Source organism: Sinosporangium siamense (assembly GCF_016863435.1).
In the GTDB taxonomy this organism is placed as follows: domain Bacteria; phylum Actinomycetota; class Actinomycetes; order Streptosporangiales; family Streptosporangiaceae; genus Sinosporangium; species Sinosporangium siamense.
This window is the reverse complement of record NZ_BOOW01000056.1, coordinates 1-55,829: the sequence shown is the minus strand read 5'-3', so window position 1 is coordinate 55,829 and position 55,829 is coordinate 1. Positions and strand designations below refer to the sequence as shown.

At 69.3% G+C, this 55,829-nt stretch carries 51 protein-coding genes, 5 tRNA genes, 1 pseudogene and 1 riboswitch (1 of these 58 running past the window's edge); of the genes and pseudogenes, 33 read left to right on the top strand and 24 right to left on the bottom strand.

All coding sequences use genetic code 11. The features are described from left to right. Both Ssi02_RS36535 and Ssi02_RS36530 read left to right on the top strand, forming a co-directional pair. A protein-coding gene (locus tag Ssi02_RS36535; protein WP_204032764.1) for a DoxX family protein crosses the window boundary here: on the top strand, positions 1–611 show its 3' portion. Its footprint begins 97 nt before the window's first position; 611 of the gene's 708 nt are visible here — the last part of the coding sequence; its start codon lies off the left edge, out of view; it ends in the stop codon at positions 609–611. 104 nt (positions 612–715) lie between these two features. After that, the gene (locus Ssi02_RS36530; RefSeq protein ID WP_204032761.1) at positions 716–2,455 is read left to right on the top strand and encodes a serine/threonine-protein kinase; all 1,740 of its coding nucleotides are present in this window, start codon (positions 716–718) and stop codon (positions 2,453–2,455) included. 133 nt (positions 2,456–2,588) lie between these two features. Here the strand turns inward: Ssi02_RS36530 and Ssi02_RS36525 are convergent, their stop codons facing one another. Next, positions 2,589–3,611, bottom strand: coding sequence for a M48 family metallopeptidase (locus tag Ssi02_RS36525; protein ID WP_204032759.1), 1,023 nt, complete (start codon positions 3,609–3,611; stop codon positions 2,589–2,591). 95 nt (positions 3,612–3,706) lie between these two features. Here Ssi02_RS36525 and nadD point away from each other — a divergent pair, with 95 nt between their 5' ends. From nadD to Ssi02_RS36495, 6 genes are all read left to right on the top strand, one after another. Continuing rightward, on the top strand, positions 3,707–4,342 hold the full coding sequence (nadD, locus tag Ssi02_RS36520) for a nicotinate-nucleotide adenylyltransferase (protein WP_239130348.1): 636 nt from the start codon (positions 3,707–3,709) through the stop codon (positions 4,340–4,342). 188 nt (positions 4,343–4,530) lie between these two features. Then, a complete protein-coding gene (rsfS, locus tag Ssi02_RS36515) occupies positions 4,531–4,941 on the top strand; it encodes a ribosome silencing factor (RefSeq protein WP_204032754.1) in 411 nt (136 codons plus the stop codon). Positions 4,942–5,007: 66 nt separating this feature from the next. Further along, a complete protein-coding gene (locus tag Ssi02_RS36510) occupies positions 5,008–5,637 on the top strand; it encodes a histidine phosphatase family protein (RefSeq protein WP_204032744.1) in 630 nt (209 codons plus the stop codon). 125 nt (positions 5,638–5,762) lie between these two features. Beyond that, positions 5,763–5,835 (top strand) — tRNA-Ala (locus tag Ssi02_RS36505). A gap of 423 nt (positions 5,836–6,258) precedes the next feature. After that, a complete protein-coding gene (locus Ssi02_RS36500; RefSeq protein ID WP_204032742.1) occupies positions 6,259–7,638 on the top strand; it encodes an SPFH domain-containing protein in 1,380 nt (459 codons plus the stop codon). Then, positions 7,635–11,492, top strand: a complete 3,858-nt coding sequence (locus Ssi02_RS36495; protein ID WP_204032739.1) for a hypothetical protein — start codon at positions 7,635–7,637, stop codon at positions 11,490–11,492. Before Ssi02_RS36500 ends, Ssi02_RS36495 begins: the two co-directional genes overlap by 4 nt. A gap of 7 nt (positions 11,493–11,499) precedes the next feature. Here the strand turns inward: Ssi02_RS36495 and Ssi02_RS36490 are convergent, their stop codons facing one another. Continuing rightward, positions 11,500–13,014, bottom strand: a complete 1,515-nt coding sequence (locus Ssi02_RS36490; protein WP_204032737.1) for a hypothetical protein — start codon at positions 13,012–13,014, stop codon at positions 11,500–11,502. After that, a complete protein-coding gene (locus Ssi02_RS36485; protein WP_204032734.1) occupies positions 12,993–14,249 on the bottom strand; it encodes a DUF4407 domain-containing protein in 1,257 nt (418 codons plus the stop codon). Before Ssi02_RS36485 ends, Ssi02_RS36490 begins: the two co-directional genes overlap by 22 nt. A 320-nt stretch (positions 14,250–14,569) precedes the next feature. On the opposite strand from Ssi02_RS36485, the gene Ssi02_RS36480 reads away from it, so the two are divergent. Beyond that, positions 14,570–14,980, top strand: coding sequence for a hypothetical protein (locus Ssi02_RS36480; RefSeq protein WP_204032732.1), 411 nt, complete (start codon positions 14,570–14,572; stop codon positions 14,978–14,980). Here the strand turns inward: Ssi02_RS36480 and Ssi02_RS36475 are convergent. The 3 genes from Ssi02_RS36475 to Ssi02_RS36465 all read right to left on the bottom strand — a co-directional run bounded on the left by Ssi02_RS36475 (position 14,970) and on the right by Ssi02_RS36465 (position 18,183). Next, positions 14,970–16,043, bottom strand: coding sequence for a lytic polysaccharide monooxygenase auxiliary activity family 9 protein (locus Ssi02_RS36475; protein WP_204032729.1), 1,074 nt, complete (start codon positions 16,041–16,043; stop codon positions 14,970–14,972). The genes Ssi02_RS36480 and Ssi02_RS36475 overlap by 11 nt on opposite strands. A 137-nt stretch (positions 16,044–16,180) precedes the next feature. Next, on the bottom strand, positions 16,181–17,509 hold the full coding sequence (locus tag Ssi02_RS36470) for a sensor histidine kinase (RefSeq protein WP_204032727.1): 1,329 nt from the start codon (positions 17,507–17,509) through the stop codon (positions 16,181–16,183). After that, positions 17,506–18,183 carry a response regulator transcription factor gene (locus Ssi02_RS36465; protein ID WP_204032724.1) on the bottom strand — a complete coding sequence of 226 codons (678 nt, stop codon included), beginning with the start codon at positions 18,181–18,183 and terminating at the stop codon, positions 17,506–17,508. The genes Ssi02_RS36470 and Ssi02_RS36465 overlap by 4 nt, the downstream gene beginning before the upstream one ends. Before the next feature lie 341 nt (positions 18,184–18,524). Here Ssi02_RS36465 and Ssi02_RS36460 point away from each other — a divergent pair, with 341 nt between their 5' ends. Then, positions 18,525–18,863 carry a hypothetical protein gene (locus tag Ssi02_RS36460; protein ID WP_204032722.1) on the top strand — a complete coding sequence of 113 codons (339 nt, stop codon included), beginning with the start codon at positions 18,525–18,527 and terminating at the stop codon, positions 18,861–18,863. Here Ssi02_RS36460 and Ssi02_RS36455 read toward each other — a convergent pair. Next, a complete protein-coding gene (locus tag Ssi02_RS36455; RefSeq protein ID WP_204032719.1) occupies positions 18,860–19,576 on the bottom strand; it encodes a hypothetical protein in 717 nt (238 codons plus the stop codon). The two genes, Ssi02_RS36460 and Ssi02_RS36455, sit on opposite strands and share 4 nt — an antisense overlap. Positions 19,577–19,682: 106 nt before the next feature. Between Ssi02_RS36455 and Ssi02_RS36450 the strand changes: the two genes are divergently transcribed. Further along, complete coding sequence (locus Ssi02_RS36450) at positions 19,683–20,222, top strand: hypothetical protein (RefSeq protein WP_204032717.1); 540 nt, start codon at positions 19,683–19,685, stop codon at positions 20,220–20,222. Here Ssi02_RS36450 and cutA read toward each other — a convergent pair. After that, positions 20,152–20,487 (bottom strand): divalent-cation tolerance protein CutA, encoded by a 336-nt coding sequence (gene cutA, locus Ssi02_RS36445; protein ID WP_204032715.1) that lies wholly within the window; start codon positions 20,485–20,487, stop codon positions 20,152–20,154. The two genes, Ssi02_RS36450 and cutA, sit on opposite strands and share 71 nt — an antisense overlap. Before the next feature lie 193 nt (positions 20,488–20,680). After that, a tRNA-Ala gene (locus Ssi02_RS36440) sits at positions 20,681–20,753 on the bottom strand. A gap of 106 nt (positions 20,754–20,859) precedes the next feature. Here Ssi02_RS36440 and Ssi02_RS36435 point away from each other — a divergent pair. Both Ssi02_RS36435 and Ssi02_RS36430 read left to right on the top strand, forming a co-directional pair. Then, positions 20,860–21,567: a tRNA-dependent cyclodipeptide synthase gene (locus Ssi02_RS36435; RefSeq protein WP_204032713.1), complete on the top strand. Its 708-nt coding sequence runs from the start codon at positions 20,860–20,862 to the stop codon at positions 21,565–21,567. Further along, positions 21,564–22,109, top strand: coding sequence for an EF-hand domain-containing protein (locus Ssi02_RS36430; protein ID WP_204032711.1), 546 nt, complete (start codon positions 21,564–21,566; stop codon positions 22,107–22,109). The genes Ssi02_RS36435 and Ssi02_RS36430 overlap by 4 nt, the downstream gene beginning before the upstream one ends. Positions 22,110–22,252: 143 nt before the next feature. Here the strand turns inward: Ssi02_RS36430 and Ssi02_RS36425 are convergent, their stop codons facing one another. Both Ssi02_RS36425 and Ssi02_RS36420 read right to left on the bottom strand, forming a co-directional pair. After that, complete coding sequence (locus tag Ssi02_RS36425) at positions 22,253–22,819, bottom strand: TIGR03086 family metal-binding protein (protein WP_204032709.1); 567 nt, start codon at positions 22,817–22,819, stop codon at positions 22,253–22,255. Positions 22,820–22,843: 24 nt separating this feature from the next. Further along, positions 22,844–23,080, bottom strand: coding sequence for a MerR family transcriptional regulator (locus Ssi02_RS36420; protein ID WP_204032707.1), 237 nt, complete (start codon positions 23,078–23,080; stop codon positions 22,844–22,846). Positions 23,081–23,086: 6 nt separating this feature from the next. On the opposite strand from Ssi02_RS36420, the gene Ssi02_RS36415 reads away from it, so the two are divergent. After that, positions 23,087–23,533 (top strand): hypothetical protein, encoded by a 447-nt coding sequence (locus Ssi02_RS36415; protein WP_204032705.1) that lies wholly within the window; start codon positions 23,087–23,089, stop codon positions 23,531–23,533. 65 nt (positions 23,534–23,598) lie between these two features. Here the strand turns inward: Ssi02_RS36415 and Ssi02_RS36410 are convergent. Then, positions 23,599–23,671: transfer RNA gene (locus Ssi02_RS36410), tRNA-Ala, on the bottom strand. Between the two features lie 78 nt (positions 23,672–23,749). Between Ssi02_RS36410 and Ssi02_RS36405 the strand changes: the two genes are divergently transcribed. Continuing rightward, positions 23,750–25,063: a hypothetical protein gene (locus tag Ssi02_RS36405; RefSeq protein WP_204032703.1), complete on the top strand. Its 1,314-nt coding sequence runs from the start codon at positions 23,750–23,752 to the stop codon at positions 25,061–25,063. A 69-nt stretch (positions 25,064–25,132) separates the two neighbouring features. Then, positions 25,133–25,510 carry a hypothetical protein gene (locus Ssi02_RS36400; protein WP_204032701.1) on the top strand — a complete coding sequence of 126 codons (378 nt, stop codon included), beginning with the start codon at positions 25,133–25,135 and terminating at the stop codon, positions 25,508–25,510. Between the two features lie 48 nt (positions 25,511–25,558). Here the strand turns inward: Ssi02_RS36400 and Ssi02_RS36395 are convergent, their stop codons facing one another. The 4 genes from Ssi02_RS36395 to Ssi02_RS36380 form a co-directional block, all read right to left on the bottom strand. Beyond that, positions 25,559–26,767, bottom strand: a complete 1,209-nt coding sequence (locus tag Ssi02_RS36395) for a CynX/NimT family MFS transporter (protein ID WP_239130333.1) — start codon at positions 26,765–26,767, stop codon at positions 25,559–25,561. A gap of 80 nt (positions 26,768–26,847) precedes the next feature. After that, positions 26,848–27,237: a hypothetical protein gene (locus tag Ssi02_RS36390; RefSeq protein WP_204032699.1), complete on the bottom strand. Its 390-nt coding sequence runs from the start codon at positions 27,235–27,237 to the stop codon at positions 26,848–26,850. Further along, complete coding sequence (locus Ssi02_RS36385) at positions 27,234–27,605, bottom strand: hypothetical protein (protein WP_239130330.1); 372 nt, start codon at positions 27,603–27,605, stop codon at positions 27,234–27,236. The genes Ssi02_RS36390 and Ssi02_RS36385 overlap by 4 nt, the downstream gene beginning before the upstream one ends. A gap of 10 nt (positions 27,606–27,615) precedes the next feature. Then, entirely contained in the window at positions 27,616–29,118 is a 1,503-nt protein-coding gene (locus Ssi02_RS36380) for an MFS transporter (protein WP_204032698.1), read from the bottom strand. A gap of 70 nt (positions 29,119–29,188) precedes the next feature. Between Ssi02_RS36380 and Ssi02_RS36375 the strand changes: the two genes are divergently transcribed. From Ssi02_RS36375 to Ssi02_RS36360, 4 genes are all read left to right on the top strand, one after another. Continuing rightward, positions 29,189–29,761: a TetR/AcrR family transcriptional regulator gene (locus Ssi02_RS36375; RefSeq protein WP_204032697.1), complete on the top strand. Its 573-nt coding sequence runs from the start codon at positions 29,189–29,191 to the stop codon at positions 29,759–29,761. A 35-nt stretch (positions 29,762–29,796) separates the two neighbouring features. Continuing rightward, positions 29,797–30,495 (top strand): peptidyl-tRNA hydrolase, encoded by a 699-nt coding sequence (locus Ssi02_RS36370; protein ID WP_204032693.1) that lies wholly within the window; start codon positions 29,797–29,799, stop codon positions 30,493–30,495. 208 nt (positions 30,496–30,703) lie between these two features. Next, positions 30,704–31,651 (top strand): hypothetical protein, encoded by a 948-nt coding sequence (locus Ssi02_RS36365; protein WP_204032691.1) that lies wholly within the window; start codon positions 30,704–30,706, stop codon positions 31,649–31,651. 67 nt (positions 31,652–31,718) lie between these two features. Beyond that, positions 31,719–32,219 carry a DUF1269 domain-containing protein gene (locus tag Ssi02_RS36360; RefSeq protein ID WP_204032688.1) on the top strand — a complete coding sequence of 167 codons (501 nt, stop codon included), beginning with the start codon at positions 31,719–31,721 and terminating at the stop codon, positions 32,217–32,219. Between the two features lie 42 nt (positions 32,220–32,261). Here the strand turns inward: Ssi02_RS36360 and Ssi02_RS39150 are convergent. Beyond that, positions 32,262–32,631: pseudogene (locus Ssi02_RS39150) on the bottom strand (LuxR C-terminal-related transcriptional regulator); the annotation flags it as partial. A gap of 332 nt (positions 32,632–32,963) precedes the next feature. On the opposite strand from Ssi02_RS39150, the gene Ssi02_RS36350 reads away from it, so the two are divergent. The 4 genes from Ssi02_RS36350 to Ssi02_RS36335 are packed head-to-tail and all read left to right on the top strand — an operon-like array spanning position 32,964 to position 36,685. Continuing rightward, a complete protein-coding gene (locus tag Ssi02_RS36350) occupies positions 32,964–33,878 on the top strand; it encodes an ABC transporter ATP-binding protein (protein WP_204032686.1) in 915 nt (304 codons plus the stop codon). A gap of 36 nt (positions 33,879–33,914) precedes the next feature. After that, a complete protein-coding gene (locus tag Ssi02_RS36345) occupies positions 33,915–34,700 on the top strand; it encodes an ABC transporter permease (protein WP_204032683.1) in 786 nt (261 codons plus the stop codon). Between the two features lie 24 nt (positions 34,701–34,724). Further along, positions 34,725–36,029: a sensor histidine kinase gene (locus Ssi02_RS36340; protein ID WP_204032681.1), complete on the top strand. Its 1,305-nt coding sequence runs from the start codon at positions 34,725–34,727 to the stop codon at positions 36,027–36,029. After that, a complete protein-coding gene (locus Ssi02_RS36335) occupies positions 36,026–36,685 on the top strand; it encodes a response regulator (protein WP_204032679.1) in 660 nt (219 codons plus the stop codon). The genes Ssi02_RS36340 and Ssi02_RS36335 overlap by 4 nt, the downstream gene beginning before the upstream one ends. A 3-nt stretch (positions 36,686–36,688) precedes the next feature. On the opposite strand, the gene Ssi02_RS36330 is transcribed toward Ssi02_RS36335, so the two are convergent. Further along, on the bottom strand, positions 36,689–37,753 hold the full coding sequence (locus Ssi02_RS36330; RefSeq protein ID WP_204032676.1) for a coiled-coil domain-containing protein: 1,065 nt from the start codon (positions 37,751–37,753) through the stop codon (positions 36,689–36,691). Between the two features lie 3 nt (positions 37,754–37,756). Further along, positions 37,757–37,901, bottom strand: a riboswitch (cyclic di-AMP (ydaO/yuaA leader). Positions 37,902–38,128: 227 nt separating this feature from the next. Here Ssi02_RS36330 and Ssi02_RS40075 point away from each other — a divergent pair. Then, the gene (locus Ssi02_RS40075) at positions 38,129–38,206 is read left to right on the top strand and encodes a 50S ribosomal protein bL37 (RefSeq protein WP_143020518.1); all 78 of its coding nucleotides are present in this window, start codon (positions 38,129–38,131) and stop codon (positions 38,204–38,206) included. A 123-nt stretch (positions 38,207–38,329) separates the two neighbouring features. Continuing rightward, entirely contained in the window at positions 38,330–39,373 is a 1,044-nt protein-coding gene (locus Ssi02_RS36325) for an AI-2E family transporter (protein ID WP_204032674.1), read from the top strand. Here the strand turns inward: Ssi02_RS36325 and Ssi02_RS36320 are convergent. The 5 genes from Ssi02_RS36320 to Ssi02_RS36300 form a co-directional block, all read right to left on the bottom strand. Then, complete coding sequence (locus Ssi02_RS36320; RefSeq protein WP_239130327.1) at positions 39,329–40,633, bottom strand: ion channel protein; 1,305 nt, start codon at positions 40,631–40,633, stop codon at positions 39,329–39,331. The two genes, Ssi02_RS36325 and Ssi02_RS36320, sit on opposite strands and share 45 nt — an antisense overlap. Positions 40,634–40,696: 63 nt before the next feature. After that, on the bottom strand, positions 40,697–42,049 hold the full coding sequence (locus Ssi02_RS36315) for a dihydrolipoyl dehydrogenase family protein (protein ID WP_204032673.1): 1,353 nt from the start codon (positions 42,047–42,049) through the stop codon (positions 40,697–40,699). Positions 42,050–42,168: 119 nt separating this feature from the next. Further along, entirely contained in the window at positions 42,169–43,527 is a 1,359-nt protein-coding gene (locus Ssi02_RS36310) for a TrpB-like pyridoxal phosphate-dependent enzyme (RefSeq protein WP_204032672.1), read from the bottom strand. An 82-nt stretch (positions 43,528–43,609) separates the two neighbouring features. Further along, positions 43,610–44,500, bottom strand: coding sequence for an LLM class flavin-dependent oxidoreductase (locus Ssi02_RS36305; RefSeq protein WP_204032671.1), 891 nt, complete (start codon positions 44,498–44,500; stop codon positions 43,610–43,612). A gap of 196 nt (positions 44,501–44,696) precedes the next feature. Then, positions 44,697–44,767, bottom strand: a tRNA-Gly gene (locus tag Ssi02_RS36300). Between the two features lie 88 nt (positions 44,768–44,855). Between Ssi02_RS36300 and Ssi02_RS36295 the strand changes: the two genes are divergently transcribed. Beyond that, a tRNA-Pro gene (locus Ssi02_RS36295) sits at positions 44,856–44,932 on the top strand. Positions 44,933–45,183: 251 nt separating this feature from the next. Here the strand turns inward: Ssi02_RS36295 and Ssi02_RS36290 are convergent. After that, positions 45,184–45,675, bottom strand: a complete 492-nt coding sequence (locus tag Ssi02_RS36290; protein ID WP_239130324.1) for an ATP-binding protein — start codon at positions 45,673–45,675, stop codon at positions 45,184–45,186. A gap of 278 nt (positions 45,676–45,953) precedes the next feature. Here Ssi02_RS36290 and Ssi02_RS36285 point away from each other — a divergent pair, with 278 nt between their 5' ends. The 6 genes from Ssi02_RS36285 (at position 45,954) to Ssi02_RS36260 (ending at position 55,103) form a co-directional block, all read left to right on the top strand. Then, on the top strand, positions 45,954–46,820 hold the full coding sequence (locus tag Ssi02_RS36285) for a Sco1979 family transcriptional regulator (RefSeq protein WP_204032668.1): 867 nt from the start codon (positions 45,954–45,956) through the stop codon (positions 46,818–46,820). Positions 46,821–47,015: 195 nt separating this feature from the next. Next, entirely contained in the window at positions 47,016–48,404 is a 1,389-nt protein-coding gene (gene tig / locus Ssi02_RS36280) for a trigger factor (protein WP_204032666.1), read from the top strand. A 338-nt stretch (positions 48,405–48,742) separates the two neighbouring features. Further along, positions 48,743–49,390, top strand: coding sequence for a ClpP family protease (locus tag Ssi02_RS36275; RefSeq protein WP_373870259.1), 648 nt, complete (start codon positions 48,743–48,745; stop codon positions 49,388–49,390). 11 nt (positions 49,391–49,401) lie between these two features. Beyond that, entirely contained in the window at positions 49,402–50,046 is a 645-nt protein-coding gene (locus Ssi02_RS36270) for an ATP-dependent Clp protease proteolytic subunit (RefSeq protein WP_204032664.1), read from the top strand. A gap of 195 nt (positions 50,047–50,241) precedes the next feature. Beyond that, a complete protein-coding gene (gene clpX / locus Ssi02_RS36265) occupies positions 50,242–51,528 on the top strand; it encodes an ATP-dependent Clp protease ATP-binding subunit ClpX (protein ID WP_204032661.1) in 1,287 nt (428 codons plus the stop codon). Between the two features lie 998 nt (positions 51,529–52,526). Then, entirely contained in the window at positions 52,527–55,103 is a 2,577-nt protein-coding gene (locus tag Ssi02_RS36260; RefSeq protein WP_204032810.1) for a valine--tRNA ligase, read from the top strand. Positions 55,104–55,829: the final 726 nt, after the last annotated feature.

Genomic DNA, 55,829 nt, shown 5'->3' with positions numbered 1-55,829 from the left:
CGCACGGGTGGCAGAAGGTCGCCGGTGGGCACGCGGCCGTTGCGGAGATGTTCTCGGCGGCGGGCATTCCGCTCTCCGGTTTCGCCGCGGCCATCACGATGATCATCGAGCTGATCGGCGGAGTGCTGCTGATCCTTGGGCTGCTCACGCCGCTGGTCGGGGTGCTGCTGTTCCTGGTCATGCTGGCGGCGTTCGTCTTCGTGCACGCGCGCAACGGGGTGTTCGTCCAGGACAACGGATTCGAACTCGTCGGTGCTCTCGGTTCGGCCGCGCTGCTGCTGGCCGCGGGGGGTGCGGGGCGGATCAGCCTCGACCATCTGATCTTCGGGCGCAAGGCCGAGCGGCGGCGGGCGGAGCAGGAGGCTGTGCCGTACACCCCGCCGACCGCGACCCAGCCTGCCGAGCCCCCGCCCGCGGCGAGACCGGCCGAGAGGCGTCCTTACGAGGAGGCCGAGCCGGGTGCGGAGCACGCCGAGGGCGAAGAGGAGCCGCGTGTGGTGCCGCCACCTTCGGCGACGCCGGGGGAAAGGACGGCGGACCACGAGCCTCCCTCGCGCTGGGAGAACGGCGAACCCCCGCGAGGTGGAGAGTCAGGATCCGGGACAAGATAACTCTTTTGTGTACGGCGTGCCTTCTGATACCAGTGGTGATCCCGCGCTAGGGTTATGTGCCCAGTGGATGCGCTGGCACCATGAGCCACCTGGCAAGGGGGAGCGTGAGCAAGCTCGGCCGGGTCGGCCCCTACACCCTGCTAGAGCGCCTTGGCCGAGGCGGCATGGGCGAGGTTTACCTCGCGCAGAGCAAAAAGGGCGACCCGGTCGCCCTCAAGATGCTGCGCGACACGCTCGACAGTGACCCCGACGCGCGATTAAGACTAAAGCGCGAGGTCCAAGCGCTTCGCCGGGTTGAGAGTCCCTATGTGACCCGGGTGCTCGGGGCCGATCTCGACTGCGACCGCCCCTATCTGGTCATGCAGCACATCGAGGGAGACACCCTCCTCGACGTCGTGCGCCGCGACGGGCCGCTCTCCGGCACCGAACTCCTGGTGCTGGCCCAGGCCATGGCGGCGGCGCTCGCGATCGTGCACGCGGCCGGCGTCATCCACCGCGACCTCAAGCCGGGCAACGTGCTCATGGGCACTGAGGGGCCGGTGCTGATCGACTTCGGCATCGCCCAGCTCATGGACGCGACCCGGCTGACCATGACCGGCACCTTCCTCGGCACCCCCGGCTACGCCGCACCCGAGCTGTTCGCCGACGAGCAGGTGGCCGAGCCCGCCGACGTACACGCCTGGGCGGCCACCGTCGCGTTCGCCGCCACCGGCCGCCCGACCTTCGGCGGAGGTACGGCCGAAGCCCAGATGTACGCGGTGCTGAACGGCAAAGCCGACCTGGCCGGCGTGCCCGCCGCGCTGCTGCCGCTGGTGCGCGCGGCGCTGCACCGCGAGCCGGTCAAACGGCCGACCGCCGCCGTGCTGGCCGATCGCCTGACCCGCCTGGTGCGGGTGGCCGATCCGGCGCACAGAAGACAGGACGACACGGCGGCCGGCCGGGGCAGGGTCGCGGCGGCGCCCCCCGCCAAGGCCACGGCCGCAAGGAACGGATCCCCGCGATCCGGCTCCACGAGCACGGTGCCCCCGAAATCCGTGCCCCCGAAATCCGTGCCCCCAAAGTCGGGACCCTCGAAGTCCGGGCCGAAATCGGTGCCGCCCAAGGCGGCGGTGCCAAAGTCCGCGGCGTCCAAGTCCGTGCCCCCCAAGGCCGCCGTCCAGCGGGCGCCGTCGCCTAAAGGGGCGTCCGCGCAGGCCGCGGTAGCGGTGTCCGCGGACGACACGCCGCGGCCCCGCCGCCGCAGGCGCCCGGAGGCGGGCGCCGACGGCGTGCGGAGGCGGCGGCGGGCGGGGGCGGACGGGCAGGTCGCCTCCCACGTGGGGGCCCTGCCCGCGGGCAACACGACGCTCATGACCCTCGCGGTGCTCGCCGTGCCCTGTGTGGTCGCGATGGTGGTCTGGCCGGTGGCGACGTTCGCGGTGACCGCGCTCTTCGGAACCCTCACCAGAGCCACCTGGATGGGGCACTGGATGGTCAGGAAACGAAGATCGGCCCGGGTGCGCCTGCTCCTGCGTGTCGTCGGCTTCCCCGCGTCTCTGGCCGCCTCGCTCGTCACCGCGATCGCCTGGCCGGGGGTGCCCGCCGCATTGGCCGCCGGGGCCACGCTCTGGCTCACCTCAGGTGCGCAAGTGCACCACGCGTGGTGGGTGGAGAGCCCGGTGCCGGTCACGGTCGCCGGCGTGGTGTTCGGGATCGTCTTCGGCGCGATCATCGGGCGTGAGCTGGAACGCGTGGGCCCGAGGTTGCCGGAGCTCCGCAGGGACGGTCTCCGGGCCTTCGCCGTACTCGGCGGGTTCGTCGCCGTGTGCGCAGTGGCCGTGCGTGTGGTGGCCCTGGGCTTCTAGCGAGGCGAGGGATCCCACGCCTGCCCCGCAACGACCTTCAATGTCCCGGTGAGCCCCCGGAGAGCTCCGGGGGAGGAGATGGCGCAGTGGCGACCCGCTTCCCCGACCGGGTCGCCTTTGCCCACATGGTGCGCTAACCGTCCCGCCGGGCGAACCTGTTGAAGATGCGCTCGCCCGCGTTGACCGCGCCCTCCGCGACGTCGCGCAGCACCCCGATGAACGGATCCTGCGACTGCGACCAGGACTCGCGGTAGGAGTTGGCCGCGGCCTTGATCTCCTCGGAGACCTTGGCGTGGTGGTCGTCGGCGCGGCGAGGGTAGTCGCCGGCGATGACGCGCGCGTAGGTGCCCTCGCGGTGCCACTTGTCGAGCTCCGCCACCCGCGCCACGGCGAAGGGGTGGGTGGTGCCGAGCAGATTGAGCACCTTGAGCACGCCGTCACGGAGGTCGCCCGCCGTGTCGTATTCGCGAGCCTGCTCCAGGAACGCCTCGATGTTCATCTCGTGCAGCCGGGAGCCGCCTGCGAGCTTCATGAGTGCGCGCAGAGCCGCGTCGGAGTCCTGCCCGCAGAGCAGGCCGCCTCGGTCGGCCGACAGTTCGGACTTGCGGAACCACTCCTCAAGCCCGGCCACGATCGCGCGCAGCCCGATGTAACCCAGCGGGATCCAGGCGACCCGCGATGCCAGTCGCGTCAGGATGAGGAGCATCGTGCGGTAGACCGCGTGCCCCGACAGGATGTGCGAGGTCTCGTGGCCCACGACGAACCGCAGTTCCTCCTCGTCGAGGAGGTCGAGCAGACCGGTCGAGATCACGATGAACGGATCGTCGAACCCGATGGCCATGGCGTTGGCCTTGGGGTCCTGCTGAACGTAGATCTCCGGAACCCTGGGCAGGTCCAGGATGTACGCGCTATCGCGGCCCATGTCGTGGAGCGCGCGGAACTGGGTGTCGCTGGTGCGCACCGCTGAGGCGAGTCGAATGAGCCGGAGCCGTCGCTCGCTGACCAAGCCGGACATCTGCTTGAGCACGGTGTCGAACCCGCTGAGCGAGCGCATCGCGACCAGCGCGGACCGGTCGGCGGGATGTTCATACGCACGAGAGCTGATGCCGGGGAGCGGAACTCTAGTGCGATCCGGGGTGGTCGTCATGCCCGGCATGCTACGTCCGTCAGGGGAGTCGTGCGCGGTCCTTGACCATGGTGAGGACCCTGCTGTGACCTATCGTGAGACATGCCCGTATCGTCCGTCTCATGATGAACGCTGTGACCAGCGGTGGAAAGCGGCGATTGGGCGTGATGGGTGGGACATTTGATCCCATTCATCACGGCCACCTCGTCGCTGCCAGCGAGGTCGCCCACCACTTCGAACTGGACGAAGTGGTCTTCGTGCCGACCGGCAGACCGTGGCAGAAAGCCGAGCGTGTCGTCTCCGCCCCGGAGGACCGCTATCTCATGACCGTGATCGCCACCGCCTCCAACCCCCGCTTCTCCGTCAGCCGCGTCGACGTGGACCGGCCCGGGCCAACTTTTACCATCGACACTTTGCGCGATATTTGCCGAAGTTATGGGCCCGACACCGAGATCTACTTCATCACCGGCGCCGACGCCCTGGCCCACATTCTCGGATGGCGCGACGCCGACGAGCTGTTTGAGATCGCCCACTTCGTCGGATGCACCCGGCCAGGCCACCCCCTGCAAGATCCCGGGCTGCCCCAGGGGAAGGTCAGCCTGATCGAGATCCCCGCCCTGGCGATCTCCTCCTCCGAATGCCGCGAGCGGGTGGGCGCGGGTGAGCCGATCTGGTATCTCGTCCCCGACGGCATCGTGCAGTACATCAACAAGCGCGGCCTCTACCGCCATGGGGAATCGCCGCCCGAGACCGGGCGTTGAAAAGAGGCGGACGGGACACCGTGAGTAGGGCCGGTGAAACACCAGGTGAAACATGGCCGCCCATCCGCATCCTGCCCGACGATGTCAGCCGCTCCGGGTAGTGTCTTGTGCAGGTCATCACTAAACCCCGGCTACAACGGGCAGGCTCAGACCTGACAGTGCCGAACACTGGAGGACAAACCCACACCGTGACCGCATCAGAAAGAGCCGTCCAGCTCATCAAGGTCGCGGCCGAAGCCGCCGCCGACAAGCTGGCCGATGACATCCTCGCCTACGACGTGAGCGATCAGCTCGTCATCACCGACGCCTTCCTGCTTTGCTCCGCCACCAACGACCGCCAGGTCCGCGCCATCGTCGACGAGATCGAAGACCGCCTTCGCATCGAGGTCGACGCCAAGCCGGTGCGCCGCGAGGGCGAGCGTGAGGGCCGTTGGGTCCTTCTCGACTACGTCGACATCGTGGTGCACGTCCAGCATGAGGACGACCGCACCTTTTACGCCCTTGAGCGTCTGTGGAAGGACTGCCCGGCCATCGCGCTGCCGGACACCGTCACCCAGGCGGCCAACCAGAGGGCCCGGCGTGGGGCGGCAGGTGGCTGAGCGCCGGATGGGGCGCGACAGGGCACGCCACATCGTGCTTCCCGCGCGCGGCCAAGAGGAGGCCGCATGAGCCGCCGAGTCGTCTGCTGGCGGCACGGCCAGACAAAGTGGAACCTCGAACAACGTTTCCAGGGCCACTCCGACATACCCCTCGACGAGACCGGCGTCCGGCAGGCGCGAAGGGCCGCATCCCTGCTCGCCTCGCTGAAGCCGACCATGCTCGTCTCCTCCGATCTGCAGAGGGCCCACGCCACGGCGTCCGCCCTCAGCGGCGTCACCGGCCTCGGCATCACGGTCGACCGTGATCTCCGCGAACGCAGCGGTGGCGCCTGGGAGGGCCTCACCCGCCCCGAGATCAGGGAACGGTGGCCCGAGCAGTTCGAGGCGTGGGAGGCTCCCGACGGCGAACCCGTCACGCGTGTCGCCGAGCGGGTCTCGTTGTCGATCAATCGCTGGGCCGAGAAGATCGACGACGACGGCCTCTTGGTCGTCGCCTCCCATGGAGCGGCCCTCCGGCTGGGGCTGGCCCGCCTGCTGGGGCTCCCTGAGGAGCTCTGGCACACCCTGGGCGGGTTGTCCAACTGCTCCTGGTCTGTCATCGAGCAGGGGCGCAAGGGATGGCGCCTGCTCGAACACAACGCGGGCACCCTCCCGGAGCCCGTGCGCAGCGACGACAGCCCCGAAGCGGCACACTGATCCACATCTCGTACGGCTCGCGCCGGCATGCCGGCGCGAGCCCCGGGGGACGCCGATTAGGTGAAGACGCCGTGAGGCTATATGCTCTCCGAGCGCCGCAAAGAGAAAACTCCGCGCGGTGACCAGGGGCTATGGCGCAGTTGGTAGCGCGCCTCCATGGCATGGAGGAGGTCTGGGGTTCGAATCCCCATAGCTCCACATTTAGTGGTGCACCCGGGTGCCGGCGTTCGCATAGGGCGCAGGCACCCTTTGTCGTTTACCCCCAATGCGCTCTCACCAGGTGTAGTCTGGCGTGCGTTTTGCATGCGGCCTAGGTTCGGGCCCTCATGTCCACGGCGTCTTGCATTCACTCTCGTGCATCGTCATGCACCGGCTTCCGCCGTACGCCCCTGCTCCCGTGTGTGCGCTTTTCGCGGCGGCCGATTCTCGATTGCCTGCCGGGAATTATTGTATTCTGCCCGTTTTATGGGATATTCGGAGTGTGATCTTTCCTGTCGGAAGTTAATGATCGCCTGCCGCATTGCTCGCATCGCGCCTAAATGTTTTCCATAATTGATTTCAACAAGAACGGGGGGCACTACCGCGCGGTCGGCCACACCTGTTCTCCCCTCGGGAGGTGCTGTGTTTCTGACGTGGCTCTTAGCCGGCCTCGGCGCCATAGCCGTGCTGGCCCTCATCGTGGTTTCACGCTGGTGGGAGACCCCGGGCCCGCAAACGGCCCTGATTTTCCCCGGCGGCGTGGTGGGCAGAAGCGGCAGGGACGGAGAGGACCTGCGGGTGGTCGTGGGAAAGGCCAGGCTCGTCCTGCCCCCGCGCCGCCATAAGGGCGAGATCAGCCTGTCCGAGCGCAGCGCGAAGGTGACGGTCCAATGTGAGACCCAGCAGATGCTTCGCGTCGGCGTGCACGCCGTGGTCAGCTATCGCGTCGGCGAGAGCCGCGAATTCATCCAGCGGGCGGCGCTGAGATATCTCAAAAACCCCGCCGGGCTCGCTCAGGCGGTTGAAGACATCATCAGCAGCGAGGTCCGCTCGGTGATCGGCAACATCGACTTCGAGGTGCTGGTCTCCGACCAGACCAGCGTGATCGAGCATATGCGGGAGCAATTGGAGCACGACTTCAACCTCCGCGGGCTCGTCGTCGACAAAGTGGGCATCACCCGGATCGACGACCACGACGGCCACGCCGAGGAACTCCGCCGGGCCACCGAGATCGACGCGAAGTTGCGGCGTGAGAAGGCCGAGCGCTCCTACGAGGTCGAGGTGGAGCAGGCCATGGCCGACGCTGCCGAGAAGAAATACGCCCTCCGGCAGCGCAGCGAGACGCAGGAACGCGAGCTCGCCAGGAGCGACGCCGACAAACAGCGTTTCAAGGAGCAGCTTGAGGCCGAACGGAAACGGGCGCAAGCCGAATTCGAGGCGGTGCTCCGTCAGCAGCGGGCAGAAAGCGAGCTGAAACACGCCGAGCTGGAAAGGCAGCTCGCCGCGAAGCGAGCCGAGCGGGACGACATCGTCGAGCGGAAGCGCATAGAGCTGAAGGCGTGGGAGGCCGACCAGATCAACGCCGCCGAGGTCCGCAAGACCCGGCAGCTCAACGAGCTGGAGGTCGCGAGGCTGCTGCAGAGCGCCCAGGCGAAGGGCATCGAACTCCAGGGGAAGATCGCCGCGATGGACCCGGCCAAGGCCGAGCAGTACGTCTTGCTCACCCTCGCGGAAAACCTCCCGGAGATCGCCAAGGCCGCCAAGGTCGAGCTGCCGAACCTTCAGCACGTCATCCAGAGCGCGGGCGGCGAGACCAACAGTGTGCTCAGCACCCTCACCCAGGTCGGTCTGCCGATCATGGAGATGGTCCGGACGATTCTGGGGAACGGCGGCGTCTCCGCCATGCCGTCTCTCGGTCTCGCCTCGGCGCTGGTCCCGCCCGCCGTCACCGCCGGGCAGCAGCCCGGCCCGCCGCAGTCCGCCCGTGGGGAAGGTGATGCCGGTTCCACCGGCGACGCATGAGCTCTCTCGCACTACCACGCGCGATCCTGATCGCGGTTCCCCGGTTCGCCGGCGACACCTGGGACGACCTGCCGTTCGCGGTCGAGCGGGCACAGACTCTGGCGACCGCGATGCGGTCCCTCGGATATGAGTGCGCGATGCACACCGGCCCGATGACCTCCGCGGCCATCGGTGAGATCGTCCGCGGCGAGCTGACCCGGGCCGGGCCGGACCAGGTGCTCGTGTTCCACCTGCTCACGCACGGCGACGAGGCCGCCCGCGGCATCGTCTACGCGCTCGGCAGCGACGGCGAGCGCGTCGACGACATCGAGCACTGGCTCAAGCTCGCGCAGCTCGGCTCCGGCCGTCCGCGCACGCTCTTCCTGCTCGACCTCTGCTACTCCGGCGCCCTGGCCAGACTGCCCTGGCACTACGGCACGGCGGGAGCCGGCAACCGCGCCTGGGTGATCGCCGCCTGCCAGCCGGACCGGCCGGCCTTCGACGGGCGGTTCACCGAGGCGCTCGCCGCCGTCCTCGGCTCCATCGCCGCAGGCGAGTTCGACGCGGATCCCGCCGGCGACCACGTGCCGTTCGCCGACGTCGCGAGGGCGGTGCGCAGGCACGTCATCCGGGCCGCGCACGCCGGAGGCGCGTGGAAGCAGCAGGTGGCCTCCACCGCGTTCGACTCCAGCGAGGACGTCTTCGTGCCGCCGTTCTTCCCCAACGGCGCCGCCCGCAGGAACGGCGGCCCGGCCGCGGGCGCGCGCCCGCGCTCCCCGGGGCGGATCTCCCGGGAAGGCGGCCCGGTCGACCGGCACTTCCTCGACCTGCTGTCCGGCATCGGAGTGGGCGAGGCGGGCGGCCGTGCCGGGCGGTTCACCGGCCGCAGGGACGAGCTCGTACGGCTGACGCCGTGGCTGAGCGGCCGCGGCCCGGGGGACCTCGGCATGGTCACCGGCGGCCCGGGCAGCGGAAAGTCCGCCCTGGTGAGCGTGCTCGCCTGCGCGGCGCACCCCTCGCTCTACGAGGCCGCCCTCCCGCTGCTGGACGGTGTCTCGCCGCTGCCGTCGCCCACAGGAGGCGGGGTGGCCGCGGTCTACGCCCGCCACCGGGGCCCGGCCGGAGTGGTCGCCGCCGTGAACGAGCAACTCGGCGCCCAGCTCTCCCTGCCGCCCAGCACCACACCCGGTGAGCTGATCGGGCGCATCCTCGGCCTGGCCGCGCCCCCGCTCATCGTGGTCGACGCCCTCGACGAGGCCGACGACGGTGTGGCCGTCATGAACGAGCTCATCCTCCCCCTGTCGAGCACACCTCGCCCGGACGGGCGCCACGCGGCCAGGGTGCTGGTGGGGTGCCGCGACTACCGCGAATACCAGCCGATCGCCGGGCGGGCCCGCGCTCTCGGCACCCTCACCGACCTCGACACCGTCGACCGAGAGGTCCTGCGCAAGGACCTGTCGAGATATGTCTTCGGGTTGCTGGAGGACGTCGCGGAATACCGCCCGCACGGCGACGTCCGCGGCGCCTTCGCCGCGGAGATCGCCCAGGCGCTGACCGGCCTGCGCGCCCGCAGGGAGTGCGGCGAGTTCCTTGTCGCGGGCCTCTACACCGGCTTCCTCATCGACTCCACGAGCGGCTCCCCGCTGAGGGACACGGCAGAGGCCAGGCGGTTCGCGGTGGACGTGCCCCGCACGCTGCCCGAGGTGCTCGCGGTCTACCTCCGGGCGTGGCACGCGGCCCACCCCTTGCTGCGCGCCTGCCTGTCGGTGCTCGCCGAGGCCAAGGGGGAGGGCATGCCGATCGGGGTGCTGAGCCGGATCGTCGCCGCGCGGGCGGGCCTCGACCGCGAGCCGGGCTTCGACGAACTGCTGAAGACCCTCCGCGCGGGCAGTGTCTTCCTCCGGCAGTCCGCGGAGGCCGGCGGCGGGGCGGCGCTTTACCGGCTTTTCCACCAAGAGCTGGTCGACCACCTCGCGACCGGCACATCCGGGGCGGACGCGGACCTCCCTGCGCTCCTCTCCGCCCTCGGGCCGCCCGGCGCCCGCGACTGGGAGGCCGCGGAGCCATACCTGATCCGCCACGCGCTCCAGCACGCCCAGGCCGCCGGTCGTGCGGCGGACCTGCTGGACGACCCGGAGTTTCTGCTCCGCGCCGACCACCGGTGGTTGCCCGCCGTCGCCGCGCTGGGCGGGGAGACCCTGGCCCGGGTGGTGGCCGAAGCCGGCCGGCCTCGCCGTACCTCGCTGGAGGAGCGCCGGAGCAAGCTCGCCCTCGGCGCGGCCCGCGCCGGCCTCGCCGAGCTGGCGAGACGGGCCGCGCATCCGCCCGGGGCGCCGCCGCTGGCATGGCGGCCCGTCTGGTCGGTCGGGGTCGCCGGTCCGCCCGGGGACACCCACGGGCCGGACGGGACGGCGCGGCACTCCCCACCTCCAGGCGACTTCGAGCTGCCCCGCAGCCGCAAGAAGCAGCGGGTGGCGCTGCTACGCGCGGTGTCCGGTGCGGCGGGCCTCGTCGTGGCAGCCGACGGCGAAGGCTGGCTGTCGGTCTGGGACCTCAGGGAACGGCGCCTGTGGCCGCCGTTTCCGACGCATCGCGGCAGGATCCTCGCGCTGGACTGCGCGCTGCGCGACGGCGACCCGGTCGCGATCACCACGGGGGACGACGGCCAGGTCAAGGCCTGGGAGCTGGCCGGAGGCCGGGCGGTACGCACGTGGTCGGCCAAGGGCTTCTTCCCCGCTCTGGCCCGCACCTCGCTCGGCGGGCGGGAGGTCGCCCTGCTGGCCAGCGGCGACGGCTGGTTGCAGGTGCGCGACGCGGCTACGGGCGAGGTCCTGAAGGAGAGAGCCGGCAGCAGGCTCGGCTACATCACCTCGGTGGCCTGCGCGCGGGCGGGGGGCCGCGACCTCGCCGTGACGACCGCGCGCGACGGCCGGGTGTGCGTCACCGACCTCGGCACCGGCGAACAGGTCGGCGCCCACCGCACCGCGCACCGGGGGTCGGCGCACGCCGCGATCTGCCTGACGGCCTCGGGACGCTCCCTGGCGGTCACCGCCGGGGGCGGCGGCACGCTGCGGGTGTGGGAGCTCGGCTCCGGCCTCACCCTTGCCGCCGGGATCGGCGCCGGCCCCGACTCCGCGGAGTCGCTGGCGGCGACGCTGATCGACGGGCGGCCGGTCGCCGTCACGGTCGGCCGCGACGGCAAGGTGGTGACGTGGGACCTCGGAGCCGGGGGCCCGATCGCCAGGGAGTCCCACCCGCCGGTGCACCCGGGGCACGGGGTGCACGCGGTGGAGGTCACCCGCGTCGACGGGCATTTGGTCGCGGTCACCGGCGGCAACTCGGGTGTGTTGCACGTCTGGGACCTCAGCTCGTGCCGTCCCGCGGCGCCCGCCTTGTCGCCCGCGTCGGCCGGGGAGCGCGCCGGGGTACGGATCGACCGGGTCGAGGTGCTCGGCGACGACCTTTTGGCCCTTGAGCACGCGGCCGGTGAGCTGGTCGTGCGAGCCCGCGACGGTGTGCCGCCGGAGGGGTCGCCCGCGCGACCGCCGGCCGGGTCCGCTGTCTCGGGGGCGGGAGCCAGGGTGACGCCGGATGATCCGTACCGGATCTGGTGGGGGCCCGGTGGTGTGCCGCTGGGGTCGCAGGACACCCCGGTCACCGCGCTGGCCACCGGTGAGGTGGCCGGCACACCGGTCGTGTTCAGCGGCGACGGCGAGGGCACCGTGCGGGTCTGGGACTGCGCCGGCCGCGGGCTCGCCGACGTGTTCCGCGTGCCCGCAGGAGTGGCCGGCCTCACCGCGCTTCCGGGCGGCCTCCTGGTGGTCAACGCCTCCGGGGAGCTGATCGCCTTCCGCCGCACGGCGGAAGGCGCCTGAGCGTGTGTCAGGTGGAGACGAAGGCCACCCCGGGAGCGCCGGTGAGGCCGCACAGGGCGCCGGCGAAGGCGGCGACGGCGGTTCTCGGCACGTCCCGGGCGCGGATCTCAGGTGAGACGCCGAGCAGCACGGTGCCGTCGGCCGCGGCCGCGGCGGTCACGCGGCCGGGCATGTGGCCGACGATCGCATAGAACCACGCGGGCAGACAGGACGTGTGGCCGGCCTCCAGGGGGAGGACGAGGAGCCGGTCGGCCCCCGCCCGTTCGACGAGGTCGAGGTGGTCGCCGTTGAGCTCCTTCAGTACGGCGCCCGGGTCGGGGGCGACGAGGAAGAGCATCTCCTCCCCTGGCATGGGGGAGGCGCCGACCCAGCATCCCGCCACAGGCGCCGTCAGCTCCGCCGCCGCCCGCTGCGCCGCCGGGGATCTGACCAGGTGGGAGGGGATCTCCCAGGGGCGGCTCGGGGCGGGGTCGCCCGTCGTGCGGAGTGGGCCAAAGACCGCGCCGAGGAGGGGGAGCGCCGCCTCGGGGTCGTCGTCGCGCAGGGCCTCAGTGACCGCCGCGCCCACGGTGGGGCGGACGCGCAGCAGCACCTCCCAGGCGCGCGAGGACATGATCATCTCCTGTGAGCGACGCCGGTGCCCGGCGTCGCCGGGGCGCAGCAGCAGCGCGGCGCCGACGACGGTCGCCGCGCACCGCGCGAGCGCCGCCGAAGTGCGGGGGTCGGTCAGACCGTGTGTACGGCACAGCCTCGCGAGTTCGCCGAGTTCCCGGTCGGCCCATTCAAGGCGGCCGTCGACCAGGGCGAGCTGGAGGTCGTCGCCGGTGGCCGGCCGCAGGTCGCCGACGGCGCCGGCCAGCCGCTCGGCCCGCCGGTAGAGGTCGTCCTGCACCCGGTGCCGGGTGGCGAGGTCGTCCTCCAGCGCGGTGACGTTCCCCACCGCCGCGGCCTGCTCGATCGCGACGATCTCCAGAAAGCCGCCGCGGGTCCCGGTGAGATCCCGCTCCAGGTGGGCCGGAAGGTCGAAGTCCCGGTGCCGGAGCTGCGCCACCGTGAGGCGGGACAACGACCGGCGCACCCGGAAGTCGAGCTCACGGCTCAGCAGCCGGGTGTCCGACAGGTCGGTCGTCTCGAACTCCCGCAACCAGTCGAGGACCTCCTCGTCGGTGAAGGCGTCGAGGCGCACCCAGGCGACGTAGGAGAAGTCGGCGAAGGCCTCGTCCTGGAGGCGGACCTTGGCGACCCTGCCCGCCTGGCGGGCTTTGCGGTCGCTGAAGACCACCACCTCCAGGTTGCCGAGGAGCGGCAGCCCGAACAGCGGCATGTGCACCCCCGGGCGCAGGAGCCGGGGCAGGATCCTGCCGTTGTGCCGGACGGCGACCCGGTGCCCCTCCTCCACGACCAGGATGCGGCTCGGCAGGTCGACAAGGTGGATCAGCCGGTCGGCCGGACCCTTCTCGAAGCGGCGGGCCGATCTCTGCGTGCCGTTCACGGGGCCGGTCACGGTGTCAGTCCGTTCCACTCGCCCGTCTCCTGGAACGGCACCCGCTCGTCCAGGGAACGGCGGCGCCGGCGTGATCTCTGCTCCTGCTCGTAGCGTTCGTCGGCCATGTGAATGCGGGCGATGTCGCGGGCGGCCCGCTTGCGTTCGCCCGCCCTCATCGTGGCCAGGGTGGTCCGCTCGCGGGCCTCAAGGACACGCAGGGCCGCGCCTTCGGCGATCTCGATCTCCCTGGCGGCGAGGAGGTTGTCGTAGGAGCTCCTGCCGCCGCTGCTCATGAGGATCTTCCCGGTGATCGGCAGCAGGTCGATGAGGAGGATCAGCAGGGCGAGCACGATGTGGGCGAGGAAGACCGCCGTGTGCTTCTCACCCAGGGTGAACAGCGCGTTGATGCGGGCCACGAGCCCGTCGCTGCGCCCGATGGCCTCGGCCTGCTCGGCGGCCCGGGAGTTCTGGGCGGCGCTGAGCCGTCTGATCTCGTCCTCCCGCTCCTTGACGCGGGTCTCCTCGGCCTGCCGCGCCCTCTCGATCCTCCGGTCGAGTCCCGCCTCCTCGGCCTTCAGATCGGCCGCCTTCCTATCGAGCGTGGCGACGTCGTCCCGGAGCTCCTCATATCTCGGCCCCGCGCCGGGCACGCCGCTGCCCGCGGTGCCGTTTCCCTCGCCGAAAGCCTTGTTCCTGGCCTCGGCCAGTGCCTTTTCGTTGCTCTGCCAGTTCCTCTGGACCTCGTCGCGCTCCTGGATGAGTTTTCCGAGCTCGCCGGCCGGATTGGTGCCGGTGTTCTGCGCGCGGATATCCGTGATCTCTTTTCTGAGGGCCTCGATGCGCTGTGCGCCGGTGTTGCCGGCGATACGCTCGTCCGCGGCGTTCTGCGCGGAGACCCGGTTCTCGACGGCTTCTGCGCGGATTTCCGGCTCGAAAATGAGCAGCACGAGCGGTTCTGAGATGGTGAGTCCCAGCACCACGGAAAGCAGAATGCGCGGCCCGACGGCCATGATCTTTCCGCGTCTGGATGTCTGCGGGCGATAGCCGGAGACCAGCCATCGGTCGAGATTGAAGATGATTAAGCACCACAACGCGCCCGCCCCCACCGCGACCGCCAGTGGTGCGCGGAAGGCGAGGGTCAAGGCCACCGTCATGGCGATACCCGCCATGATCGCCGTGGTCAGCACGAGGCCGCCCAGTCCGGCATATCGCGTGCGTTCCACAGTCGGGCATTGATCGAGGATCGCGGCGTCCGCGCCGCTGGAAAACACGAAGAATCTTGCTATTGGTCCGCTTTTTCGGCTCAGTGGCGGACTCGCTTGTACGTCGTCTGCGCCCACCGTTCCCCCCAGCCCCGTCCGTGCTACATCTAGTGCTTGAAAAGCATTCTTCCAGCTTTATAGGGATGGCGCGAAGAATGAGGGCGGTGGTCTGGGGCATTGGCGCGGGAAGAAGTATTCAGCTGGGGGGCAGTTATTTACAGCTGGGCGAATTGCCGGGTTTTGGGCTATTCCTATAGCTCAGAGGTGCGGCTCCTCGCCATACCCCGCTCACCCCCGGCCGGTCGCGGCTCGCGGCTCTCGCCAAGGCCGTGGCCGACGAGCTGCCCCGCCGCGCTACACGTGTCCGGGCCGGGGGTGTGATTCTCGAACCGCACGGCCACGCCGTACTCGTCGAGGGGGTCGTGCATCCGCTCGGCGCCGCCTCCATGGCGGTGCTCCGGGCGCTCGCCGCCCGGCCCGGCCAGGTGACCGGCCGGGCCGAGCCGGCCTCCGCACTCCCGTGGGGGAGGAGCGGCTGCCGATCGACGCGGCACTCGGCCGCCTGTGCGCGCCCCGCGGAGTCGGCCGCCTCGTTGAGGCCGTCTCCGGCGGTCATCGCCTCCGCGCACCCTCGGGAGGTACGGCGGAGCCTGGCGGACATGCCGGGTGCCGGAAAGGGCGAGAGGACCAGGCGACTCGGACGCCCGGCCCTCTCAGCTCATGGGGTGCTCACCTGGTGACGGTGAGCACGGTGCGGGCGCTGCCGCCGTTGGCGCAGAAGACGCTGACGGTGTGCTTGCCCTGGCGGGCGGCCTTGAACGTCGGATACCAGTTCGAGGCCGGGTTGGGGGAGTTCACGCGCTGCGGGTTGAAGGCGCGTGAGGAGATGCTCTTGACCGAACTGCCGCCGCACAGCGCGCTGACCGCGACGGACTCTCCGGTGCGCACGATCGCGGGCCGCACACCGACGCCGGCGTTGATGTCGCCATGCCCGCCGCCGGGCGGGTCGGTGGGCGTGGGAGTCGGGGTCGGGGTCGGCGACCCGGTCGGGGAGGCCGTGGGCGATGCCGTGGGCGACCCCGTGGGGGAGGCCGTGGGCGAGGCCGTGGGGGACCCCGTGGGCGTCGGGGTCGGTGTCGGGTCGGTGCCGCCGCCGCCCCCGAAGACGACGTCAGAGCAGGTGTAGAAAGCCTCGGGGCTGTCGCTCCGCTGCCAGATGGAGTAGATGAGGTGGCGTCCCCTCTTGCTCGGGAGCTTGGCGTTCATCTGATACGCACCGCTCACGAGCGTCGGGTTGGTCGCACGGTGGAACGGCTGCGCCTCCAGGTCGGACCACTTCAGTGGCTTGGTGGCGTCGTAGCCGTCCTTGGTGACGTACAGCTCGATGGTTCCCCGATGGGGAGCCGTGGCGCGGTAGTTGAACGTGTGCTGCCCGGTCGACGGCAGCGCCGCCGTCGGCCAGTCGGCTCGGGCCTGGTCGAAGCCGCGATACTTGTCACGTCCGGCGCTGCACAGCTTGCCGTCGGGGATGAGCTGTCTATGGCGTCCGTTGGCGTCCCCGATGTTGACCTCGTGCCAGTCGTACAGCGGCTGCGTGCCGCCGATCGCGACGGCTTGTTTGCACGCTGCGGTCTTCGGGTTCTCCGGACCTTCGTTGAAACAGACCCACGTCCTGCTTGGCGGGTTGCTCATTGTGCCGTGGGCATACGCCGAGCCCGGCACCAACGTCAGCGCCAGCAGTGAGGGTGCGGCGACGACGGCGGTGGCAAGGGCCTTACGACGGGTAGTAGAGGCGATTCCCATGGCGCATACTCTGGCGGGCTGCGAGACGGGGAATCGCCTGCTTTAGTCGCACTTAATCTCTCTTTATGCGCCCTTTCAATCTTGATCCACTTCGGTGGAGGGCGCGCCGCGGGTGCGGCTCGGTGTGAACGCACAGGTCAAGCCCGCTTCCGCCGTACGAGCCTGCGTTCGTTCGGCGGAGACTGCGGTTGCTCGGCCGTGCGCAGCCAGAGCTGGATCTGCGCTCCGCCCCACGACGAGGTGCGGATGCGCAGTGATCCGCCGGTCGACTCGGCGAGCCGCCGCGCGATGTCCAGCCCGAGCCCCGTGGAGCCCGAGCCGCTCGCGCCGCGCTCAAGCGCGATCTCCGGGTCGGGGATGCCGTGGCCCGCGTCCGCCACGAGGATGCCGACCATCCCCGACCCCTGATGCAGGGTGACGGTGAAGGCCGACCCCTCGGGGGTGTGCCGAAACACGTTGCCGAGCAGCGCGTCGATCACGGCGCTGAGCTCGGTCGCGGCGACCGGCGCAGGCACCGGCTCGGACGCCCCGATCAGCTCCCACGCCCGGTGCTGGTCCTCGGCGAGCGCCGACCAGAAGGCGACGCGCGTGCGCAACACCTCGGCCGCGTCGCAGTGGGCGAACCCGACCGTCCGCGACGGCTGACGCGCCGCCGAGATGATCGCGTCCACCTCGTGCTCCAGGCGGCCGAGCGCGGCCTTGCTCGGCTCGGCACCGGGGCCGAGGTGGTCGAGCGTGAGCCGCAGCGCCGTGAGCGGCGTGCGCAGCCGGTGGGAGAGGTCGGCCGCCATCTCGCGTTCGGCCGACAACAACTGGTTGACCCGGTCGGCCATCCGGTTGAAGGCCGCGCCCACCTTCACGAGCTCGTGCGGACCGGCCGGCTGGATGCGGACGCTGAGGTCGCCCTTGCCGAGGCGGGTGGCCGCCTCGCCGAGCCGCTGGGTGGCGAGCACGAGCCGCGCGCCCAGCCGGTCGCCGACGAAGACCGACCCGAGCACGAGTACGGAGGCCACCCCGGTGAGCACCGCCCACGAGGGGGCCACGCCCCGGCTGAGCTCCGACGCCTGCATGCGCACCTCGATGACCGCCATGCGGTCCCGGTCGAAGGTCACCGGCCTGAGCAGGTAGTAGTCGTCCTTGGTGACCCAGTCGTCCGAGCGTGCTCGGGCGAAGGCCTTGTCCACCTCCGCCTGGGGAGCGCGGGCGTTGCCGACCTTGGTGCCGTTGCCCAGGTGCACCGCGATGCGGTCCTGCGCGCCGAGGTCGGTCTGTCTGATCGCCAGCATGAGCTTGTCGTGCTCCCACGTGATGACCAGCACCGGGACCAGCGCCGATGCCTGTCGTTGCGCGTCGCCGGTCGCGCGGTCGTAGGCGGTCTCCTTGACGACCAGGGCCAGCGGGATCAGGAAGGCGAGTGTCACCATGGAGGTGCTCGCGACCGCCAGCAGGGCCAGGGTGCGCCTCACCGGGGCGTCGCGAGCATGACTCCGACACCGCGCACGGTGTGCAGATATCGCGGAGCCGAGGCGCTTTCTCCGAGTTTGCGCCTTAGCCAGGACAGGTGCACATCGATGGTCTGGTCGTCGCCGTACGACTGCCGCCACACCTCGGCCAGCAGTTCGCGTTTGGACACGACGCGGTCGGCCCGGTTCGCCAGGTAGGCGAGCAGGTCGAACTCGCGCCGGGTCAAAGCGAGGGGGGCACCGTCCAGTTGGGCCTCCCTGCGGTCCATGTCCAGGTTGAGCCCTCCCACGCGAAGCACGCGTGGGGGAGCCACAGCCCGCGACCGCCGCAAGACGGCTTCCAGGCGGGCGTTCAAATGATCTCCTGAGAAGGGTTTGACCAGGTAGTCGTCGGCTCCCGCCTGCAGGAGCCGCACGATTTCCGCCTCGTCGTCACGGGCTGTCGCGATGATCACCGGTACGTCGGAGATGCCTCTGACCATCTTCAGCGCCTCGGCCCCGTCCAGGTCGGGGAGGCCGAGGTCGAGGATGACCGCGTCTGGGGGCTGCTGGGAGATCTCCCGCAGCGCGTCGAGGGCGCATCCCGCGCTTCGCACCGCGTGATGCCGCCGCTTGAGTTCTTGGATCATGGCTGAGCGGACGAAGTCATCGTCCTCCACCACGAGCACCGTCGCCATAGGACATAACGGTAGTAACGGGAGCGACTTCAGGGGCAATACTCCATAATTCAAGCATGCGGAGAACGCTGGGTTATGGCGCGATCTGGTGTGGGGCAACCGCACTAGCGGTTTCCGTAGCGTGGTTTGGCGTTAGGGATGTCCTTAACGACGGGCCGCACGACGACGTCTATATGGAATCCGCTATGGCAGACGCCTCGCCCAGCCCGGGCGCCTCCGAACCTACTCCCGAACGTATCCCATCTCCTAAACCATCCAAGTCCCCCCGGCCGTCGCCTTCCGAGCGGTCGGGCCAGACCGGGCGCGTAGGGAGCCCCGAGCGGAAGCCGACCGCTCCCGCCGTGGCCCTCGACCGCGCGATCGAGGCCCCCGCGCGGTCGTCGCCGACCCCCGAGACGTCACCCACCCCGCGAGGCTCCACGTCGGAGGGCCCCGCGCCGCAGGTGGCGGGCGGCAAGATCGAGAACGTCAAGGCCAAGGGCGGTTCGGTGACCTTCGACATCGCGGACAATGTCTGCAAGTTCGTGGTCGCGCAGACCAACCCGGGTTACCAGTCGGAGGTCACCTGGCAGCCGTATTACATCCGCGTCGACCTGCTCGACTCGACGCGCAAGGGTTCGATCATCTATTGCACCTGGCACGGCTACAGCCCACTCATCCAGAAGTGGGAGGAGCGTTAGCCGTCCCCCTTGAGACATGAGGGAGCGCTCCACGCGACCCACCCGCGGGGCGGTCCGCCGCTTCCGACCGGAGCCCATCCCTCCGGCCGCGCCTGCCAGGTGTCTGCGGGCCGGACTCCCTCAGGCAAGGGGACGACCACCGTGCACGTGCCCGGCGGGACCGCGGCGCCGCCGGCGTCGAACCTCTCGATCCGCGTCCACGGGATGCGATATGTCATCCACAGGCGCACGGTCCAGTCCACCTCGCGGTCCAGGGCCACACCGCCCCGCTGGAGCGGAGGGATGCCCCCGCCGCCAGAAGGGACGGAGCTCTGCTGCGCGACGACCACGGTGAACAGCACGTTCACCGCCATGACGGCCGCGGCCACCAGCGTGACGCGCAGCCGGTGCAGGTGCGCTAACGCACCGGCGGCGAGCACGAAGCAGAGCAGCAGACCGGCCGCCGCCGCCGACGCGCCCGCCATGTCGAGCGCGTCGTAGCGCCCGGTGAGGAACGACGTCTCCGGGAAGTCGAAGGCGATGAAGTTGTAGCGCCGCAGCCGATCCCCCGCATAGAGCGCCGCCACGGCCCCGGTCCCGGCGAGCAGCGCGAGGGCCCCGCCCGCGCCGGCGGCGATCGTCCTCCTCCCGCGGCGCGCGAGTACGGCGAGGCCCGCGAGAGCCCAGGCGATCGCCACGCAGGACAGGTAGCGCCCGTACGCGTAGTTGCCCACGCGCTGCTCGTCCGGCCGCGATGCCTACGGTCACCGCCGCCAACGTCCCCGAGGGGGGAGCGGTGTTCACCGTGTGGCTCCCCTTGGAGCAGCAGGAAGGAGAACAGTGAGACGACTCGCCGCCGTTCTGCTCCTCGCCGTGACGGCGGTGGGGTGCGGCATCCAGCCGACGGGCATCACTCCCGCGGGTGACGCGCCCATCGCGCGAGCCTCCACCACGACCAACGCGGTGTATTTCGTGAAGAAGGGGAAACTTGTCCGGGTCACCAGGACTGCTCCGCTCATGCCAGCGAATGGTTATGCGCTGATGCAGTTGGTCGACGGCCCAACCGCCGCCGAGGCGGCGGACGGCATCACCACTGCCATCGACGGCTCCGGCTACGGGATCGAGGTGGAGCCCGAAGGCGACGCCATGGTCCTCACCTTGGAGAAGCGGCCGACCGGGGCGGCGCTCGGCCAGTGGGTCTGCACCGCCGACGCCATGCCCGGCGTCAATGTGGTGCGAATCGTCGACTGGGTCAGGGCGGACGACGTGGAGTCTCACATGCCAGGACTTCACGGAGTAAGGACGGCGGCTAGGGCGCGACCTCGGGATGCCGCGTCTCCTCGGCGACCCACCGCAGGTAGTCGGCGCTTCCGGCGATGATCGGGACGACGATGATCTCCGGGGTGTCGTAGCCGTGCCGCGCCTTGATGTGCTCTTCCAGGGCGGTGAGGCGGTCGGCGGTGGTCTTGATGAAGAGCTGCCGCTCCTCGGCCTCCTCGATCTCGCCCTGCCACCAGTAGACGGAGGTGATGGGGCCGCTGATCTGCACGCAGGCGGCCAGGCGCGCCTCGGTGATGCTCCGGGCCAGGGCCGCGCCCTCCTCGGCGCTCTCCACCGTGGTCTGCACCTGCACGTAGACCGCCATGGCGGCAACCCCTCCCGTGTGACCCACCGGTTTCCCGCCGGGGAATTCCTGCCGGTGAGGTTCTTATCGATGAGGTGCCCATCGATGGAGTTCCCATCAATGCAGTTCCCACCGAGGCAGTTCCCATCGAAACAATGACGAAGGCGACGCCGATCAGCGGTTTTCCGCCGACCCTCGTCGCCCTTGCCTCGAGTGGAGCTATGGGGATTCGAACCCCAGACCTCCTCCATGCCATGGAGGCGCGCTACCAGCTGCGCCATAGCCCCTTGAGACGTGATTAAGCATATAGGAGCGCGAGACTGCTCGTAGCCGTCAATACGTTCCGCGTTCACTCGGCTACGTTTGGCGAGGTGCTTGGTATTTTTCAGGAACATGGACACTGTCGCGGTCCGGCCGTTGAGCGGGCGGTGCTCGGAGATCTACACCCGGCGAGAGCACGTGTTGATCGGCGTCAGCGCCTTGAACGGCTACTTCAGCCAGCAAGTCGTGACGGGGCTGCTGAGGTGGGCTGTGCGCACGTTCGGCAAGGTCGGTGTGCTTGTGCCGGGGCCCGCGGAGCTGGCGGGCACCCTGGTGGCGAAAGGCTGCGAGCCGGGCAGGGCGCCGGCGAAGGCGCGGGCGGCGGCGGGCAACACGCGCAACCGGGTGGGGCGGGCGCTCGCGGTCCTCGGCGTCGCGCCTGGGGAGGTGCCGGTCTTGTCGTGGGGCGACCTGGCGGGCGACGCGGCCTACCTCGCGCTGCGGGCACGTGTGGAGTCGCTGTACACGAGCGACGCCGGCTTCCGTGAGCACTGCGTCTGCGCGGTGGGGGCCGTGGTGGGCGAGGCGGGGCTGGAGCGGTGGCGGCGGGAGGCGGCGCTGCCGTTCCTCTTCGCGGAGTTGCCTCTCGTGGTCGACTCGCCGTCGATCCTCGGCGTCGGGTCGTCGCTGTTCTGCTATCCGCGGGTGATGCCGCTCGTCGATCAGTTGTACTCCGGGGTCTTACCGATCTCCCCCGCCCCTGAGCAGGGGTTCTTAGTCACTCATTTGACATCACATCTCACGCACCGCAACCATAACCGTCAAGGGGGTGGACGATGAGTTCTCCTTACGCCGGTCAGCTGGCGCGCAACGCGGGTTCGGCCTTCGACACCAGCGACATGGACCACGACGGCTATCTCGACCGTCGCGACATGACGGTGGCGGCCGAGGCCCTCTGCGATCGCCTCGGGCTGGGCGCGCCGCAGCGCGAAATGGTGCTCAAGGCTTATGAGCGTTCGTGGAACAGCGCCGCCGGCGTGATCGACCTCGACGGCGACGGCCGCATCAGCCGGGACGAATACATCAGGCATGCGCTTTCCCCGCACCTCGACCGCACGGCCTTCGTGGCGCAGGTGGTGTGGCCGATCACCGACGCGTTGTGGGACGCGCTCGACGCCGACGGCGACGAGAAGCTCAACCGGCCGGAATATCTCCGCCTGTGGGCGGCCTTCGACGTGGAGGGCCCTTTGGCACGTGAGGCGTTCGAGATGCTCGACGCCAACCGGGACGGCCGCTTGTCGAAGGACGAGTTCGCCCAGGCGATGTACGACTTCTACTACAAACCCGACCGGGCAGCCGTGCCGATCCTCGGTAAGTCCTGACCGGGTCACGGGACCGATGACCCGCAGGGCCGTCACCGGCCAGGATGGCCGGGTGTTCAGGCCCCGCCGCCCGGCTTCCGGCCACCGGAAAGCAGGGCAGGCATGGGGGCATGGGCGGCGTGAGGCCGGCCTGAACTCGGAGGTCAGGCCGAGGGGCGCCACTCGGGGTCGCGGCCGCTGAGGGCGAGGACACGCTCGAAGGGGGTCGCGTCCGCGGGCACGGGCTTCTCCTCGCCGAACACGCCCATCTGGCGGCCGGTCGGGGCCATCGCCTTGATGAGCTCCTCGGACACCTTGATCACCTCGTCGTCCACGGCGAAGTCCTGGCCCGTCGCCCGGGCGAGGTCCCAGCCGTGCACGGCCATGTCGAAGATCGCCATCTTGGCGACGTGATCCATCGGCAAGCCGAACCCCGGGCTGACGCCCTCGTAGGCGGCGGGAGAGCTCCAGGCGTCGAGCAGCGCGGCGATGCGGGTGTCGAGGACCTCGGGGGTCCAGTCGTCGCCGAGGTAGTCGCCGTCGGCGGGCATGTCCTGCTTCTTCGCCAGCCCCACGAACAACACGGAGACGTAGTTGACGTGGTTGATGAGTGCGCGCACGTCATAGTCGGCGCAGGGGGTGGGATCGCCGAACTGGCCGGGCCGGGTGCCGTGCACCAGCCGGGAGAGGCGGCCAGAGGCGGTGGACATGAGCGCGTGCAATTCGATCATACGATCGATTGTAGTGCCGCCGCGCTAGTCCACGGATGGGGAAAGAGGAACTTCGGTGTCGTCGCCCAGGAGGATCCGGAACTCCGCGCAACGCATGAAGTCCTCCTGCGGGCAGCCCAGAATATGCTCGATGACCTGGACGGACTCCTGTAGCTCACGCATGCGTTCGGCCAGCGTCTCGCGGTGCCGCAGCAGGAGTTCCCGGCGTGAGACGCCGTTGCCGCCGTTCCGCATGATCTCGCTCATTTGTTCGAGCGACATGCCGGCTTGTTTGCCGCGCAGGATCACCGAGACACGCAGCTCGCGCCCGGCGCTCGCCGGGCCTACCGGGTGGACTTCCCCGAGCAGCACACCCTCACCGCCGAACTCGGCGTCCCCGTGATCTCGCGCCTGTGCTTCGACTCCGACTCCATCGCCGCCTCCTTGGCCGCCCTCACCTGGGTGCCGGGTGGCGCCTCCCTGATGCGCGCCGTGGACCGCTTCCTGCCCCCGCTGCCGGGCGGCGACGGCTGGACCGTGGCCGTGCACACGGCGGGCGGCGCCCACCGCTGGGCCACCGGGCGCGGCCAGTCGAGAGGCACGGCGACGATGACGGCGGCAACCGTGCAACGCCTCCTGCAGGGCGACGTGCCACCGGGAGTGCGGCAGATGCACCACCTGGTGACGTTGGAAGACGTGGCCAAGGCGGGGATCGACCTGGGCGGCCGAGCGTAAGACAGCCGGCCGCTACATGCGAAAGCGGCGGTGTCATCGGACACCGCCGCCTCTGTAAAAATAAGTGGAGCTATGGGGATTCGAACCCCAGACCTCCTCCATGCCATGGAGGCGCGCTACCAACTGCGCCATAGCCCCTTGGGACGTCCGTAAGTGTATCGGAACCCCGGCGGACACGGGTAATGGGCAGAGTTGGGCACGCCGTAGGCTCGTCAGGTGGTTTTCGCAGCGATTGTGTTCGGCCTGACCTGGTGGCTTGGGCTATATGTCGTGCTGAGGGGGGCCGGACAGCCGGGGGCGCGGCTGGCCGGGGCGGGCATCGCGGTATACGCGCTGGCGTTGGCGGTGGACACGCTCAGGGTGGGGCAGGCGGCGGACGCCGTGGTGCTCGACAAGGTGCTGCTCGGCAGGGTCGAGTCGGTGCTGGTGGGGTTGCCGCTGCTGTTGTGGACGGGGGCATGTCTGCGGTTGCTCCCGGATGCGGGACCGCTGGAGCGTTTGTGGCGTTTTGGGCTGGTTCCCCTGGGGCTGGCGGGGATCACGGCGGTGGTGGCGACCGGCGGGCTGTTTGAGGGCTGGCATCCGGCTCATGCCGTACTCGCACTCGTGCTGGTGCTTCCCCTGATCGCCGTGGTGGTGCCGCTGATGCGGGCGCGGCGGGGCGCGGCCGGGTGGCTGGCCGTGGTGGCGACGTTGTTCGCGGCGCTTGGGGCGGCGTTGTTCCTGTTGCCCACCGGCCTTCCGGAGTGGCTGGTGCTGGCGGGGCTCGCGGTCGACGTGGTGATGCTCGGTGTGGCGATGTCCATGTCGAGCGCTTTTATGGCCGGCGAGTCGCTCTGGCGGGACATGTTCAGGTCGCTGCTGGGAGCGCTCGGCGCGGTGGTGGTGTTCGGCGGTCAGGTGCTCGTGTCGCCGTCGCCGCCGCCGGTGGTGTTCGGGGTGATCGCGGCCGCGGTGACCGTGCTCACCCTGGCCGACCCCCTGCACAGGCTGCTGGACCGCGTGGCGTTCCCCAAGGACGCTGGCCTGCGCCGCGAGCGGGCGGAGCTGCGGGACGCCGCCGCCGCGCTGCCGCGCCTGGCCGAGGGGGTGCCGATGGACGACGAGGAGTTCGTACGGCTGACGCGCCGCGCCCTGGCCGCCTACGGTGATCTGGCGAAGCTGACGAGCAGCCCTCTGGTGAACCTCCCGCTGATCGATCGGCGGGTCAAGGAACGCGGCGCGGGGCAGCCGCTCGATCGGGCGGCGGAGTTGAAGTCGGTGCTGCTGGAGAGCATCAACCGGCTGAGGCCGCGCGAGGGGGAGTTCGGCACCTCCGAGGAGTGGCGCTACTTCAACGTGCTCTACTTCCCCTACGTGGCGGGGTTGCGCCCCTACCGGCGAGGGGCGACACACCATGGGCTGGCGGGTGCCGACCGCCGGGCCTTCGAGTGGTTTACGACACAGGTTCCCGAGCGCACGCTCTACAACTGGCAGAAAACCGCCGCGAAACTCGTCGCCGACGACCTGCGACGCGCGGATTGGCAGTGAATGGCAGTGAAAAGTCTGCAGGTGGCAGTGGGTGCCGGGATCGGATGAGGGTGTCGAGAGGAGACACCAATGCTCACCCGAGTTCTGAAGTTCGACGCCCTCCTGTGCGCTGTCTTCGGCGTGCTGCTGGCCGTGGCCGCGGGCCCGGTCGCCGACCTGTTCGGGCTGCCCGTCCCGTTCGTGCGGTGGACAGGCATCATCCTGCTGCCGCTCGGCGCGTTCATCGGTTTCGTGGCGACCAGGCCGCAGCACCCCCGCGGCGCCGTCTGGACGATCGTCGCCCTCAATGCCCTGTGGGCGGTCGACAGCGTGGTGCTGCTGTTCACCGGCTGGATCGACCCCAACGTGTTCGGCGTCGTGTTCATCGTGGCGCAGGCGCTGTTGGTGGCAGCCGTCGCCGAGATGCAGGTCATCGGGCTGCGCCGGGTCAACCGGGTGCTCGCCTGACCCATGGCGGTCAGTACGGCTCGCGCCGCCCCCGGAGCGCGAGCCGTACTAACGCCGGTCTTCGAGGAAACCGCGCCGCCCGGCGAAGTAGCCGGCGAACGCGTTGACCGCGAGAGCGGTCAGGAGAAGGACGAAGGTCAGGTCCCAGTCGCCGGTGATGTCCGTTAGTACGCCGACGGCGAGGGGGCCGATGCCGGCGATGAGGTAGCCGATGCCCTGGGCGAAGGCCGACAGGGCGGAGGTGCCCTGCGCGCTGCGCGCACGCAACGCCAGCAGGGTGAGGGCCACAGGGAAGGCGCCCATGCCGACGCCGAGGACGACGATCCACAACCAGGCGGCGCCGGGGGCGAACCACAGGCCGGGGAAGCCGATGAGATAGAGCGTGACGAAGAAGGCGACGATGCCCCGCTGGTCCCGCAGGCGCGCGGCGAGCGGCGGGAAGATCAGGGAGATGGGGATGCTGAGACCGGTGAAGACGGCCAGCATCGCCCCGGCCTCGCCGGCGCTGTAGCCCTGGTCGATGACGATCTGCGGCAACCACTGAAGCAGCACGTAGGCGATGAGGGACTGGGTGCCGAAGTAGACGGCCACGGCCCAGGCGAGCCGGTTGCGCAGCAGCGATCCGAGGGCGACGGTGGCTCCGCCGTATTGCCCGTTGCGGTCCTCGCGGAGCAGCGCGAGCCACGGGATCGCGGAGATGAACGCGAGCGCCGCCCAGGTGCCGACGCCGACGCGCCAGTTGCCGCCGAAGGCGTCCTGGATCGGCACCGTGAAGGCGGCGCCGATCATCGTGCCGACGGCGAGGGCGGTCGAGTAGACCGTCATCATCGCCCCGGGGCGGAGCGGGTAATGCTGCTTGATCAGCGTGGGGGCCAGCACGTTGCCGACGGCGCTTCCGGCCAGGGCGACCACGCTCGCGGTCAGGAACAGCCAGGCGGAGCCGGCGGCTGCGCGGACCAGCAGGCCGGCGCCCATGGCGATCAAGGCGATCAGGAAGAGCGTGTGCTGGCCGAACCTGCGGCCGAGGGCCGGGGTGAGGACGCCGAAGGCGGCGAAGCTGAGCACGGGCAGCGTGGTCAGCAGACCGAGCATCGAGCCGGACATGGCGAGGTCGCCGCCGATGCGGTCGAGGACAGGGCCGATGCTGGTGACCGCGGTGCGGAGGTTCAGGGCGGCCAGGACGATGCCAAGGACGACCAGCCAGCCGGGTGACCCCGTGCGGCTCACGGTTTCCCGCGGCATTGTGGTCGTGGTCAACCCGGGCCTCCAGTCATCGAGTCATAGGATGTTTAAACCCGACCACCATAGCAATTCACCCTAAACCTCTGGTATTCCCCCTAACGGGAAGAACGCACTAGCCAGTAGAGCCCGACGGCCGGCAGAACGAGCGGGATGAAGACATAACCACGCCCGAACTCCGACCAGACCGTCTGATCGGGGAAGGATGCCGGGAAGAGCAGGCTCACCGCCCCGATCACGAGCACCCCGGCCATCTCAATGCCGCACGCCACAAGAGCCGTACGGCGGGCACCCTTGGCCAGCGCCACGGTCGCCACGATGTAGACCGCCGCCGCGAACGCCGACAACGAATAGGCGACCGGGGCCTCGGCGAAGCGGGTGGCGATCTGCACACCGGCCCGCGCCCCCGCCGCCAGTGCGAAGACCCCGTAGATCGCGACGAGCACCCGCCCCGGGCCGGTGCCGATCGACTGCCGCGCCTCGGTCACACCGTCCCCTGCCAGAGCTGCACGACCCGGCCGCTCATGGCCGCGACCGTGAACGCACCGACCACGATCACTCCGGAACCCCACCTGCTGCGCTCGGCCAGGCCGAGGAAGGCGGCCCCCAGCGGGACGATCACGATGGTCAGGAGGTAGCCGATCAGGGTCACCCGGTCGGCGGGCCCCTCGCCGTTGATCATGCCGACCGTGATGACGGCGGCCAGGACGAGGATGGCGACCTCGACCACCCCCAGGCCGACGAGGACGAACATGCCCATCGCACGGTCGCGGACGGTGTTGATCAGACTGACGAACGCCAGGATCAGCGACCCCGCGATCACAACAATGGCCGGCAGGACGTTGAGGTTGAGCACGCGCGTCAGGCTACCGCCAGAAACCGGCGCCCCGGCGGGTGGCCGGTGCCCGATGCCGGGAGCGCACGGCGACGGCGACGAGCACCGACGTCACCACCAGCCCCGCCGCACCGGCCAGCGCCGTCGCCGAGAGCCCGGCGCCGAACGCTTCGGCGGCGGCTGCGAGGTGCGGCCCGGGGCCGAGGGACAGGGCGCCCGCCATGCTTTCCCTGGCCGCGGGGGCGACATCCTCCGCCGCCATGGTGTTCCGGTAGACGGCAGTCGCGACCGTGCCGAGGGTGGCGATGCCGAGGGCCGCGCCGAGTTCGGCGCCGGTCTCGGAGATCCCGGAGGCCGCACCCGCGCGTTCGGCGGACGCGGTGTTCAGGATGAGGGAGTTCGCGATGGTCCCGGTGACGCCGATCCCCAGGGTGAGCACGGTATATCCACCGATGAACACCCCCAGGCCGCCGCCGGCGGCGGTCAACGCGATGACGCCGAACCCGGCGGCGGAGACGAGCAACCCGCTCACCAGCAGCGGCCCCTGGGCGAACCGGCCGCTCAGCGCGCCCGCCGCGGTGGCCCCCGCCATGGTGCCGGCGAACGTCGGCAGCGCGGCAAGCGCCGCCTGCAGCGGGCTCAGCCCGTGGACGGCTTGCATATAGGTGAAGGCGAGCAGCCCCAGTCCGGCGGCCGCCAGCGCCGCGATCGTGTTGGCCGCGACCGCCGCGCCGAAGGCACGGCTGCGGAACAGGCCGGCATCGATGAGCGGGTGTTCCGCGTGCTTCTGCCGTACGGCGAAGCCCGCGGCGGACGCCAGCCCGATCGCGGCCGAAAGGGCGGCGGCGAAGTCGGGCCCGTGCTCGGCGGTGTGCTTCATGGCGTAGACGAGGGCGAGGACGGTCACCAGGGACGCCGCCGCGCCGGTCAGGTCGAACCGGGCATGTGACGGGTTCCTGGACTCGGGGATCAGAAACGGCGCCGCCGTCAGGAGAAGCACCATGACCGGCACGTTGATCAGGAAGACGGTCCCCCACCAGAAGCGTTCGAGCAGCAGTCCGCCGACGATGGGACCGGCGACGGCGCCGCCGGTGAAGGCGATCGTCCAGAGGCCGATGGCCCGCAGCCGCCGCCTCTCGTCGGCGAACAGGTCGCGGATCAGGGAGAGGGTGGAGGGCGCGAGTGTCGCCCCGCCGAGCCCGAGCGCCGCGCGGGCGGCGATGAGCGTCTCGGGGGTGGGCGCGAAGGCGATCACCGCCGAGGCGGCGCCGAAGAGCGCCGCTCCGATCAGGAGCAGCCTCTTGCGGCCGATGCGGTCGCCGAGGGAGCCCATGGTGATGAGCAGGCTCGCCATGACGAATCCGTAGATGTCCATGATCCAGAGCCATTGAGCGCCGGTGGGGTCGAGGGCTTCGGCGATCGCCGGGCCTGCCACGAAGAGCACCGACAGGTCCATGGACGTGAGCAGCGCCGGCAACAGGAGTACGGCGAGAGCCCACCGGGCCCGGGCCGGGGAGGGAGACGTTGTAGACATGGCTTCGATCGTACGTACGTCAAAATAATTGTCAAAACGTACGTGCGTACACACAGCTACACTGCCGGACATGAGCCAACGTGAGGACCTCCTGGCCGGCGCGAAGAAGTGCTTGATCGACAAGGGCTACTCCCGCACCACCGCCCGCGACATCGCCGCCGTCTCGGGAGCGCACCTGGCCTCCATCGGCTATCACTTCGGGTCCAAGGACAACCTGATGAACACCGCGGTCCTCGCGGCGGTCGAGGAGTGGGGCGACAAGATCGAGGCGGCCGTCGACGCGGCCGACGCCGTCACCCCCGAGCAGCGGCTGGAGGTGTTCCTCGACGGTCTGTTCGCCGCCGTCGAGCGGGACCGCGAGCTGATGGCGGCGAGCGTGCAGGCATATGCGCAGGCGCAGTTCGAGGACGCTCTACGGGAGCCCCTCGCGGAGGCATACGCGCGGGGGCGCCGTACGCTGGCCGCGATGGTGCTCGGTGTCCGGCCCGAGGAGGTCGACGAGGAGGCCGCCGGGAGCGTCGGCGCCACCGTGCACTCCATGATCGCCGGGTTCGTCCTGCAGTCCCTGCTCGCCCCCGGCTCGTTGCCCTCCGCGGCGCGGGTCTCGGCCGCCCTGCGGGTTCTGGCGGGCGCTCACGGGTGAGCCCCCCGGCGGCCGGCGTGCGGCATGCTGAAGGCATGGAAGACTCAGAGCGCAGGGTGCTGCCGCTGGTGGTGCGCATCGAGCGGGCCGCGCCCCCCGGGCGCACGGCGGCCCTGGAGGCGGCCGCGCTCGCCGTGCTCACCCTGCTCAACGATCCCCGGAGCGCGTCGGGGGAGTGGGCCGAGGCCGTGGCGGCGTGGGAGCACAGGGGCATCAGGAAGGTCGTGCGCCGGGCCAGAGGCGCCGAGTGGCGCAAAGTGCTCGATCTGCCCGGCATCACGGTCGAGGTGGACGGCGCCGAGGTCCGGGTGCACCCGCCTGTCCCGCTGGACGGCTGGCCGAAGGAGTTGTCGAGGCTTCAGGTGAAGGGCACCGAGCTGGAGGACGCCGAGCCGCCGGGACCGCCCGGCGACGGCCTGGTGGTGCTGTGGCTCAACCCCGCGCTGGAGATGTCGGCGGGCAAGGCCATGGCCCAGGTAGGGCACGCGGCTCAGCTCGCGTGGTGGGCGACCGGCGAGGACGACCGCGAGGTGTGGCGGGCGGCCGGGCTGCGCTGTGCCGTACGCGTGGCGTCGAAGGAGCGCTGGGAGGAGCTGGCGGCGGAGGACCGGCCTGTGGTGCGTGACGCCGGTTATACGGAGGTCGAGCCGGGATCCCGAACGGTTGTGGCGGATATGCCCTGGTTTGGCGAACGGGGGCGTGCGTCGGCGGCGGGACCGATGCGGCGCACCTGAGCGCCGGGCCTGACCGCCGGTCCGGAGCTTTGGTAAGAATCACCACGTCACAGGCTTTTGGAGCGGGCCAATATGAACCCACCTGTTCCCGAAGTGTGACTGTGAAACCCGACGCAACCGTGTGATTTGTCGTACGCTCCCGAACGTGCTCGATGGGGTGGGTGGGACGCGAGAGGCTCGCGAGACGGGCCGGATACCGACACATGTGATGGCGGAGGCGGAAACCGCGCCGATCCCCAAAATCACCGTCGAGGAGCCGCCTCCTCCACCGCCCGCCCCACCCCGCCGCCGATCCCTCCTTTCGCAGGTCGGCGACCTGCCGATGCGCGTGATCTACAAGATCGCCGTCGTCGTGGTCGCGGTCGCCGTGGTCACCGTCGCGGTGGTCGTGTTCACCGTGCGCGACCGGTCGGGTGGGGCGGTCCCCGAGCAGACCGCGGCTCCCTCTCATCTCGCGGGGGCCTCGCCGCCCGCTGGAGCGGTCCCGCCGGGGCAGCCCCCGGCCGCCACTCCGCCCGTGCCCGCCTCACCCCCCGCCGCCGTGCCCGCCGTTCCGGTCCCCTCCGGCAGCCCCAGCCCCTCGATGCCGGCCGCCGCCAGGCCCGCGAGCAAGGCGCTCAAGGTCGCGCTGGCCGACAAGCGCATCCCCAAGCTGCCGAAACGCACGCTGAAGCTCAAGAAGCCGCCGGGCAAGCCGATGCGGGTGAAGAAGCGGCTGACCGACAAGCGCTCGGCCGTCGTGCTGCCCCGGCTCGGCAAGCCGTGGAGGGTCACCCGGGCCAAGCCGTACGCGACCCGGCAGGTGCAGCGCAAGGTGCGCGGCGCGATGCTGGTGAGCCTGCCGGTGCCGGTGGCCGTCCAGGCCAAACCGCGTGACACGGCCCTGCTCGCCGCACGCTGGAGCCTGAAGCGGCACCCCAAGGGCGGCAAGATCACATGGGTCGCCTCGCAGTCCTTCAAGAAGAAGGGCTGGCTGCTGGTCTACCGCGTCAAGTACAAGGTGAAGGGCAAGAAGCGGTCCTCGATGGCCGCAGTGCTCCTCGTGAAGACCAAGAAGGCCAAGCCGGCGCTGGTGTTCGTGACGATCCCCGACTCCCAGCGCAAGCGCTGGCGCCACATCAACACGGTGGTCTCCTCGGTCCGGGCGCGCGGCTGAGGTTGGGCACCTCCCCTATGGGGAGGAATACCGTGATGTTTCTGGTACGTGAAAATCGGGGGATTTCATGGCCAACCTATTCGCCGTCGCCTACGACAGCGTTCCCGCCGCGGAACGAGTGCGCGACAAGCTCGCCGAGCTCCAGAAGGAGCACCTCATCGAGATCGCCGACATGGCGCTCGCCGAGCGGACCACCGACGGGAAGATCAAACTCCATCAGTCGCGCAGCACCGTCGGCATCGGCGCCGCGGGCGGTGCCCTCTGGGGTGGCCTCATCGGTCTCCTGCTCTTCATGCCGCTCATCGGCATGGCGGTCGGCGCAGCCACCGGCGCGGCGGCCGGAGCCATGACCGACGTAGGCATCGACGACAAGTTCATGCGCGAGCTGGGCAAAGAGCTCCATCCCGGGGCGGCGGCCCTGTTCGTCCTCATCATGGGCGGCACCCGGGACAAGGTGATCGAGGCCGTCGCTCCGTACGGCGGACGCCTCATCAAGACAAGCCTCAGCAATGAGGCCGAACACCACCTCAAGGAAGCCCTCCAGGCCGCGAGGGCGGGCACAGGCTGACCCGTCGCCGCCCGGGGAGTGCCTGGTCAGCCGGCGGCGGATGAGCAGGGCGACCTGCACGCGGTTGCTCAGGCCGAGTTTGGCCAGGGCACGGCTGACGTGCGCCTTGACGGTGGTTTCGCTCATGTCCAGCTCGCGGGCGATCTCGGCGTTGGACAGGCCGCGGGCGACGGCGCCGGCGACCTCTCGCTCGCGGCCGGTGAGGGCGGCGAGGCGCTCGCGGGCGGCGGCGGTGCCGGGGGGACTCGCGCCCGGCGAAGGTGTCGATCACGCGCCTGGTCACCGTGGGGAAGAGCATCGCACTGCCCTCGGCCACAGCGCGGACGGCGGCGATGAGGTCGCGGGGCGCGGTGTCCTTCAGCAGGAACCCGGCCGCCTTGGCGCCTAACGCGCCGTAGACATAGTCATCCAGGTGGAGGCGTCGCGGTGCACCAGCGCAGGGGTTGTGAATATTCGGCTGAACTGGTGGTTCGTAACTGTTTGTGGCATGGCAACCACCCTGGAGGAGGGGGGCCGCGTTCACATCGTTCGACCGATACAGCGGATGTCTCTTTAGTAGGAGCCCTGAGGGTCGACGGGGCGAGAGGGACGGGCAGGCGGATGGCGATCCGCCGATCGGTTGAGTCGACACCCCAGCCGTTCGGCAATCAGGTCCCGTCTCCTGGTCGGTGTTGGAAGAAGTGCTGGTCATAGCAGGCTGAACGCAGTCAATCGCCGATGGGCCGAGCACGGAAGGACGCCCGCATGCCACCAGTGATCGAGGTACGCAACCTCCACAAACGCTATGAGGACAAGGTCGCGGTCGACGATGTCTCGCTCACCGTTCAGGAGGGTGAGATCTTCGGGATTCTCGGCCCGAACGGGGCAGGCAAGACCACGACCGTGGAGTGCATCGAGGGCCTCCGCACGCCCGACCGGGGCGAGATCACGGTGCTCGGGCTCGACCCCCTCCGGGATCGGGCCGAGCTGACCCGGCGGCTCGGCGTCCAGTTGCAGGCCGGCCAGCTCCCCGAGCGGCTGCAGGTCGCCGAGGCCCTGGAGCTTTACAGCTCCTTCTATCCCCAGCCGGCCGACTGGCGCGCGCTGATGCACGGCCTCGGCCTGGCGGACAAGGCGAAGACCAGGTACGCCAAGCTGTCCGGCGGCCAGAAGCAGCGCCTTTCGATCGCGCTGGCGCTCGTCGGCAACCCCAAGGTGGCGATCCTCGACGAGCTCACCACCGGCCTCGACCCGCAGGCCAGGCGCGACACCTGGGACCTGATCGAGGGCGTGCGCTCCCGTGGGGTGACGATCCTGCTGGTCACCCACTTCATGGAGGAGGCCGAGCGGCTGTGTGACCGGCTGGCTCTGATCGACGCCGGCCGCGTCGTCACGGTGGACACCCCGGCCGGCCTGACCGAACGGGCCCGCATCGAGCAGCGGATCCAGTTCCGGCCGTCCGCGCCGTTGGACGACCGGCTGCTGACGAGCCTGTCCGACGTCTCCAGCGTCACCCGCCGGGGCGAGCTGGTCGTCGTCACCGGCAACGACAACGCGCTCAACGCCGTCACCGCCGTACTCGCCCGCAACCAGATCGTGGCCCATCGCCTGCGCGTCGAGCAGGCCAGCCTGGAGGACGCGTTCGTCCAGCTGACCGGCAAACGCCTCGATCCCCACTAGGCATCCGACCCCCGCAGCAGAGAGAAGGCCGCACCCGTGCCAGCCCCGAACGCCGCCGCCGTCCCCGTCACCGCCGATCACGGTTCCGCGACGTGGCGGCTCATCAAGGCCGAGAGCAAGTTGTGCCTCCGCGACAAGGTCGCCCCCCTCTGGGGCGTCGGCTTCCCGCTGATCGTGCTGATCATCCTCGGCGCCATCCCCACCTTGCGAGAACCCGTGGAGGGCGGCGGCGGCCTGACGTACTTCGACTTCTACGTGCCTGTCCTGATCTTGTTCAACCTGGCCATTCTGGCCACGGCCGCCCTGCCGATCACGCTCGCGGGATATCGGGAGAGCGGCGTGCTGCGGCGCCTGCGGACCACGCCGATCGGGCCGGCCCGCGTGCTCACCGCCCAGCTCGTGGCCAGCTTCGCCATCGCGCTGGTCGCGATGATCCTCTTCCTCGCGGTGGCCGGGCTCGGCTTCGGCGTCGACCTGCCGCGGAACCCCTTCGGCTTCGCCGTCGCCTGGCTGCTCGCCGCCGCCGCGCTGCTCTCGATCGGCCTGCTGATCACCGCGCTCGCGCCCGGGCGCGGTCCGGCCTCGGCGATCGGCACGGTGTTGTTCTTCCCGTTGATGTTCTTCGCCGGGCTCTGGGTGCCGATTCCGCAGATGCCCCCGGTGCTGCAGACCATCAGCTACTACACCCCGCTCGGCGCGGGCATGCGTGCATTCCAGGACGCCTACCAGGGGAATTTCCCGTCTATCCTCCCTCTCGTCATCTTGACGGCCTACGCGGCCGGGTGCTCGCTCATCGCGGTTCGCTGGTTTCGCTGGGAATAGACTCGGCGCGGGGAGGAGGGGATCGTGAGCAGGCGCAGGCGGCCCGGGCTCTGGGCGGCGGTGCGGGAAGAACAACCGTTCCTCCTGATCACTGTGGTGCCCTACTCGTTGCTGGCCGCACTTGCCGCCTTAAAGGTGTTCAGAGGGCCTTCGGCCGGTGAGTCCCCGCTCATCGATCTCGGTCTGTGCGGGCTGGCCGCGGCATGGATGCTCGGCATGTTCACCCTGCGTCCCGCCTGGTGGGATCGGCCGCGGATCATGGGGGTGTTCTTCACCGGCCTGCTGGTGATCACAGCGCTCCTGGTGGCACGGGATCCCATGTTCGGGTTGTTCACCCCCGCGCCCTACATCTACGCCTTCACCGTTCTCCCCTGGCCGTGGCGGCTGCCGGGCGCGGCGGCCACGGCGGTTGTGGCCGGTGCCGCACAGGCCTCGGGCGTGGACAGGATGACCGGCCTCGGCCTCACTCTGGCCGTGACCATCGTCGTCGCCAACGTCGCCCTCATGAGCGCCACCGCCTGGGTTCTCCGGCTCGCCGAGAGGGAGAAGGAGCAGCGTGAGCACGCCCTCGCCGAGCTGAGCCGGACGAACCGGCTGCTGGAGGCGACCCTCGCCGAGAACGCCGGCCTGCACGCCCAACTGCTCGCCCAAGCCCGGGAGGCGGGGGTCCACGACGAGCGTCAGCGCATGGCACGGGAAATCCACGACACGCTGGCCCAGGGGCTCACCGGGATCATCGCGCAGCTCCAGGCGGCCGAGCAGATGCACGAGGTCCCGGCACCGTGGAGCCGGCCCTTCGCCGCGGTCAAGACCCTGGCCAGGGAAAGCCTGGCCGAGGCCCGGCGCTCGGTGGACGCGCTCAGGCCCGAGCAGCTGGAAACCGCCCGTCTGAGCGACGCACTCGCCGACGTCGCAGACCGGTGGTCGAAGCTGCACGGGCTCGCCGTCCAGGTCACGACGACCGGCACCGCGCGGCCGATGGCGCCGGAGGCGGAGTTCGCACTGCTGCGCACGGCTCAGGAGGCACTGGCCAACGTCGCCAAGCACGCGCACGCGGCCAGAGTCGGGGTGACGCTGTCCTACCTGGAGCACGAGGTGGCGCTGGACGTGCGTGACGACGGCAGGGGTTTCGAACCCGCGGGTCTCGAAGCCGGCACGGCGGCGAACGGCGGCTCGGAGCCGTCGCCCCGAGGCGGCGGATTCGGCCTGACCATCATGCGCCAGCGCGTCGAAGGGCTCTCCGGAAGCCTGCGGATCGAGTCGGAGCCCGGCGCCGGCACCGGGATCTCGGCCTGCATCCCCATCCCGCCGGCCGGGAGCCACGCATGACAGAACACGCGGCCGAGATCCCGATCCGGCTGCTGATCGCGGACGACCATCCCGTCGTCAGGGACGGGCTGAGCAGCATGTTCGCCTCCGCGCCCGGATTCGAGGTGCTGGGCGAGGCCGCGGACGGCGCGACAGCCGTACGACTCGCCCAGGAGCTCCGGCCCGACGTGATCCTGATGGACCTGCGTATGCCGGGCATGGACGGCCTGAGCGCGATCACCGAGTTGACCAGGCTCGGCGTCACCTCGCGTGTGCTGGTTCTGACCACCTACGACACCGACGCCCACGTGCTGCCGGCGATCGAGGCCGGTGCGACCGGCTACCTTCTCAAGGACTCCCCTCGGGAGGACCTGCTGCGAGGTGCGCGAGCCGCCGCCAAGGGCGAGAGCGTCCTGTCCCCCTCGGTGGCGGCACTGCTGATGAACCGGGTCAGGACCCCCGCGCCGCAACTGCTCAGCCGGCGCGAGCTCGAGGTCCTCGAACTCGTGGCGGCAGGGAACACCAACCGCGAGGTGGCCGCGCGGCTCTTCATCACCGAGGCCACGGTCAAGAGTCACCTTCTGAACATCTACACCAAGCTCGGTGTGGGGGACCGCGCCGCCGCCGTCACCGAGGCGTTCAACCAAGGGCTGCTCGTCCCGCGAAAGCGTGAATAGCCCTTAGTGCATGGAGATGTGCACGTGGTCGAAGTGGTTCTCGGTGATGCTGCCCCGGTCGGACATCGAGCGCCAGCCCGGCATGCTCATGTTGTAGATGCGCTGCCGGTAGATCACGTACTTCACGCCGAGCTTCTTGCCGTTCTTGACGGTCCACGCCGCGATCTCGTCGCCCAGGGCGGCCTGCTCGGCCGACGGCATCGAGCCGGTGGCGGAGAGCATGAAGTCGCAGGCGCGCCCCAGCGGGTGCTCGCCGTAGTTGTCGATGCGATAGCAGCCCACGTCGTAGGCGAGGCTGAAGCGCCGCATGATCAGCTCGCGCATCGAGCGCGTGCGCGCGGTGATGTTGTCCGAGCCCGTGGGCAGCTGCGGTGCCCAGCTGCCGTTGGCGCGCCGGCCCGAGCCGACCGGCACGAGCCGGTCGAGCTTCTTCTCGATGTCGTCGATCAGGGTGAGCGCCTCTTCGCGCTGCTTCTCGATCTCGGCGGCCTCCGTCTGGACGCGCTCGGTGATCTTCGCGGCGGTCTCGGTCGCGATGCGCCTGCGGTCCCGTGCCTGGGCGAAGCCCGTCACGTCGGCGGTCTGCTCGGCCGCCATCTGCTCCAGCAGCGCGGCGCCGTCGACGTTCTCGCTCGCGATCAGCGCGGCCATGCCGCTGCTTCCCGCCTGATATTGCAGCTGGACGACCCTGGCGACCCGGTCCTCCGCCAGTTTGTACTCGAGTTCGGCCTGCTCAAGCTGCCTCTTGGCGGCCTCTTCCGACTTGCGCACGTCGGCGAGGGCCACCCGCTTGGCGTTGTAGTCCTCGATGAGGGCGTCGACCCTCTCCTGGGTCTTCTTCAGTTCCGCGCGAAGCCCGGACTCGCTCGGTTTGGGGTCCTGCGCGGTGGCGGGGGGTGCCCCCGAGGTGGCGGTGGAGGCGGTCGCCGTGCCGAGGGTGAGGGTCAGCGCCGCGGAGGCGCAGACGGCGACATAGGCGGTGGCGGGGGTGTGGGGGGCACGGTGCCTGCCGCGATATTTCGTGCGGCCTGTGGCGTGGGGGTGGGACGTGGGGGACAGGTCCGCCACGTGTTCTCCTCTCCTTCTGCCGACCGGGTTAGCTGACGGGTTCGGGCCGGAGCAGCCCTACCGAGGCATTTGTGCCGTGGATTCACCCCAAGTGCTTTTGGGTCCCCGGTTCCCTGGCGAGGCGCCCGGGATTAGGCGGTGCACCTGTTGCGATAACAGGTGCCTGAGGGATGGTAGTAGTAAAGTCTCGGTTATGCGACTTTAAGTTGAAATGAACTATTGATCGTTCTGTGATGATCCCGAGTTGATCGCGGCGGGAAACAGGCCCGGTCTTGATCGATTTCTCGGCCCCGGGGGCTTGTGCCGTACGGCGGAAGCCAGGCAGGTTGGACACTGACCGAGCATCACCGCCGGAGCCACGACGAGGAGAAGTCCATGGCGAAACGTGCGCGTAAGAGCAAGGCCAGGAAGAAGAAGAAGGCCAACCACGGTAAGCGCCCCAACGCTCGCTGATCCGGCCCCGCACGCCTTTGCCGACAGTTGATCTTGTCGTACGGGTGCTGCGGGTATCCCCTCGGCGATCACGTGTTCGCCGGGGGGAGCCGCATGCGACCGGTTCCCGGTGGGGAGAGACTGTTGGCGACCGTCACGGGCGGTTCGCGTGGCCTGCGGCTGCTGATCGGCACGGCGGCCGCGGTGATCGCCCTGGCCGGGCTTAAGGCCGCCGCCCAGATCGCCGGGCCGGCGTTCCTCGCGCTGACCCTGACCATCGGGGTGAACCCGCTGCGCTCCTGGCTGCGGCGGCGCGGCGCCGGCACCTGGCTGGTCGTGGCGCTGCCGCTCGTCGTGGTTTTCCTCGTGCTGATCCTGCTGGTGGGCTCGCTCGTGTGGTCCGTCGTCCGGCTGGTGGACGTGCTGCCGGCCTACACCGCGCAATATGAGAGCCTGCTGAAGTTCGTCACCGAGCGGGTGCACAGCCTCGGCATCACTCCCGACCAGGTCAAAGACGTCATCGGGAAGCTGGACCCCAACCAGATCATCCCCGTCCTGCAGGGCTTCCTGTCCGGTCTGCTGAGCGTCGGGACGATGGTGGTGCTGGTCACGCTCATCCTCTTCGGCATGAATGTGGATGCGCCGTTCCTGCAAGACGCCGTCCGCGCGCTGGCCCCGGGGCGTCCGCACCTTGTGGCGGCACTCGGCGAGTTCAGCCGGGGCACCGTACGCTATCTCGTCGTCACGACGGTCTTCGGGCTGATCGTCGCGGTGTTCGATGGCATCGCGCTGTGGATCCTCGGTGTGCCGCTGCCCCTGCTGTGGGCGCTGCTGGCGTTCATCACGAACTTCGTGCCCAATATCGGATTCTTCATCGGGCTGGTCCCGCCCGCGCTGCTCGCGCTCCTGTCGTCGGGGTGGGTGACGATGGTGTGGGTCATCGTCATCTATTGCGTGCTCAACTTCGTCATCCAGTCGGTCATCCAACCGAAGTTCACCGGCGAATCGGCGGGACTGTCGATGACGATCACCATTTTGTCGCTGCTTGTCTGGACATATGTGCTCGGCGCGCTCGGCGCCATCCTGGCCGTCCCGCTGAGCGCCCTCGCCCGCGCCCTGCTCATCGACGCCGATCCCGAGACCTCATGGGCGTCCCCCCTCGTCACCGGTCCCGCCGTCCGGACGTGAGGAGCCCCCCTTCGCCGGCGGAGGAGGGCTCTCCTGGACCACCATCGCGGGCCGCCCGCTCACGAGCAGCCACGCTGGAAGCACCGCCAGGCACAACACCGGGATCAGCGCCGGGTCGGTCACCACCACCGCCGCGGTGAACAGGCTCAGCCACCCCTGCTGCGTGACCGCCAGCACCAGACCGAGAACGGCCGAGGAGACCGCCACCGCCGCCGGCACCGCGGGCAGAAGGGCGTGCACAAGCAGCCCCAGCGCGACGCCGGCGAACACGACGGGAAAGATGCGCCCGCCCACGAACGCCGCGCTCGCCGCTACCAGCACCGCCACGAGCTTCACCACGAGGATCAGCAGCAGCCCGGCGGCGGTGTGGTGGCCGGCGACCAGCTCCTTCATCTGGTCGAGTCCCTTGAAGAGGGTGATCCGCCCCCCGATCGCCCCCAGCACCCCGAGCAGCAGCCCCGCCGCGGCCAGCCGCGCCACCGGGTGGGGCACCAGCCGGAACAGCTTGTACGCCGCGGGAAACAGCGTGACCACGACCAGGCCGAGCGCGCAGGCCACGGTGGCCACCACCGCCGCGCCGGCCGCGTCCATAGGCGTGGGCGCGGTGTAGGCGGGCAGCGGGATCGCGAGCGACGGATTCGCCACCGCCACCGTGGTCGTCGCCCCCGCGCCCGCCGCGATCAGCGGGCCGAACAGCCGATCCCACAGCGGCCTGCCTGCCGGCCCCGCCGCCGACTCCGACAGGATCAGCGCCGCCGCCACGGGTGTGCCGAACAGCGCCCCGATGGTCCCCGCCGCCGCGAACCCCGAGAAGGCGGCGCCCGGCACGCCGGGCACGAGCCGCGGCCCGAGCGCGAAGGCCAGGGCGACGTTGATCGCGGTGATCGGGTTCTCCGGCCCCAGGCTGATCCCGCCGGCGAGCGTGACGACCGCCCCGAGCGTCACCCCGGGCAGCACGCGGACCGGCAGCGGCGGGCCCACCAGGGACTCGGTGGCCGGGTCGGGGCCCGAGGGCACTTTCCACAGCACCAGCCCGGCCAGCGCCCCGGCCGCCGTCAGCACGCCGATCGTCCACCACGGCGAGCCGCCCGCGACGCCGAGCGCGGCGGGCAGCGTATTCCAGACCAGGCGGAAAAGGCGCTCGGCGACGGCGCTCACGACGAGCAGCACCAGGCTGGAGAGCACCCCGACCCCGACCGCCGGCAACACCAGCGGCAGCAGCGGCCGGGCCTGCGGTGTGATCACCCCGGCCGGCCTCACCCGCCCCACCACCCCACACCCGGTCGTTACCCGCGGCGGGGTAACGACCAGGGCGGGGAAGATTCAGAGCTGCTTCACGGCCTCGTGCACCGCGCGATGGAACGTCGGGTACGCGTAGATCATCTGCCTGAGCCGGTCGATCGTCACCCGGTCGTGCACGGCGAGCGTAAGCATGCTGAGCACCTCGCCCCCGGCCGGCCCCGCGCTCGTCGCCCCCACCAGCACGTCCTCCGAGGCCACCAGCTTGATGAAGCCGTGGTTGCCCGCCTTGTGGATCCAGCCCCTGGCCGACGCGGGGATCGGGGTGCTCGCCGTGCGCACAGGAAGGCCTCGTTCGCGAGCCTGGGCCTCGGTGAGACCGACGGCCCCGATCTCCGGATCGGTGAAGGTGACCCGGGGCACCGCGTGATATTCCGCCTCGAACACGTGCTCGCCCAGCAGGTCGCGCACCACGATGTCGGCTTGGTACATCGACATGTGCGTGAACGCGCCCCTGCCCGTCACATCGCCGATCGCCCACACGCCCTCGGCCGCGCGCATCCGGCCGTCCGTGGCGATCGTCCGGGCCGACTCGTCCAGCCCCACGGCGCCGACGCCGAGCGCGACCAGGTCGCTGCGCCGGCCGGTCGCGATCAGCAACCGCTCACCGAGGGCCCGCTCACCGTCCCCCAGATGTACGGTGAAGCCCTGGCCGTCGTGCGACACCCGCTCGACCCGGGCGTTCAGCCGCACCTCGATGTCGTCGGCCGCGAACACCCCGGCCAGCAGATCGCAGGCCTCGGGCTCCTCGATCGCCACCAGCCGCCCGGCGGCCTCAAGCACCGTCACCCGCACCCCGAACCGGGCGAACACCTGCGCGATCTCGCACCCGATCGCACCGCCGCCGACGACCACGAGCGACGCCGGAAGGGTGTCGGCCTCCATCGCCTGCCGGTTCGTCCAGTACGGCGTGCCCGCGAGACCCTCGATCGGCGGGAGCGACGGCTGCGAGCCGGTGCCGATCACGATGCCGCGGCGGGCCTTGAGCACGCGGTCACCCACCGTCACCTCGCCGGGGGCGGTGATCCGGCCCCAGCCGCGCACGAGATGACCGCCTTTGCCGGTGAACCGGTCGGCTGCCTTCTTGTCGTTCCAGTCGTCGGTGGCTTCGTCCCTGATACGCCGGGCGACCCATGACCAGTCCGGCGAGATGGTGGAATCACCGGCTATGCCGGGAATCCTGCGGCCCTCGGCCAGCAGGTCGGACGCACGAACCATCATTTTGGACGGGATGCAGCCCCAATAGGGGCACTCGCCGCCCACAAGCTCGGCTTCCACCCCCGCCACACTCAGGCCGGCCTCGGCCAGTCGTTCCGCCACATCCTCGCCGCCCGGGCCCATGCCCATGACGACGACATCGAATTCGTCTTGCGCCATAGCCCTAACCCTGCCCAGTGTTCACGACATACACGCAGATATCGCCAAGGTCGGCATAGGCCCGGCACAGGGCCGGGCCGACACCGTGGGCAGGGAGCTAGGGGGCCGGGCGGGGGGAATCAGACCGCGGGCAGCGCCGCCAAGGCCGCGTCAAGGCGTTCCTGGGGGATGGCGAAATCCTGCATTTCTCCGCGTAGGTAACGGTCATAGGCCGCGAGATCGAAGTGTCCGTGCCCGCAGAGCGCCGTCAGGATCACCTTCGGCTCACCGCTCTCCTTGCAGCGCAGCGCCTCGGCCACGACCTCGGCCAGCGCGTGCGTCGGCTCGGGCGCGGGCACGATGCCCTCCGCCCGCGCGAACCGCACCCCCGCCTCGAAGCACTCGGTCTGATCCTTGGCGACCGCCTCGAACATGCCGAGCTCGTACATGTGCGACAGCAGCGGCGACATGCCGTGATAGCGCAGACCACCGGCGTGGATCGGATCGGGGATGAAACCATGCCCAAGGGTGTGCATCTTCAGCAGCGGCGTGAATCCTGCCGTGTCCCCGAAGTCGTAGGCGTAGGTGCCGCGGGTAAGCGACGGGCACGCCGCCGGCTCCACCGCGCGGACCACCGGGTCCATCCGGCCGGCGAGCTTCTCCCGCAGGAACGGGAAGCTCAGGCCCGCGAAGTTCGACCCGCCGCCCGCGCACCCCACGATCAGATCCGGCGTCTCCCCGAGCACGGCGAGCTGCTCTATGGCCTCCTCACCGATCACGGTCTGGTGCAGCAGCACATGGCTGAGCACGCTGCCGAGGGCGTAGCGCGTGTCCGGCGAGGCCGCCGCCACCTCGACCGCCTCGCTGATCGCGATGCCGAGCGAGCCGGACGAGTCCGGCTCGGCCGCCAGCACGCCCCGGCCCGCCTCGGTCACCTGGGAGGGACTGGCGTGCACGGTCGCGCCGTATACACCCATGAGGGAACGGCGGTAGGGCTTTTGGTCATAGGAGGCGCGGACCATCCACACTTCGCACTCCATGTCATATTGCGCGCAGGCGAACGCCAGCGCCGACCCCCACTGCCCGGCGCCGGTCTCGGTCGTCAGCTTCCGGGTGCCCTCCTGGGCGTTGTAATACGCCTGGGGAACGGCGGTGTTGGGCTTGTGCGACCCGGAGGGGGACCCGCCCTCGTATTTGTAGTAGATGCGGGCCGGAGTGCCCAGAGCGCGCTCCAGCCGCCGCGCACGCACCAGCGGAGTCGGCCGCCACAGGCGGTAGACGTCCACCACGTCATCGGGGATCGCGATGTATCGCTCGGAGCTCATCTCCTGGGCGATGAGCGAGGCGGGGAAGAGCGGCGCCAGATCGTCGGCGCCAACGGGCAGGCGGGTGCCCGGGTGCAGCGGCGGCGGGGCGGGGGCGGGCAGATCGGCAGCGATGTTGTACCACGCGCGGGGGATCCGGGACTCGTCCAGCAGGACCTTGGTGGGCTTGCTCATGCGGCCAAGTCTGTGGCTCATGCCGTACCGGAGGCCAGCGTTCTGCGCGATCTCCCGGCGGGCCGCCCCCGCCGCCCGCCTATCAGCCCTCGCGCTCGTGCCGCACCTGGTCGCGCACGGCCGGGACCACCTCGGTGGCGAACCTTTCGAGCTGCTTGTGCTGGTCGCCCTCCGGCCACAACACGAAGGCGTCCATGCCGTGACCTACCGCCAGGTCGGTCAGTTCTTCCACCCACTGGTCGGGCGGGCCGTGCAGGAAGCCCCGCGACTCGCCGTCGGTGATCGCCCCGTTCACGTTGTAGATGCGGCGGATCGCCGCCGGGTCGCGCCCTGCGGCGGCGGCCGCCTCGTCGATGCGGGCGTGCGACTCGGCCAGCACCTCTGGCGTCGCCCATGACGACGACGGCACCCAGCCGTCGGCGGCCCGGCCCGCCAGCGCGAGCCCGCGCGGCCCCTTCACCCCGAGCCAGATCCCGATGTCGTGCGCCGGCACCGGCCCGGCGTTCGCGCCGCTCAACGTGTAGTGCTCGCCGTCGAAGCGCAGCCCGCGGCCCCCGCTCCACACCTGCCGGATGATCTCGACCGCCTCCTCCAGAGCGCCCATGGCCTCCCCGGGGGTACGGCGAGGGCCGCCGAAGGCGCCGATCGCCTCCCAGAACGCCCCCGCGCCGAGCCCCAGCTCCGCCCGCCCCCCGCTCAGCACATCGAGGCTCGCGGCGGCCTTGGCCAGCACCGCGGGCTGCCGCAGCGGCAGGCTCGCGACGTCGGGGAACACGCGGACCCGCTCCGTCACGGCGGCGACCATGCTGAGCAGCGTCCAGGTATCGACGTAACCCCGCTGGTAGGGGTGGTCCTGGATGCCGATCAGGTCCAGCCCCAGCCGATCGGCCAGCCGCGCCGTCTCAAGCAGCGGATCGCCCGTGTTGGGCACCAAGAAGTATCCGAACTCCAGCGGTCGTCCGTAGTCACCCATGTCGTCCTCCTCGGACACGGCAACCCGGAGTCCGGGCGGGTTCATTCCCCGCGGGGACCGCCTCAGCGGCACCGAAGCGTGAGAAGGAGGCGCCGAGCAGGGAATCGCGCGAAAGATCTGAAGGAGATCCGAAGAAGTGGGGGAGATCGTTAAGGCCAGGTATCCCGGGTGGGATGACCTGGCCTTTCTCGATGAGAGCGGACGACGGGAATCGAACCCGCGTAGCCAGTTTGGAAGACTGGGGCTCTACCATTGAGCTACGTCCGCGCGAGCCGGGCGCCGTCTGGTCTAGACTGCATCCGGTCGTCAGGGCGTAAGCGTACCGGAGATCCGGGCCGCTTGTGCACGGACGTCGCGGGGCGTGGCGCAGCTTGGTAGCGCGCTTGCTTTGGGTGCAAGAAGTCGTGGGTTCAAATCCCGCCGCCCCGACCAGCTATAACGGCCGGTTTCCACATGTGGGAACCGGCTTTCTCGTTGGACTGTGCGAGTTGGACCGTGCGAGTTCCCGGCACTTGGACTGTGCGAGTTCCCGGCACTTGGGTTGTGTGAGTTGCCGGGACCTGCCGCCGTGAGCGGCGGGCTCGTCGCCATTCGCGAGGGCGCCCTGCCGATTGTTGCAGGATGGCGCTTCTTTGTTTCCGGACGTGGCACGTGCCCGCACCGCGGCGGTGTTCAGGCCGGTGTCAGGCGCCCGTCTTGAAAAGCGCCCAGACGGCTTTGCCGCCGCGGTCGAGATGGTCCCAGCCCCAGCACTGGCTGTAAGTCTCGACTATGTAAAGCCCGCGGCCGTTCTCGGAGATGAAGTCGGGCTCTTTCGGGGTCGGCGCCTCGTCGCTCGGGTCGGAGACCGCGAGCAGCACGTGGGGGGCGAACCGCAGCAGCATCAGGGTGATCGGCGGCTCGGCCGGACGGTGGCCGTTGCCGTTGCCGAAGGCCGCCGGATACAGGGCGTAGCGGACTGCGTTGGTGACGAGTTCGGAGACCACGAGGGCCGCGTCGTCGCCGAGTTCCGAAAGGCCCCAGGCGGCGAGTGTGGATCGCGTCACGTCGCGCGCGGTCTTGACCGAGTCGGCCTGCGGAAGAAGAGGGCAGGTCGTCGTATCGGTGCGTTCGGCTGTAAGCAGGTTGTCGAATCCGAGTCGACGGGTCACCTGCAGGCAGTCGGCAGCGGCCACTGGCTCCTCCACCATCCTGCCGGTACCTCCGAGGCTTGCCGGTTTTACGATTTAGTGCACCATTGGCCCACTATGCACTAGGCCATCATGGGTCACCCGAACGCCTGCTGCAAGACCCAAATGCACGTGCAGTTGCAATGTGCAATCGCATGGGCGGTTACTTGGACGTTGGCGAATCGGACACCAGTTTGAGACCTTGCTATAGCGGCCGGAAGTGGTGACACTGTGTGCGCTGGCCATATAGGAGTGAAGGCCGCACCGGGCATTGGAGGAGTTACGTGTCGCAGATCCAGCAGGGCTCGGGGCCCACGGCGCTGCGCATCCTCCTTGGCTCCCAGCTTCGCCGTCTCAGGGAGAGCAAGGGCATCTCCCGCGAGGACGCGGGGCACCTCATCAGAGGGTCGGAGTCCAAGATCAGCCGGATGGAGCTGGGGCGGGTCGGGTTCAAGGAACGCGACGTCGCGGACCTGCTCACGCTCTACGGCGTCGAGGGCGACGAGGCGCGATCGGCGGTCATGGACCTCGTGCTCCGGGCCAACGAGCCCGGATGGTGGCATCGGTACAACGACCTCCTGCCCTCGTGGTTCCAGGCGTATGTCGGCCTCGAAGAGGCGGCGATGCGCATCCGCACCTATGAGGTGCAGTTCGTCCCGGGCCTGCTTCAGACCAAGGACTACGCGCGGGCCGTCATCACCGCCGGCGCGGCCGGTCTGAGCATGGACGAGATCTCCCGCCGGGTGGATCTGCGGATGGAGCGCCACCAGGTGCTCGAACGCGCGGACGGCCCGATCTTCTGGGCGGTCATCGACGAGGCCGCCCTGCGGCGGCCCATCGGCGGTGTCGACGTGATGCGCGCGCAGCTCGGGCACCTCATGGAGCTCATGCGCCGCCCCAACATCACCATTCAGGTGATGCCGTTCAGTTTCGGCGGCCACAGCGCCGAGGGCGGGGCGTTCAGCATCCTGCGGTTCCAGGACGCCGAGTTGCCCGACGTCGTCTACGTCGAACAGCTGGCAAGCGCCCTGTATCTCGACAAACGCGAAGATGTCGACCGGTATGGCGAGATTATGGAACGTCTGTGCGCGGTGAGCACCACGCCTGACGAAACCGTTGACATACTCAACAAGATCATGCAGGAGATCTGAGCGCAGTGCCGTCGCTCCGGGGTGTGGGTCTGCCCTAGACTGGCAGCGGCGCTGAACACCCGCCGTATCAGGTCATGCCTGCATGCCATTGCTCGGTGCCGCCCATGTGGGCGCGGCGCGCGAGCATGCCGCGTGAGCCGTCATCGCAACTGACGCGCCCGCACCACTCGAATGCTTGATCAAGGAGACCACCCCGTGAAGACCGCTGTCGAGGAGCTCAGCCCGACCCGGGTGAAGCTCACTGTCGAGGTGCCGTTCGAGGAGCTCGGCCCGAGCCTGCAGGCGGCGTATAAGAAGGTCGCGCAGCAGGTGCGCGTGCCCGGCTTCCGCCCTGGCAAGGTTCCGGCCCGGATTATCGAGCAGCGCTTCGGCCGCGCGGTGGTCCTTGAAGAGACCTTGAACGACGCTGTGCCCAAGCTCTACGGCCAGGCCGTGGACGAGAGTGACATCTTCCCGGTGAGCCAGCCGGAGATCGAGGTCACCAAGATCGAGGACGGCGAGCAGGTCGAGTTCACCGCCGAGGTCGACATCCGGCCCAACTTCGAGGTGCCGGACTACCAGGGCGCCGAGATCACCATCGCCGCCGCCGTCGTGTCCGACGAGGACATCGACACCCAGCTCGACACCCTCCGCCAGCGTTTCGCCACGCTGACCGGCGTCGAGCGCGCCGCCGCCAAGGGCGACTTCGTCGTCATGGACCTCCGCGCCGAGATCGACGGGGAGAACCTCGAGGAGCAGCAGGCCGCCGACGTCTCCTACGAGGTGGGCGCCGGCTCGGTGCTGCAGGGCCTCGACGACGCCCTTGAGGGCATGTCCGGGGGCGACGAGAAGCGCTTCGCCACCAAGCTCGTGGGCGGCGAGCACGCCGGCCAGGACGCCGACGTCATCATCAACGTCAAGTCGGTGAAGGAGAAGGTCCTTCCCGAACTCGACGACGAGTTCGCCGGCCTCGCCAGCGAGTTCGACACCCTGGAGGAGCTGCGGGGCAGCATCAGGGAGCAGGCCGAGCGCAACAAGAAGATCGACCAGCTCGTGGAGATCCGCGAGAAGGCGCTCGACGCCCTGCTCGACCGCATCGACATCCCGCTGCCGACCAGCGCGCTCGAGACCGAGATCAACGCTCGCAAGCACAACCTCGAGCACCAGATCGGCGAGAGCGGCCTCAGCCGTGAGGCGTTCTTCCGCCTCTACCAGACGACTGAGGAGGAGCGTTTCGCCGAGTTCGAGACGACCGCGGCCAAGGCCCTCAAGAGCGGCTTCGTGCTTGACAAGATCGTCAAGCAGGAGGACCTCGGGGTCAGCGAGGAAGAGCTGACCAGCTTTGTGGTCCGCCGCGCCATGCAGCTCGGCGTCGCGCCCAACACGCTGGCCCAGCACCTCGCCGACAACGACCAGCTCACGCTGGCCATGATGGAGATCGTCCGGGACAAGGCCAAGAGTGTCGTCGGCGACGCCGCCAAGGTGACCGACGACGCGGGCAACGAGATCGACGTCAAGGCGCTCTACACCGAGATCAACGGCCCGGTGGAGGAAGAGGCCGCCGAGGCGGGGGAGACCCCGGCCGAGGAGTCCGAGGACCGCTGACCCTCTCTCACGGGCCCGCCGCGCGGGTCCGTGACCGATGCCCCCTCGCGCTACATGCGTGAGGGGGCGTTGTGCTTTGCATGGCTTCGCCGTACCCCACGTGGCATGTGCCTTAATCTGGAATTGTCCATAATCTGATGCTCTGCCGGAAATCTGATGTTTCGTCTGACTTTGGGCTCTCGTGTGGCGCCGGGGGCTGGGGGCGCGGAGTCGGCTGGTGGGGCCAGGTGGCATGCGCCGTCAGCGAACAGTTGCCGGACCACGGCATGAGAGGTGCGCCGCGAGCGTTAGGGTCACAATCAAAGCCAATCGATTACGACGCATCGGAAGGTGACGCTGTGACCAGCCCGCCGACCTTCTATCAGCCGACCGGCTTCGGCCCGGAGCAGGGCCGTGACAACAACGGTTCCTCGTTCCGGTTGGAGGACCAGCTTTACCAGCGGCTGCTGCGCGAGCGCATCATCGTCCTGGGCACCCAGGTCAACGATGAGATCGCCAACCGAATCTGCGCTGAGCTGCTGCTGCTCGCGGCCGACGACGCCAACCGCGACATCTGGCTCTACATCAACTCGCCTGGCGGCTCCGTCACCGCCGGTATGGCGATTTACGACATGATGCAATACGTGCCAAATGACGTCTGCACAGTCGTCATGGGTCTCGCCGCCTCCATGGGGCAGGTCCTGCTCTGCGCGGGCGCCCAGGGCAAGCGTTACGCCCTGCCGCACGCGCGGATCATGATGCACCAGCCCTCTGGCGGCATCGGCGGCACCGCGGCCGACATCGCGATCCAGGCCGAGCAGATGCTCTACGTCAAGAAGACCCTGGCGGAGCGGATCGCGTTCCACACCGGTCAGCCTCTTGACCAGATCGAGCGTGACTCCGACCGCGACCGTTGGTTCACCGCCGAAGAGGCCAAGGACTACGGTTTCATCGACGATGTCGTCCGCAGCGCTCGCCAGGTGCCCTCGCAGGGCGCCGTCTCGTGAAGGGGCTAAACGTGAGTGACCTGATTCAGCCGGGTGACATCAGCGCCCGCTACATCATCCCTTCGTTCGTCGAGCGCACGACGTATGGCGTGAAGGAGATGAATCCGTACAACAAGCTCTTCGAGGATCGCATCATCTTCCTCGGAGTGCAGATCGACGACGCCTCGGCCAACGACGTCATGGCGCAGCTCCTGACGCTGGAGTCGCTCGACCCCGACCGGGACATCAGCATCTACATCAACTCGCCGGGTGGCTCGTTCACCGCGATGACGGCGATCTACGACACGATGCAGTTCGTCCGGCCGGAGATCCAGACCGTCTGCCTCGGGCAGGCGGCCTCGGCGGCTGCTGTGCTGCTCGCCGGCGGCACGCCGGGCAAGCGTTTCGCCCTGCCCAACGCCCGCGTCCTGATCCACCAGCCCTCCACCGAGGGCGGCGGCCAGGGAAGCGACATCGAGATCCAGGCACGCGAGATCCTGCGGATGCGTGCCCTCCTGGAGGAGATCGTCGCCAGGCACTCGGGCAAGTCCTCCGAAGAGGTTCGCCGCGACATCGAGCGCGACAAGATCCTCAGCGCGGACGAGGCGAAGGCATATGGTCTGATCGACGACATCATCCCGTCGCGGAAGAAGCGCGCTGCGGCCGTGGCTTCCTGACGGAAGGCAGTCGCACCGGAACAGTGCCTATTTGGGCATGTTCCGGTGCGACTCACCGCTAGGGGGCTCACTGAGGGCCCAGGAGACGGTAACGTCGAAACCTGAGCGGGATGAGTTTTTCGGACCGGTATCCACCCGGTCCCGAAAGAAACCGGCCGTGGAAGCAGGGCGGTCCCACGCAAAGGAGTATCTCGGGTGGCACGCATCGGCGACGGGGGAGACCTGCTGAAGTGCTCGTTCTGCGGGAAGAGCCAGAAGCAAGTCAAAAAGCTCATCGCCGGTCCCGGCGTCTACATCTGTGACGAGTGCATCGATCTCTGCAACGAGATCATCGAGGAGGAGCTCTCCGAGTCCTCCGAGCTCAAGTGGGACAGTCTTCCCAAACCCCGGGAGATCTTCGAGTTCCTGGACGCCTATGTGATCGGCCAGGACAAGGCGAAGAAGGCCCTTTCGGTCGCGGTATACAACCACTACAAGCGGGTGCAGTCGGGTGAGCGGGGCCGCGACGACGGTCTCGAACTCGGCAAATCCAACATCCTGCTCCTCGGTCCCACCGGTTCGGGCAAGACGCTGCTTGCGCAAACCCTGGCGAAGATGCTCAACGTGCCTTTCGCCATCGCCGACGCCACCGCGCTCACCGAGGCCGGCTACGTCGGCGAGGATGTGGAGAACATCCTCCTCAAGCTGATCCAGGCCGCCGACTACGACGTCAAGAAGGCCGAGACCGGCATCATCTACATCGACGAGGTCGACAAGATCGCCCGTAAGAGCGAGAACCCGTCGATCACCCGCGACGTCTCCGGCGAGGGTGTGCAGCAGGCCCTGCTCAAGATCCTGGAGGGCACGACGGCGAGTGTGCCGCCGCAGGGCGGGCGCAAGCACCCCCACCAGGAGTTCATCCAGATCGACACCACCAACGTGCTCTTCATCTGCGGTGGAGCGTTCGCCGGCCTAGAAAAGATCATCGAGTCGCGCATCGGCAAGAAGGGCATCGGCTTCAACGCCATCCTTCACTCCAAAGACGACATCGACACCTCGGACGTCTTCTCCGATGTGATGCCGGAGGATCTGCTCAAGTTCGGCATGATCCCCGAGTTCGTCGGCCGTCTGCCGGTGATCACCAGCGTGCACAACCTCGACCGCGACGCGCTGATCCAGATCCTCACCGAGCCGCGCAACGCCCTGGTCAAGCAATACCGCCGCCTCTTCGAGCTGGACAACGTCGAGCTCGAGTTCTCCGCCGACGCCCTTGAGGCCATCGCCGACCAGGCGATCCTGCGCGGCACCGGCGCCCGCGGGCTTCGCGCGATCATGGAAGAGGTTCTTCTCTCGGTGATGTACGAGGTTCCGAGCAGGCAGGACGTCGCTCGGGTGATCATCGACCGGGACTCGGTGCTGGAGCACGTCAACCCGACACTCGTGCCCCGCGACCAGCTCAACGCGGCCAAGCAGCAGCGTCCGCCCCGGGAGAAGAGCGCCTGACCTGGGCTTTGCCGTACTCTCGTGGGTTTTGGGGTGGTACGGCTTTCGCCTCGGAGCTGGCCGTTTGAGGTTTGGGGTGTCGGGGCGGGGGTCTTCGAGCGACATCTATCGGGCATTACACCGGACGCCGGATTGGCGGAGGGTGGGGTTTTGGTCTTCTGGTGACACGGGTCGGACATGACGCCCGGTGGGACTTGCCGGAGACGCACTGGCCGGGGTGGGCCTTTGCCGGAGGGCGAGGTCTTCGGGGGACATGCCTCGGATGTCAGGCCTTGGGTACCACGTCGCTTGGATATCACCTCGAAGTGGGGTCGCTCGCTCCGGGGACGGACTTGCCTGAGCGGGCATGCCGGAGTGGCTTTTGCCGGAGGCCGAGGTCTTCGGGTGACACGCCTCGGATACCACGTCGCTCGGATATCACCTCGAAGTGGACTTGTCTCGCTCGCCGGAGACGCACTTGCCCGAGTGGGTCTGTCGGAGGCCGAGGTCTTCGCGGGGTTTGTCACGAGCCTGGCCGATCTCGTGCGATCCCACCGGGTCAGCATGATCATCGGCCTGGAGGGCATGGGGGACACGCTTTGGATGTCAGGCCTTGGACACTATGCCGCTTGGAGCTCACCTCCAAGTGGGCTCGCTCGCTCCGGGGACGGACTTGCCTAAGCGGGCGTGCTGGAGGGGATTCGCCGGAGACAGGGGCGCGGCGGCGAGCTAGCGGAGGCAGGCTTGTATAGCCTGCGGCGGCGAGCTAAGGGAGGCAGGCTTGCATAGATAAGCCTGCGGCGGCGAGCTGGCGGAGACAGGCTTGCATAGATAAGCCTGCGGCGGCGAGCTGGCGGAGACAGGCTTGCGTAGATAGGCCTGCGGAGATGAGTGTGCAGAGACAGGCTGGCGGAGATGAGTTCGCGGGGGTGGGCTTGCCAGGGTGGGCTCGCCAGGGGCGGGCTTGTCGGAGCGGGTGAGAGGGCTTGGGGCAGGGCCTACAATGAGGCAGCGTGACGATGCCAGAACTGCCCACGCAATATGCTCCCGCCGACGTTGAGACCCGGAGCTACGAACGCTGGGTATCCGCGGGACACTTCACCGCGGATCCGGGCAGTCATGGCGCGCCCTTCTCCGTGGTGCTACCGCCGCCCAATGTCACCGGTTCCCTGCACATCGGGCATGCCCTGGATCACTCGATTCAAGACGCGCTGACCCGCAGGGCTCGCATGCGCGGACTCGCCACACTCTGGCTCCCCGGCACCGACCACGCCGGCATCGCCACGCAAAACGTCGTCGAGCGTGAGCTCGCCAAAGAGGGGCTCTCCCGCCACGACCTCGGCCGCGAGGCGTTCGTCGAGCGTGTCTGGCAGTGGAAGGAGGAGTCCGGCGGCCGGATCCTCGGCCAGATGAAGAAGCTCGGCGACGGCGTCGACTGGTCTCGCGAGCGCTTCACCATGGACCCCGGGCTCTCCCGCGCGGTTCAGACGATCTTCAAGCGCCTCTTCGACGACGGCCTCATCTATCGCGCCGAGCGCATCATCAACTGGTGCCCGCGCTGCCTCACCGCTCTGTCCGACATTGAGGTCGAGCACAGCGAGGACGAGGGAGAGCTCGTCTCGATCCGCTATGGCGAAGGCGACGCGTCCATCGTGGTCGCCACGACCCGGGCCGAGACCATGCTCGGTGACGTGGCGGTCGCCGTCCACCCGGGTGACGAGCGTTACCGCCACCTCATCGGCACAAAGGTTGAGCTTCCCCTCACCGGCCGCATGATCCCGATCGTGGGCGACGAGCACGTCGACCCCGCCTTCGGCACGGGTGCGGTCAAGGTGACCCCCGCCCACGACCCCAACGACTTCGAGATCGCGCGCAGGCACTCGCTGCCCTCGCTCACGGTCATGAACGAGCGGGGTGTGATCACCGCCCACGGTCCCTTCGAGGGGCTCGACCGCTTCGAGGCGCGCCCCGCCGTGGTGGCAGCCCTGCGCGCCGACGGCCGCATCGTGGCCGAGAAGCGTCCCTACCTCCACTCCGTCGGCCACTGCTCGCGCTGCAAGACCGTGGTCGAGCCGCGGCTTTCCCTCCAGTGGTTCGTCGACGTGTCGCCGCTGGCCAAGGCCGCCGGTGACGCCGTCCGTGACGGGCGCACCCGCATCCACCCGCCGGAGCTCGCCAAACGCTACTTCGACTGGGTCGACGACATGCACGACTGGTGCATCTCCCGGCAGCTCTGGTGGGGTCACCGCATCCCGGTGTGGTACGGCCCGGAGGGCGAGGTCGTCTGCGTCGGGCCCGACGAGGAGCCCCCGGCGGGCTATGCGCAGGACCCCGACGTGCTCGACACGTGGTTCTCCTCCGGGCTCTGGCCGTTCTCCACACTGGGGTGGCCGGAGCAGACTCCCGAGCTCGCGAAGTTCTATCCGACCTCGGTGCTGGTGACGGGCTACGACATCCTGTTCTTCTGGGTCGCCCGCATGATGATGTTCGGGCTCTACGCCATGGACGGGCAGCCGCCCTTCCGCGTGGTCGCCCTGCACGGCATGGTGCGCGATCAATACGGCAAGAAGATGTCCAAGTCCTTCGGCAACGTCGTGGACCCGCTCGACTGGATCGAGCGTTACGGCGCCGACGCCACCCGCTTCACGCTGCTGCGCGGGGCCAATCCCGGGTCCGACGTCGCGATCAGCGAGGAGTGGGCGGCCGGCTCGCGCAACTTCTGTAACAAGATCTGGAATGCCACGCGATTCGCGCTCCTCAACGGCGCGACCGTGGCGGCCCCGTTGCCCGACGCCGACTCGTTGACCGCGGCCGACCGCTGGATCCTGTCCAGGCTCGCCACGGTCACCCGGGCGGTGGATGCCGCCTACGAGGAATTCGAATTCGCCAAGGTCTCCGACCTGCTCTACCACTTCGCGTGGGACGAGGTCTGCGACTGGTATGTCGAGCTCGCCAAGGTGCAGATCGCCTCCGGTCACGACGAGACCAAGATCGTGCTTGGCCATGTCTTCGACGCCCTGCTCCGCCTGCTGCACCCGTTGACGCCGTTCGTCACCGAGGAGCTCTGGCGGGCGCTTACCGGCGGTGAGTCGATCATGGTGGCCCCCTGGCCGGGCGCGGACACCAACCGCTCCGACACGGCTGCCGAAGCCGAGATCGCCGCCGTGCAAAACCTCGTCACCGAGGTCCGGCGCTTCCGCTCCGACCAGGGCCTGAAGCCCGGCCAGCGCGTCGCGGCCCGCCTCTCACTGGCCGGCACCTCGCTGGCCAGCCATGAGACGGCGATCCGATCGTTGCTCCGCCTCGACGAACCCGCCGAGACCTTCTCGCCGACGGCCCGGCTCACCGTGGCCTCCGTCGTCGTCGAGCTTGACACGGCGGGCGCCATCGACGTGGCCGCTGAGCGCAAACGACTGGAGAAGGACCTCGCGGCCGCCCGCAAGGAAGCCGCCCAGACCCAGGCCAAACTAGGCAACGAGCAGTTCATGGCCAAGGCCCCCGACGACGTGGTGGCCAAGGTCCGCGGCCGTCAAGCCCAGGCCACGGCGGACATCGGCCGCCTTGAGGCCCAGCTGTCGGCTCTGCCGACGGGCTGAGCGGGTTGCGCCCGTTCGGGCCCTCGGTTTGGTTGAGGGCCCGGGCGGGATGGTGGTCAAGGTCCGCGGCCGTCAGGCCCAGGCCATGGTGGACATCGCTTGCCCCGCGGCCCAGCTCGCAGGTTACCCAGTGGGTTGAGCCGGTTCCGGTTCGTTCGGGTTCTTGGTTGGGAGCCTAAGCGGGGGATTGTGGGGCTGGTTTTCCGGCTTGTACTGGGGCGGTCGTCTAGCTATCCGCAGGTCAGGCCTGCGCTGGGTGTCGTGGGGGGCCTCTGTCCGCAGGTCAGAGCTGCGGATGGGGCTGGTGGGGTCCTTGTTTTGCAGGTCGGGCTTGCGGTCCTTGCGGAGCTCGAGTTCATCGCATCCCCCATAGCTGAGGGGGAGCGAGGAACTCATATGACCTACGGGTTGATGAGGGCTTTTGTGCTTGGCGACCTGCTGGTGCGGCGGGTGCGCCTCACGTCTTACCAAGGTCATCATCTTTGCTCGGGCCTTGCGGTTGGCTTGGTGGTTTGAGCATGACGGTCGTTGGGAAGACCTAGTTGTTACCGGGAAGAGTCGTTGCTGCGGCCAGAAGGCTGGTAAAGTCTTCTGTGCGGGGCAGGACGCCCCCGAGTCACTGCGGAGATCGCAGGATCGGGGATCCGGATCCTCGCACATCCCTTTGATCAGATTCGGGTTTCCGGTGGACGTCGGTTCGAACTTGACGGTCGCAGGAAGTCTGGG

Excerpts from the sequence above, each read along its gene's own strand:
- Ssi02_RS36525 (WP_204032759.1), bottom strand. The coding sequence starts at position 3,611 with ATGCCGGGCATGACGACCACCCCGGATCGCACTAGAGTTCCGCTCCCC.
- nadD (WP_239130348.1), top strand. The coding sequence starts at position 3,707 with ATGAACGCTGTGACCAGCGGTGGAAAGCGGCGATTGGGCGTGATGGGT.
- Ssi02_RS36510 (WP_204032744.1), top strand. The coding sequence starts at position 5,008 with ATGAGCCGCCGAGTCGTCTGCTGGCGGCACGGCCAGACAAAGTGGAAC.
- Ssi02_RS36495 (WP_204032739.1), top strand. The coding sequence starts at position 7,635 with ATGAGCTCTCTCGCACTACCACGCGCGATCCTGATCGCGGTTCCCCGG.
- Ssi02_RS36475 (WP_204032729.1), bottom strand. The coding sequence starts at position 16,043 with ATGGGAATCGCCTCTACTACCCGTCGTAAGGCCCTTGCCACCGCCGTC.
- Ssi02_RS36465 (WP_204032724.1), bottom strand. The coding sequence starts at position 18,183 with ATGGCGACGGTGCTCGTGGTGGAGGACGATGACTTCGTCCGCTCAGCC.
- cutA (WP_204032715.1), bottom strand. The coding sequence starts at position 20,487 with ATGGCGGTCTACGTGCAGGTGCAGACCACGGTGGAGAGCGCCGAGGAG.
- Ssi02_RS36435 (WP_204032713.1), top strand. The coding sequence starts at position 20,860 with ATGGACACTGTCGCGGTCCGGCCGTTGAGCGGGCGGTGCTCGGAGATC.
- Ssi02_RS36430 (WP_204032711.1), top strand. The coding sequence starts at position 21,564 with ATGAGTTCTCCTTACGCCGGTCAGCTGGCGCGCAACGCGGGTTCGGCC.
- Ssi02_RS36425 (WP_204032709.1), bottom strand. The coding sequence starts at position 22,819 with ATGATCGAATTGCACGCGCTCATGTCCACCGCCTCTGGCCGCCTCTCC.
- Ssi02_RS36420 (WP_204032707.1), bottom strand. The coding sequence starts at position 23,080 with ATGTCGCTCGAACAAATGAGCGAGATCATGCGGAACGGCGGCAACGGC.
- Ssi02_RS36400 (WP_204032701.1), top strand. The coding sequence starts at position 25,133 with ATGCTCACCCGAGTTCTGAAGTTCGACGCCCTCCTGTGCGCTGTCTTC.
- Ssi02_RS36380 (WP_204032698.1), bottom strand. The coding sequence starts at position 29,118 with ATGTCTACAACGTCTCCCTCCCCGGCCCGGGCCCGGTGGGCTCTCGCC.
- Ssi02_RS36375 (WP_204032697.1), top strand. The coding sequence starts at position 29,189 with ATGAGCCAACGTGAGGACCTCCTGGCCGGCGCGAAGAAGTGCTTGATC.
- Ssi02_RS36370 (WP_204032693.1), top strand. The coding sequence starts at position 29,797 with ATGGAAGACTCAGAGCGCAGGGTGCTGCCGCTGGTGGTGCGCATCGAG.
- Ssi02_RS36365 (WP_204032691.1), top strand. The coding sequence starts at position 30,704 with ATGGCGGAGGCGGAAACCGCGCCGATCCCCAAAATCACCGTCGAGGAG.
- Ssi02_RS36360 (WP_204032688.1), top strand. The coding sequence starts at position 31,719 with ATGGCCAACCTATTCGCCGTCGCCTACGACAGCGTTCCCGCCGCGGAA.
- Ssi02_RS36350 (WP_204032686.1), top strand. The coding sequence starts at position 32,964 with ATGCCACCAGTGATCGAGGTACGCAACCTCCACAAACGCTATGAGGAC.
- Ssi02_RS36335 (WP_204032679.1), top strand. The coding sequence starts at position 36,026 with ATGACAGAACACGCGGCCGAGATCCCGATCCGGCTGCTGATCGCGGAC.
- Ssi02_RS40075 (WP_143020518.1), top strand. The coding sequence starts at position 38,129 with ATGGCGAAACGTGCGCGTAAGAGCAAGGCCAGGAAGAAGAAGAAGGCC.
- Ssi02_RS36315 (WP_204032673.1), bottom strand. The coding sequence starts at position 42,049 with ATGGCGCAAGACGAATTCGATGTCGTCGTCATGGGCATGGGCCCGGGC.
- Ssi02_RS36310 (WP_204032672.1), bottom strand. The coding sequence starts at position 43,527 with ATGAGCAAGCCCACCAAGGTCCTGCTGGACGAGTCCCGGATCCCCCGC.
- Ssi02_RS36305 (WP_204032671.1), bottom strand. The coding sequence starts at position 44,500 with ATGGGTGACTACGGACGACCGCTGGAGTTCGGATACTTCTTGGTGCCC.
- Ssi02_RS36260 (WP_204032810.1), top strand. The coding sequence starts at position 52,527 with ATGCCAGAACTGCCCACGCAATATGCTCCCGCCGACGTTGAGACCCGG.